58 protein-coding genes and 1 riboswitch (2 of these 59 running past the window's edge) are annotated in these 55,436 nt (G+C 66.5%); of the genes, 36 read left to right on the forward strand and 22 right to left on the reverse strand.

The features are described from left to right. The 4 genes from ACIBCN_RS23845 to ACIBCN_RS23860 form a co-directional block, all read left to right on the forward strand. Positions 1-701, forward strand: partial view of a PfkB family carbohydrate kinase gene (locus tag ACIBCN_RS23845; RefSeq protein WP_396993817.1) — the end only. Its footprint begins 802 nt before the window's first position; the window shows 701 of its 1,503 coding nt (coding positions 803-1,503); the start codon falls outside the window, past its left edge; the stop codon is at positions 699-701. Further along, the gene (locus ACIBCN_RS23850; RefSeq protein ID WP_396993818.1) at positions 698-1,618 is read left to right on the forward strand and encodes a hypothetical protein; all 921 of its coding nucleotides are present in this window, start codon (positions 698-700) and stop codon (positions 1,616-1,618) included. The genes ACIBCN_RS23845 and ACIBCN_RS23850 overlap by 4 nt, the downstream gene beginning before the upstream one ends. Continuing rightward, positions 1,605-2,288, forward strand: coding sequence for a GTP cyclohydrolase II RibA (gene ribA, locus ACIBCN_RS23855; protein WP_396993819.1), 684 nt, complete (start codon positions 1,605-1,607; stop codon positions 2,286-2,288). Before ACIBCN_RS23850 ends, ribA begins: the two co-directional genes overlap by 14 nt. A gap of 150 nt (positions 2,289-2,438) precedes the next feature. Continuing rightward, positions 2,439-4,271, forward strand: coding sequence for an AMP-dependent synthetase/ligase (locus tag ACIBCN_RS23860; RefSeq protein ID WP_396993820.1), 1,833 nt, complete (start codon positions 2,439-2,441; stop codon positions 4,269-4,271). A 51-nt stretch (positions 4,272-4,322) separates the two neighbouring features. On the opposite strand, the gene ACIBCN_RS23865 is transcribed toward ACIBCN_RS23860, so the two are convergent. The 4 genes from ACIBCN_RS23865 to ACIBCN_RS23880 all read right to left on the reverse strand — a co-directional run bounded on the left by ACIBCN_RS23865 (position 4,323) and on the right by ACIBCN_RS23880 (position 8,375). Beyond that, the gene (locus tag ACIBCN_RS23865; RefSeq protein ID WP_396993821.1) at positions 4,323-4,865 is read right to left on the reverse strand and encodes a YbhB/YbcL family Raf kinase inhibitor-like protein; all 543 of its coding nucleotides are present in this window, start codon (positions 4,863-4,865) and stop codon (positions 4,323-4,325) included. Positions 4,866-4,879: 14 nt separating this feature from the next. Further along, positions 4,880-6,241 carry a M20/M25/M40 family metallo-hydrolase gene (locus ACIBCN_RS23870; RefSeq protein ID WP_396993822.1) on the reverse strand — a complete coding sequence of 454 codons (1,362 nt, stop codon included), beginning with the start codon at positions 6,239-6,241 and terminating at the stop codon, positions 4,880-4,882. Positions 6,242-6,443: 202 nt separating this feature from the next. Continuing rightward, entirely contained in the window at positions 6,444-7,085 is a 642-nt protein-coding gene (locus tag ACIBCN_RS23875) for a LysE family translocator (protein WP_396993823.1), read from the reverse strand. A gap of 129 nt (positions 7,086-7,214) precedes the next feature. Beyond that, positions 7,215-8,375 carry a MalY/PatB family protein gene (locus ACIBCN_RS23880; protein ID WP_396993824.1) on the reverse strand — a complete coding sequence of 387 codons (1,161 nt, stop codon included), beginning with the start codon at positions 8,373-8,375 and terminating at the stop codon, positions 7,215-7,217. Between the two features lie 70 nt (positions 8,376-8,445). On the opposite strand from ACIBCN_RS23880, the gene ACIBCN_RS23885 reads away from it, so the two are divergent. From ACIBCN_RS23885 to ACIBCN_RS23900, 4 genes are all read left to right on the forward strand, one after another. Continuing rightward, positions 8,446-8,940 (forward strand): Lrp/AsnC family transcriptional regulator, encoded by a 495-nt coding sequence (locus ACIBCN_RS23885; protein WP_396993825.1) that lies wholly within the window; start codon positions 8,446-8,448, stop codon positions 8,938-8,940. 111 nt (positions 8,941-9,051) lie between these two features. Then, entirely contained in the window at positions 9,052-9,801 is a 750-nt protein-coding gene (locus tag ACIBCN_RS23890; protein WP_396993826.1) for a PP2C family protein-serine/threonine phosphatase, read from the forward strand. A 287-nt stretch (positions 9,802-10,088) separates the two neighbouring features. Continuing rightward, positions 10,089-10,874 carry a hypothetical protein gene (locus tag ACIBCN_RS23895; protein ID WP_396993827.1) on the forward strand — a complete coding sequence of 262 codons (786 nt, stop codon included), beginning with the start codon at positions 10,089-10,091 and terminating at the stop codon, positions 10,872-10,874. Between the two features lie 68 nt (positions 10,875-10,942). Further along, entirely contained in the window at positions 10,943-12,190 is a 1,248-nt protein-coding gene (locus tag ACIBCN_RS23900) for a hypothetical protein (protein WP_396993828.1), read from the forward strand. Here the strand turns inward: ACIBCN_RS23900 and ACIBCN_RS23905 are convergent. The 4 genes from ACIBCN_RS23905 to ACIBCN_RS23920 form a co-directional block, all read right to left on the reverse strand. After that, entirely contained in the window at positions 12,187-13,191 is a 1,005-nt protein-coding gene (locus ACIBCN_RS23905) for an LLM class flavin-dependent oxidoreductase (protein WP_396993829.1), read from the reverse strand. The two genes, ACIBCN_RS23900 and ACIBCN_RS23905, sit on opposite strands and share 4 nt — an antisense overlap. 20 nt (positions 13,192-13,211) lie before the next feature. After that, positions 13,212-13,502 (reverse strand): ArsR/SmtB family transcription factor, encoded by a 291-nt coding sequence (locus tag ACIBCN_RS23910; protein WP_396993830.1) that lies wholly within the window; start codon positions 13,500-13,502, stop codon positions 13,212-13,214. Between the two features lie 120 nt (positions 13,503-13,622). Further along, positions 13,623-14,858 carry a diguanylate cyclase domain-containing protein gene (locus ACIBCN_RS23915; RefSeq protein WP_396993831.1) on the reverse strand — a complete coding sequence of 412 codons (1,236 nt, stop codon included), beginning with the start codon at positions 14,856-14,858 and terminating at the stop codon, positions 13,623-13,625. Between the two features lie 181 nt (positions 14,859-15,039). Further along, the gene (locus tag ACIBCN_RS23920) at positions 15,040-15,570 is read right to left on the reverse strand and encodes a CGNR zinc finger domain-containing protein (RefSeq protein ID WP_396993832.1); all 531 of its coding nucleotides are present in this window, start codon (positions 15,568-15,570) and stop codon (positions 15,040-15,042) included. A 38-nt stretch (positions 15,571-15,608) separates the two neighbouring features. Between ACIBCN_RS23920 and ACIBCN_RS23925 the strand changes: the two genes are divergently transcribed. Beyond that, positions 15,609-16,568, forward strand: a complete 960-nt coding sequence (locus ACIBCN_RS23925; RefSeq protein ID WP_396993833.1) for an EamA family transporter — start codon at positions 15,609-15,611, stop codon at positions 16,566-16,568. Positions 16,569-16,627: 59 nt separating this feature from the next. Here ACIBCN_RS23925 and ACIBCN_RS23930 read toward each other — a convergent pair whose 3' ends face one another. Further along, complete coding sequence (locus tag ACIBCN_RS23930; protein WP_396993834.1) at positions 16,628-17,032, reverse strand: ArsR/SmtB family transcription factor; 405 nt, start codon at positions 17,030-17,032, stop codon at positions 16,628-16,630. After that, positions 17,032-17,688 (reverse strand): SRPBCC family protein, encoded by a 657-nt coding sequence (locus ACIBCN_RS23935; protein WP_396993835.1) that lies wholly within the window; start codon positions 17,686-17,688, stop codon positions 17,032-17,034. Before ACIBCN_RS23935 ends, ACIBCN_RS23930 begins: the two co-directional genes overlap by 1 nt. A gap of 194 nt (positions 17,689-17,882) precedes the next feature. On the opposite strand from ACIBCN_RS23935, the gene ACIBCN_RS23940 reads away from it, so the two are divergent. Continuing rightward, positions 17,883-19,124 carry a PucR family transcriptional regulator gene (locus ACIBCN_RS23940; RefSeq protein ID WP_396993836.1) on the forward strand — a complete coding sequence of 414 codons (1,242 nt, stop codon included), beginning with the start codon at positions 17,883-17,885 and terminating at the stop codon, positions 19,122-19,124. A 95-nt stretch (positions 19,125-19,219) separates the two neighbouring features. Here ACIBCN_RS23940 and ACIBCN_RS23945 read toward each other — a convergent pair whose 3' ends face one another. After that, a complete protein-coding gene (locus tag ACIBCN_RS23945; RefSeq protein ID WP_396993837.1) occupies positions 19,220-20,557 on the reverse strand; it encodes a dicarboxylate/amino acid:cation symporter in 1,338 nt (445 codons plus the stop codon). Positions 20,558-20,949: 392 nt separating this feature from the next. Between ACIBCN_RS23945 and ACIBCN_RS23950 the strand changes: the two genes are divergently transcribed. Both ACIBCN_RS23950 and ACIBCN_RS23955 read left to right on the forward strand, forming a co-directional pair. Beyond that, a complete protein-coding gene (locus ACIBCN_RS23950; protein WP_396993838.1) occupies positions 20,950-21,855 on the forward strand; it encodes a DUF1206 domain-containing protein in 906 nt (301 codons plus the stop codon). 308 nt (positions 21,856-22,163) lie between these two features. Then, a complete protein-coding gene (locus tag ACIBCN_RS23955) occupies positions 22,164-22,673 on the forward strand; it encodes a hypothetical protein (RefSeq protein WP_396993839.1) in 510 nt (169 codons plus the stop codon). A 73-nt stretch (positions 22,674-22,746) separates the two neighbouring features. Here ACIBCN_RS23955 and ACIBCN_RS23960 read toward each other — a convergent pair whose 3' ends face one another. Further along, entirely contained in the window at positions 22,747-23,580 is an 834-nt protein-coding gene (locus ACIBCN_RS23960) for an NAD(P)H-binding protein (protein WP_396993840.1), read from the reverse strand. Positions 23,581-23,904: 324 nt separating this feature from the next. Here ACIBCN_RS23960 and ACIBCN_RS23965 point away from each other — a divergent pair, with 324 nt between their 5' ends. The 9 genes from ACIBCN_RS23965 to ACIBCN_RS24005 all read left to right on the forward strand — a co-directional run bounded on the left by ACIBCN_RS23965 (position 23,905) and on the right by ACIBCN_RS24005 (position 30,368). Next, a complete protein-coding gene (locus ACIBCN_RS23965) occupies positions 23,905-25,446 on the forward strand; it encodes a M1 family metallopeptidase (RefSeq protein WP_396993841.1) in 1,542 nt (513 codons plus the stop codon). A 340-nt stretch (positions 25,447-25,786) separates the two neighbouring features. Next, entirely contained in the window at positions 25,787-26,407 is a 621-nt protein-coding gene (locus ACIBCN_RS23970) for an MspA family porin (protein WP_396993842.1), read from the forward strand. Positions 26,408-26,468: 61 nt separating this feature from the next. Then, on the forward strand, positions 26,469-26,711 hold the full coding sequence (locus ACIBCN_RS23975; RefSeq protein ID WP_396993843.1) for a hypothetical protein: 243 nt from the start codon (positions 26,469-26,471) through the stop codon (positions 26,709-26,711). Then, positions 26,708-28,078 (forward strand): hypothetical protein, encoded by a 1,371-nt coding sequence (locus tag ACIBCN_RS23980; RefSeq protein WP_396993844.1) that lies wholly within the window; start codon positions 26,708-26,710, stop codon positions 28,076-28,078. The genes ACIBCN_RS23975 and ACIBCN_RS23980 overlap by 4 nt, the downstream gene beginning before the upstream one ends. Positions 28,079-28,082: 4 nt before the next feature. Next, positions 28,083-28,241 carry a hypothetical protein gene (locus ACIBCN_RS23985; RefSeq protein WP_396993845.1) on the forward strand — a complete coding sequence of 53 codons (159 nt, stop codon included), beginning with the start codon at positions 28,083-28,085 and terminating at the stop codon, positions 28,239-28,241. Positions 28,242-28,252: 11 nt separating this feature from the next. Beyond that, a complete protein-coding gene (locus tag ACIBCN_RS23990; protein WP_396993846.1) occupies positions 28,253-28,822 on the forward strand; it encodes a hypothetical protein in 570 nt (189 codons plus the stop codon). Further along, complete coding sequence (locus ACIBCN_RS23995) at positions 28,822-28,974, forward strand: hypothetical protein (protein WP_396993847.1); 153 nt, start codon at positions 28,822-28,824, stop codon at positions 28,972-28,974. Before ACIBCN_RS23990 ends, ACIBCN_RS23995 begins: the two co-directional genes overlap by 1 nt. A gap of 93 nt (positions 28,975-29,067) precedes the next feature. Further along, positions 29,068-29,382 (forward strand): hypothetical protein, encoded by a 315-nt coding sequence (locus ACIBCN_RS24000; protein ID WP_396993848.1) that lies wholly within the window; start codon positions 29,068-29,070, stop codon positions 29,380-29,382. Positions 29,383-29,510: 128 nt separating this feature from the next. After that, a complete protein-coding gene (locus ACIBCN_RS24005) occupies positions 29,511-30,368 on the forward strand; it encodes a hypothetical protein (RefSeq protein ID WP_396993849.1) in 858 nt (285 codons plus the stop codon). A 7-nt stretch (positions 30,369-30,375) separates the two neighbouring features. On the opposite strand, the gene ACIBCN_RS24010 is transcribed toward ACIBCN_RS24005, so the two are convergent. Further along, complete coding sequence (locus ACIBCN_RS24010; RefSeq protein WP_396993850.1) at positions 30,376-31,209, reverse strand: S1/P1 nuclease; 834 nt, start codon at positions 31,207-31,209, stop codon at positions 30,376-30,378. Between the two features lie 605 nt (positions 31,210-31,814). Between ACIBCN_RS24010 and ACIBCN_RS24015 the strand changes: the two genes are divergently transcribed. Beyond that, positions 31,815-32,702, forward strand: a complete 888-nt coding sequence (locus ACIBCN_RS24015) for a helix-turn-helix domain-containing protein (protein ID WP_396993851.1) — start codon at positions 31,815-31,817, stop codon at positions 32,700-32,702. Positions 32,703-32,772: 70 nt separating this feature from the next. On the opposite strand, the gene ACIBCN_RS24020 is transcribed toward ACIBCN_RS24015, so the two are convergent. Then, on the reverse strand, positions 32,773-33,384 hold the full coding sequence (locus ACIBCN_RS24020) for a TetR/AcrR family transcriptional regulator (RefSeq protein ID WP_396993852.1): 612 nt from the start codon (positions 33,382-33,384) through the stop codon (positions 32,773-32,775). A gap of 78 nt (positions 33,385-33,462) precedes the next feature. Between ACIBCN_RS24020 and ACIBCN_RS24025 the strand changes: the two genes are divergently transcribed. The 4 genes from ACIBCN_RS24025 to ACIBCN_RS24040 all read left to right on the forward strand — a co-directional run bounded on the left by ACIBCN_RS24025 (position 33,463) and on the right by ACIBCN_RS24040 (position 37,068). Continuing rightward, complete coding sequence (locus tag ACIBCN_RS24025) at positions 33,463-34,473, forward strand: GlxA family transcriptional regulator (RefSeq protein WP_396993853.1); 1,011 nt, start codon at positions 33,463-33,465, stop codon at positions 34,471-34,473. Between the two features lie 104 nt (positions 34,474-34,577). Further along, positions 34,578-35,294 carry an alpha/beta fold hydrolase gene (locus tag ACIBCN_RS24030; RefSeq protein ID WP_396993854.1) on the forward strand — a complete coding sequence of 239 codons (717 nt, stop codon included), beginning with the start codon at positions 34,578-34,580 and terminating at the stop codon, positions 35,292-35,294. 55 nt (positions 35,295-35,349) lie between these two features. Then, positions 35,350-36,315, forward strand: a complete 966-nt coding sequence (locus tag ACIBCN_RS24035; RefSeq protein ID WP_396993855.1) for an alpha/beta hydrolase — start codon at positions 35,350-35,352, stop codon at positions 36,313-36,315. 30 nt (positions 36,316-36,345) lie between these two features. After that, complete coding sequence (locus tag ACIBCN_RS24040) at positions 36,346-37,068, forward strand: alpha/beta hydrolase (protein WP_396993856.1); 723 nt, start codon at positions 36,346-36,348, stop codon at positions 37,066-37,068. A 57-nt stretch (positions 37,069-37,125) separates the two neighbouring features. Here ACIBCN_RS24040 and ACIBCN_RS24045 read toward each other — a convergent pair whose 3' ends face one another. From ACIBCN_RS24045 to ACIBCN_RS24055, 3 genes are all read right to left on the reverse strand, one after another. Beyond that, positions 37,126-39,042, reverse strand: coding sequence for a Xaa-Pro dipeptidyl-peptidase (locus tag ACIBCN_RS24045; RefSeq protein ID WP_396993857.1), 1,917 nt, complete (start codon positions 39,040-39,042; stop codon positions 37,126-37,128). 86 nt (positions 39,043-39,128) lie between these two features. After that, complete coding sequence (locus ACIBCN_RS24050; RefSeq protein ID WP_396993858.1) at positions 39,129-40,088, reverse strand: M64 family metallopeptidase; 960 nt, start codon at positions 40,086-40,088, stop codon at positions 39,129-39,131. Positions 40,089-40,236: 148 nt separating this feature from the next. Continuing rightward, positions 40,237-40,932 carry an SDR family NAD(P)-dependent oxidoreductase gene (locus ACIBCN_RS24055; protein ID WP_396993859.1) on the reverse strand — a complete coding sequence of 232 codons (696 nt, stop codon included), beginning with the start codon at positions 40,930-40,932 and terminating at the stop codon, positions 40,237-40,239. A gap of 90 nt (positions 40,933-41,022) precedes the next feature. Between ACIBCN_RS24055 and ACIBCN_RS24060 the strand changes: the two genes are divergently transcribed. Beyond that, positions 41,023-41,622, forward strand: coding sequence for a TetR/AcrR family transcriptional regulator (locus ACIBCN_RS24060; protein ID WP_396993860.1), 600 nt, complete (start codon positions 41,023-41,025; stop codon positions 41,620-41,622). Between the two features lie 40 nt (positions 41,623-41,662). Next, positions 41,663-42,706: an L-glyceraldehyde 3-phosphate reductase gene (gene mgrA / locus ACIBCN_RS24065; RefSeq protein WP_396993861.1), complete on the forward strand. Its 1,044-nt coding sequence runs from the start codon at positions 41,663-41,665 to the stop codon at positions 42,704-42,706. 4 nt (positions 42,707-42,710) lie between these two features. On the opposite strand, the gene ACIBCN_RS24070 is transcribed toward mgrA, so the two are convergent. Next, complete coding sequence (locus tag ACIBCN_RS24070; protein ID WP_396993862.1) at positions 42,711-43,892, reverse strand: acyl-CoA dehydrogenase family protein; 1,182 nt, start codon at positions 43,890-43,892, stop codon at positions 42,711-42,713. Positions 43,893-44,008: 116 nt separating this feature from the next. Between ACIBCN_RS24070 and ACIBCN_RS24075 the strand changes: the two genes are divergently transcribed. The 6 genes from ACIBCN_RS24075 (at position 44,009) to ACIBCN_RS24100 (ending at position 49,974) form a co-directional block, all read left to right on the forward strand. Continuing rightward, positions 44,009-44,611 (forward strand): hypothetical protein, encoded by a 603-nt coding sequence (locus ACIBCN_RS24075; protein WP_396993863.1) that lies wholly within the window; start codon positions 44,009-44,011, stop codon positions 44,609-44,611. A gap of 90 nt (positions 44,612-44,701) precedes the next feature. Further along, positions 44,702-44,821: riboswitch (SAM riboswitch) on the forward strand. Between the two features lie 92 nt (positions 44,822-44,913). Then, a complete protein-coding gene (locus ACIBCN_RS24080; protein ID WP_396993864.1) occupies positions 44,914-45,720 on the forward strand; it encodes a 2OG-Fe(II) oxygenase in 807 nt (268 codons plus the stop codon). Then, positions 45,720-46,439 carry a tRNA-dependent cyclodipeptide synthase gene (locus ACIBCN_RS24085; protein ID WP_396993865.1) on the forward strand — a complete coding sequence of 240 codons (720 nt, stop codon included), beginning with the start codon at positions 45,720-45,722 and terminating at the stop codon, positions 46,437-46,439. Before ACIBCN_RS24080 ends, ACIBCN_RS24085 begins: the two co-directional genes overlap by 1 nt. After that, positions 46,436-47,872 carry an MFS transporter gene (locus ACIBCN_RS24090; protein ID WP_396993866.1) on the forward strand — a complete coding sequence of 479 codons (1,437 nt, stop codon included), beginning with the start codon at positions 46,436-46,438 and terminating at the stop codon, positions 47,870-47,872. The genes ACIBCN_RS24085 and ACIBCN_RS24090 overlap by 4 nt, the downstream gene beginning before the upstream one ends. 96 nt (positions 47,873-47,968) lie before the next feature. Further along, positions 47,969-49,522 (forward strand): sugar porter family MFS transporter, encoded by a 1,554-nt coding sequence (locus tag ACIBCN_RS24095; protein WP_396993867.1) that lies wholly within the window; start codon positions 47,969-47,971, stop codon positions 49,520-49,522. 23 nt (positions 49,523-49,545) lie between these two features. Further along, on the forward strand, positions 49,546-49,974 hold the full coding sequence (locus ACIBCN_RS24100; protein ID WP_396993868.1) for an ASCH domain-containing protein: 429 nt from the start codon (positions 49,546-49,548) through the stop codon (positions 49,972-49,974). Positions 49,975-49,989: 15 nt separating this feature from the next. Here ACIBCN_RS24100 and ACIBCN_RS24105 read toward each other — a convergent pair whose 3' ends face one another. The 3 genes from ACIBCN_RS24105 to ACIBCN_RS24115 are packed head-to-tail and all read right to left on the reverse strand — an operon-like array spanning position 49,990 to position 53,035. Continuing rightward, positions 49,990-51,405 carry an MFS transporter gene (locus ACIBCN_RS24105; RefSeq protein ID WP_396993869.1) on the reverse strand — a complete coding sequence of 472 codons (1,416 nt, stop codon included), beginning with the start codon at positions 51,403-51,405 and terminating at the stop codon, positions 49,990-49,992. Next, the gene (locus ACIBCN_RS24110) at positions 51,402-51,602 is read right to left on the reverse strand and encodes a hypothetical protein (RefSeq protein ID WP_396993870.1); all 201 of its coding nucleotides are present in this window, start codon (positions 51,600-51,602) and stop codon (positions 51,402-51,404) included. The genes ACIBCN_RS24105 and ACIBCN_RS24110 overlap by 4 nt, the downstream gene beginning before the upstream one ends. Continuing rightward, positions 51,599-53,035, reverse strand: coding sequence for an amidase (locus ACIBCN_RS24115; RefSeq protein ID WP_396993871.1), 1,437 nt, complete (start codon positions 53,033-53,035; stop codon positions 51,599-51,601). The genes ACIBCN_RS24110 and ACIBCN_RS24115 overlap by 4 nt, the downstream gene beginning before the upstream one ends. A gap of 77 nt (positions 53,036-53,112) precedes the next feature. On the opposite strand from ACIBCN_RS24115, the gene ACIBCN_RS24120 reads away from it, so the two are divergent. Beyond that, positions 53,113-53,505 (forward strand): MerR family transcriptional regulator, encoded by a 393-nt coding sequence (locus ACIBCN_RS24120; protein ID WP_396993872.1) that lies wholly within the window; start codon positions 53,113-53,115, stop codon positions 53,503-53,505. A gap of 545 nt (positions 53,506-54,050) precedes the next feature. Further along, positions 54,051-54,362, forward strand: coding sequence for a hypothetical protein (locus ACIBCN_RS24125; RefSeq protein ID WP_396993873.1), 312 nt, complete (start codon positions 54,051-54,053; stop codon positions 54,360-54,362). A gap of 39 nt (positions 54,363-54,401) precedes the next feature. Here ACIBCN_RS24125 and ACIBCN_RS24130 read toward each other — a convergent pair whose 3' ends face one another. After that, positions 54,402-55,436, reverse strand: partial view of a CaiB/BaiF CoA transferase family protein gene (locus tag ACIBCN_RS24130; RefSeq protein ID WP_396993874.1) — the 3' portion only. 123 nt of this gene lie beyond the right edge of the window; 1,035 of the gene's 1,158 nt are visible here — the last part of the coding sequence; its start codon lies beyond the right edge, outside the window; it ends in the stop codon at positions 54,402-54,404.

A 55,436-nucleotide genomic window follows, 5' to 3' on the forward strand; every position in this document is an offset into this window, starting at 1 on the left:
TGGTCAAGGTCGTTCCCGACGCGCCGACCCCGGTGACCGCCGTGATGATCACCAGCACGGGCGCGGCGGGCCTGATCGGCTGCCGCGACGACCGAATCCGATTGAGCGCGCAGGACTTACGTAGCGCCCGGATCCGCGCGGCCATCGCCGCCTCGGATGCCGTGCTGCTGACCTTCGAGCAGCCGATCACCGTCATCGAGCAGGTCATGGCACTGGTCCGGCGGCTCGATTCGCGGCCACTGCTCATGGTCCATCCGTCACCCCCGATCGATCTGCCGCAATACCTGTACCAGTACCTCGGCGTCGTCGACTACCTCGCGGGCACCAGCAAGGATCTCGCCGCCATGGTGCCCGAGGTCGCCGCCGCGTCCACCGGCGACACCGCGCAACGGTTGCGCGCGCTCGGGGTGCGGTCGATCTGCGCGACCGAGGACTTCCGGTGCACGGTCTGGTCGGATCGAGTCAACAGTCAGATCCCGGCCTTTCCCGCCGCGATGGAAGACTCCCCCGGTGCGCAAGCTGCCTTCGCGGCCGCCCTGGTATACCGTCTCGTCTCGACCCGCCGACCGGCCGACGAAGACGATTACATCTGGGCGACCGCGGCGATGGTGGCTACGCAATCGTTCGGGGATGTGCCCGGAGCCATGCCACCGGTCAGTGAGATCGACCGCATCGTCAGACTTACTTCGGAGGAGCATTGACCATATCCCTGGCCCACCTTGCCGACACCGATCACCGGTTCACGCGTAAGGCGAACGATCTGCGGGTCAGGGTGCTCGAGCTCGACGACGCCGGCGAACGAGGCCACCTGTTGGTCTTCGGTGACATCGCCGACGGCTGCCTGGTCCGGATCCATTCGCGGTGTCTCTATGGCGAGGTGCTCGGCTCCGAAGATTGTGATTGCGGACCTGAGCTCGATGTCGCGCTCGATCGCATCCAGGCAGCGCGCTCCGGCATCCTGGTCTATCTCGAGCAGGAGGGCCGCGGCGCGGGGCTCATCGCGAAGGCACGCGGCTATCGGCACAGCGAACTCTGCCGCACCGACAGCTTCACCAGCTACCGGGAATTGGGATATCCCATCGACGCCAGAACCTATACGGTGGCGGCGCGCGGGCTGCTCGGTCTCGGATTGCGTTCGGTCACCCTGCTCACCAACAACCCAGCCAAGGTCGAAGCGCTCGAAGCCGCCAACCTCACAGTCGTTGTCGCGCCGCTGATCACGCCGGTCCGCAGCGAACGGGCCCGCGCCTATTTGGAAGCCAAACGCGTGCACCGCGGACACACCATCCCGAGTACCGAACTGCCCTGGCTCGCGCTGCCGGAAACACCTGCCCTGCCGATATCGCGTTCCGTGCGGCCGCTGCCGAGCCGCGAATTCGTCGCCGTGTCCACGATCGCTATGCTCCTCGTCCTGCTCGCCGTGGTCGGCCAAACCGGGATCGCGGCAGTGGGCGCGATTGTCGCGGTCGCTGTGGCGAGCGGTTGGGCGTTGCGAAAACGCCCGCACGTCACGCGAACCGTAACGGCATTCCCCGCAACGCTTTTCCCGTTACCGCCGCCGCAGCCCCGAAATGACCAAAAAATCCAGGCCCCGGAGGAAGCACTTGACCACTGCTGAATGGGATCTCGCCGAAACCGGGCACCGCTTGCTTCGCAAGGGCCACGATCTCCGAGTCCGGGTCATCGAGTTGCCCGCCGAGCACGACGGCGGGCATGTGCTGATCTTCGGCGAGCCGACCGACGGCTGCCTCGTCCGAATCCATTCCCGCTGCCTGTACGGCGACGCGCTACAGACCGACGACTGCGATTGCGGCCCCGCGCTCGAGAAAGCCATGGACTTCATTCAGGCGGCGGGCAGCGGGATTCTGATCTACCTGGAGCAGGAGGGCCGCGGCGCCGGACTCGTCAACAAGGCGCGCGGCCTGCGAACAAGCCAGGAAGATCAGATGGACACGTTCCGCAGCTATGCCAAGCTCGGCCTGCCCAAGGACGCGCGACGCTATGAGCAGGCGGTCGCGGCTCTCCAGCGGCTCCGACTGACGTCGATCCGGCTCATGACGAACAACCCCGACAAAGTGCAGGCCGTGCAGGCGGCCGGTATCAAGGTAACCGTGCGCTCGCTGCATACCCGGCCACGCAGCACGCGGGCGGGCGCTTACCTCGAGGCCAAGCGACTCGTCGGGCATACGTTGCCCAGAAACGATGGCCACCTGGCTGATCTGGCCGCGATTCGGCTGTCGCTGCGCAGCGGATGGTTCGCCATGCGGTGGTGGTGGCACGGCCGATGAGTTGCGGCTAACGCCGGTCGCCGGCCCGGGCGTCTGGCTACCATTAGTGAGCCGCGCCACTCCTGGCGCGCTTGACCCTTCGGGTCTCGAACCGCCCGCGTGCGGCCGCCGTCAGGCGCGGTTCATTGCATGGATATCAGGAACAGGGATATGACGACGACAGATATCGGCTATTCGCATAAATCGGGCAAAACGGTCTACACGGTGCCGGAGGCGTTCCAGGAAACCTTGACAGTCCGGCCCGAGCAGGTGGCGTTGCGGACGGTCGGCGCGACGCTGCAGATCACCTGGCGGCAGTACGGCGAGCGGGTGCGCGCGATCGCGGCGGGCCTGGCCGAACTCGGCGTCGGGCGCGGCGACACCGTCGGCATCATGCTCACCAACCGGCCCGAGTTCAACCTGGTCGACACCGCCGCGCTACACCTGGGCGCCACCCCGTTCTCGATCTACAACACCAGCTCGTCCGAGCAGATCGCCCACCTGTTCAGCAACGCGGCGAACAAAGTCGTTGTGACAGAACAGGTTTTCCTGGACAAGGTCACCCGCGCCGGTATCGATCTCGCGCACATCGTCCTGGTCGACGGTCCGGCCGCCGGCACCATCACCCTCGACCAGGTCGAGGCGAACCCGGCCGCCGACTTCGATTTCGAGGCGACCTGGCGCGCGGTCCAGCCCGACGACCTGGCCACCCTGATCTACACCTCGGGCACCACGGGCCCGTCCAAGGGCGTCGAGGTGACCCACCGCAACGTGCTCGCCCAGGTGATCGCGCTGGTCAACGGTCCGCTGCCGGTCGGCCTCGACGACAGGGCGGTGTCCTACCTGCCCGCCGCGCACGTCGCCGACCGCATCTCCTGCCATGCGATGAACCTGACCACCGGCGTCCAGGTGACCACCGTGCCGGACCCGCGCGAGGTCGCCGCCGCATTGCCCGACGCCCGCCCGACCACGTTCTTCGGCGTGCCCCGGGTGTGGCAGAAGATCAAGGTGGGCATCGAGGCCAAGCTCGCCGCCGAGCCGAGCGGGGTGAAGAAGGCGCTCGCCTCCTGGGCCATCGAGACCGGAATGGCCGCTGCCCGAGCCGATCTCGCGGGCAAGGGCCGCAGCCCGATCCTCGCCGTGCAACACAAACTGGCCGACGCGCTGGTGCTGTCGAAGCTGCGGCACGCGATGGGCTTGGACGCGTTGTCCGTGCCCGCGTCCGGTGCCGCGCCGATCCCGGCGGAAACCCTCGAATACTTCCTCGGCCTCGGCTTCCCGATGAGCGAGGTGTGGGGCATGTCGGAAACCACCGGCGTCGGCACTTTCACCGAGAAGACCAAGCCGCGCCCGGGCTCGGTCGGCCGCCCTGTGGACGGCATGGAACTGCGCCTGGACGCCGACGGTGAAGTCCTGGTGCGCGGGCCCATCGTGACCCGCGGCTACCGCAACATGCCGGAGCAGACGGCCGAGGCGATCGACGACGACGGCTGGCTGCACACCGGCGACATCGGCACCCTCGACCCCGACGGCTACCTGCGCATCGTCGACCGCAAGAAGGAACTCATCATCAGCGAGGCGGGCAAGAACATCGCGCCGAGCAATGTCGAGAACGCGGTGAAGGCCGTCTCCTCGCTGGTCGGCCAGGTCGTCGCGCTCGGCGACGCCAAGCCCTACATCGCCGCGCTCATCGTGCTCGATCCGGACGTCGCGGCCTTGCGCGCAAAGGAATTCGACGCCACCGACGCCGACGTGGCGACGCTGGCGACCCGCAAGGAGATCGTCGACGAGGTGCTTGCCGCGGTGCAGGCGGGCAACGTCAAACTGTCCCGCGTGGAGCAGATCAAGCGCTTCACCATCGTCGGCGCGGCCTGGGAGCCCGGCGGCGACGAGCTGACGCCGAAGATGTCGCTCAAGCGCCGCCCCATCGCGGCGAAGTACGCCCCCGAAATCGCGGCGCTCTACGCGAAGGAAGCCTCCGACAAGGTCATCAGCGTCAAGTGACAACGACGGTGGCCCTGAGCATTTCGCTCAGGGCCACCGTGCTGTCCGGACCTACTTCTGCTCGTAGGTGCCCACGATGGTCGCGCGCGCGATGGCGTGCGAGAACAGGTTGAAGCCGAGGTAGGCGGGCGTCGCGGTGTCGTCGATGCCGAGGCTCTCCACATCCACCGCGTGCACCACGATGAAGTAGCGGTGATACCCGTGTCCAGGCGGCGGTCCGGCGCCGACGAATCCGGCGAACCCGCCGTCGTTGCGCAGCGAGATCGCCCCGCTCGGCAGCGCGCCGCCCTCCTCGCCGCTGCCCGCGCCGCTGGGCAGCGAGGTCACGCCCAGCGGAATGTCGGCGACCGCCCAGTGCCAGAACCCGGCCGCCGTCGGTGCGTCCGGATCGTACACGGTTACCGCGAAACTCTTTGTCTCCGAGGGGAATCCGGACCAGGACAGCTGCGGCGAGATATCCTTGCCGCCCGCGCCGAAGACGCCGCTGACCTGATCGTTGCCGAGCGGCTGACCGTCGGTGACATCGTCGGAGGTCAGCGTGAACGACGGCAGCTGCGGCAGCGCCTCGTAGGGATTGAAGGAGTAGTCGGGCACAGATTGTCCTTTCGTCAGCTGTTCAGCAGGAAGTGTTCCAGCACCCGGGTGCCGAATTCGAGCGCTTGCACCGGAACTCGTTCGTCGACCCCGTGGAACAGCGCGGTGAAGTCCAGTTCCGGCGGCAGCTGCAGCGGCGCGAAGCCGAAGCAGCGAATGCCCAAGCGGGCGAAGGCCTTCGCGTCGGTGCCGCCGGAGAGCATGTAGGGCACGGTACGGCCCCGCGGATCGTGCGCGAGGATCGCGTCGTTCATCGCGTCGACCAGGTGACCGTCGAATGTCGTTTCGTACGAGTCGAGTTTGGTGATCCACTCGCGCTCGACGTCCGGGCCGATCAGCTCGTCCACCTCGCGCTCGAACGCGGCCTGCCGACCGGGCACCACCCGGCAGTCGATCACCGCCTCCGCGGTCTGCGGAATCACGTTCGCCTTGTACCCGGCCTGCAGCATGGTCGGATTCGCCGTATCACGCAGTGTCGCACCGATAATGCGGGAGATGGTGCCGAGCTTGGCCAGTTGGCCCTCGATGTCGGGGCTGGCCGGATCGAACTCCAGCCCGGTCTCCTCGGAGACAGCGGCCAGGAACTCGGTCACCGAATCCGACATCACCACGGGGAAGGTGTGTTTGCCGAGCCGCGCGACCGCGTCGGCCAGAATGGTGACCGCGTTGTCCTCGTGCAGGAACGAGCCGTGACCCGCACGGGCCTTGGCGCGCAACCGCATCCAGCCGAGCCCCTTCTCGGCCGTCTCCACCAGATACAGCCTGCGCTCGGTGCCGTCCGGCCGGGGCACCGTCAGCGAGAAACCGCCGACCTCGCCGACCGCCTCGGTGATCCCCTCGAACAGGTCGGGCCGGTTGTCCACCAGCCACTGCGAGCCCCACTTGCCGCCGTTCTCCTCGTCGGCCAGGAAGGCGAACACGATATCGCGCGGCGGCACCGTCCCCTCGCGCTTGAACTGGCGGGCGATCGCCAGCATCATGCCGACCATGTCCTTCATGTCGATGGCGCCGCGCCCCCACACGTAACCATCGCGCACCGCGCCCGAGAACGGGTGCACACTCCAGTCCGCCGCCTCGGCGGGCACCACATCGAGGTGCCCGTGCATCATCAGCGCGCCCCGGCTCGAATCGGCGCCCTTCAGCCGCGCGAACACATTCCCGCGCCCCGGCGCGCCCGACTCCACATACTCGGTCGTATATCCGGCCTGGTGCAGTTGCTCGGCCACCCATTCCGCGCACTCGCGCTCCCCTTTGGTGGTGGCCAGCTCGCCGGTGTTGGAGGTATCGAACCGGATCAGCGCGCTGACCAGGTCCACCACCTCGTCGACGGCGCGAGAGCTGCTGTTGGGGACTGATCCTTCGACAGTTGTGGACACGTACCCTTTCCTACCATCTGTGCCGACCGGCGCCGTCCACTCCCTCCCGCCGCGACGCGCAGCGCGACCGGGACGACACAGCGTACGGTGCCGATCGCCGCGTCCGCAGGGGTCAGCATCACGGTGATCGCAACGCCGAGTCGTCATCGCGGACGCTGGCGTCCCACCATCGAAAACTATTCGGCCCCAACGGAGTAACGGTTCAGGACGGGTCGAGAGCGAGCTTGACCCCGAGCGCGAGCAGCACGGACCCCGTGATGCCTTCCATCCATCGTTTGACCGAGCGGCGATCGAGCCACGCCCTGGCAAACCGGACACCGCAGATGAGGACCGTACACCACAGCACCCCCTCGACGAAGTGCACCAGCGTCAGCGCCGCCCCCATCAGCAGGTGCGGGGCCTGCGGCGGGATGAACTGCGGCAGCATCGCGATGTAGAAGACACCGACCTTGGGGTTGAGCAGATTGGACGTCGCACCGCGCGCCCACGCCCGCAGCAAACTCCCGCCCGGAACGCCCTCGTCCGCGACGTCACTCGCCCCGGCGCGACCCGACCGCCACAGCGCGACCAAGCTGGTGACGCCGAGCCAGACCAGATACATCGCGCCCGCGATACGCAGCACCGTATACGCCGCCTGAGAGGTGGTCAGCAACACCGACAGCCCGCCCGTCGCCGCGATACCCCACACCAGCAGCCCGCAGCCCACGCCGAACGCGGTCGCGAACGCGGTGCGGGTGCCACGAACAATCGCCGACCGCAACACCAGCGCCGTATCCAACCCCGGGACAATGGTCAGCAGCCCAGCGACAACGGCGAACGACACCAACGCTGTCCACACACTCATCCGCTCAATCTAACTGCCATGCACCGCCTTCCACCACCCTCGTCCAGTGGCGTCGGCGCCTCCGGCGACGACCCCTCGACGTCCTCGACGGCACCGACGTTGTGGTCATGCCCGAATGACTTGCGCCGGTTAGTGGTTGCGGTGCCGCACCGCGTTGTGCAGCCGCTCGAGCATGTCGTCGAGGATGGGTGGGAAGGTCGCGAAGTTGAGGCGGGTGAATCCGGTACCGCCGGGGCCGAAGTCGGGGCCGGGCAGGAGCCGGACTTTCGCGTGTTCCAGGAAGAACGCCGCGGGATCCTGGTCCAGCTCGAGCGCACGGCAATCGAGCCACGCCAGGTAGCCCGCCTCGGGGCGGTGGAAACGGATGTCGGGCGGCAACGACTTGGCGACGAGGTCGCGATTGCTGGTCAGCGTCCGCCTGGTCTCCGCCAGCCACGCCGCACCTTCCTGCCACGCGGTACAGGTCGCGAGCACACTCAGCGCGCTGACCTGTCCATATATCAGCGGTGGCTGCGCGCCCAATGCCGCACGGACCCTGCGGTCACCGACGTGCGCGACGCAGCATCGCAGGCCCGCCAGATTGAAGGCCTTGCTCGCGGAGTTGAGCGTGACTGTGCGCCCGGCGATTTCCGGGCCGAGCGAAGCGATCGGAATGTGCCGACGCCGTTCGTGCGCGAGCTCGGAATGGATTTCGTCGGAGATCACGAAAAGATCATGCCGACAGGCGATTTCCGCGATGGCCGATAGCTCGTCGCGATCGAACATGTGCCCCGTCGGGTTGTTCGGATTCACCAGAATCAGGGCGCGACAATCGTTCCGGACGATATCCTCGGCCATCCGGTCGACGTCGAAACGCCAACCGTCGCCCCCCGCGATCATCGGGATCGGGACCAGTCGCCGTCCCATCACCTCCAGCGTCCGCAAGAACGGCGGGTAGGCGGGCGTGTGCACGGCGACCGCGTCGCCCGGCCGGGTCATGAGTTGCAGCACGATCTGCAGCACCTGAATGAGCTCGGTGAAGACGTACACGTCGTCCGGGTCGAGCGTGAAGTCGTACCGGTCACGCATCCGATTCGCGAAGGCCTCCTGCAGGGGGTTGCGATCGGGCCGGTCGTCCCACGCCGGGTAGCCGAGGTCGCCGTCGGCGGCCCGCCGCAACACCTCGCGCACCGGGTCCGGCACCGGAAAGTCCATGTCCGCTATCCAGCCGGGCAGCACGTCCGCCCCGGCCCGCGCCCACTTGATGCCAACCCGCTGCCGCAGCACCTCGATATCGACCAGATCGTTCATGAGCTGAACACTAGAAGCAAGACCACCGAATGCGATTGACAGTTTTCCCACTCGCACGCAAGAATCTTGCGTGAGCGTTCTACCGTTAGATGACATCGACCACCGGCTACTCGAGCTCGTACAAGTCGACGCGACCCAACCCCTGCACGAACTCGGCGACCGAGTCGGCCTCTCCCCCAGCGCCGTTCAGCGCAGGCTCACCAGGCTCCGCACCGGCGGAGTGATCACCGCGCAGGTCGCCGTGATCGACCCGCGCGCTGTCGGCATGGGTTTGACCACCGTGGTGCTCGTCGAACTGACCGAGGACGACACCGATCACTATCTCGCCTTCTGCGACCGCATGCTCGCCGAGCCCGCCGTCCAGCAGTGCTATTCCGTTGTGGGCCAGTGGGATTACGTGGTGGTGCTGGTCACCGAAGATCTCGCCGCCTATCGGCACCTCTCGAATGATCTCTTCGTCGGGGACAAGTCCGTGCATCGGTACGAGACGCTGCCGACCTATGAACGGATCAAAGCCCAACTCGCCGTGCCGTTGTCGCCGTCGCGGCAAGAGACCAAACCGTAATGACCTTCACAGGAACTGCACGGCAAACCGTTGCCGACGACACGGCTTCGGGCGGTTTACTGGAATAGTGCCGATCGGCACGCGCGACGGTCCCGACAAGGAGGTCAGGCCATGTGCTCGGCACCCGTCACCGATGGCCCCGATCCCGAAGTAGTGCGCCTCACCGGCACCACCTGGGAGTCGTTGAGCAGGCGTGGTTCTCGCTCGCTCAACGCCGATGCCGCAGCGGCCGTTACCGATCCGGGCACCGGGCGCGCCGCGTTCGTCGTCGCCGACGGCATCGGCGACCACCTGGCCGCCGCCAGGGCGTCGCGCACCGCCGCGGAGGTCGCCGCACGCATCGGCGCTCGCGCCGGCGCGCACGCGGGAATCCTTGCCGCCCAACGGGAACTGCTCCGCCAGTTCCCGCAGGCCGAGGCGGACAGCGTCCTCGTGGTCGCCGTGCTGCCGTCCGCGGGCAAGCCCGACGGGCCATGCGACATCGCCTGGGTCGGCGACTGCCGCGCCTATCGCTGGAACGGGCGCGTCCTGCACCAGATCACCACCGACCACACCGTCGCCGAGTACTGGCGAGCCCGCGGCCTCGGCCCGCCGCCGCGCCTCGACCACATCGTCTTCACCTCGGCCCGTACGGTGCGCCCCGCCGACATCGGCACCGCGGCCACCGGGTCCAGTACCGGCAGGCTGCTGCTGAGCACAGATGGCGTGCACAAGCGCCTCGACATGGCGGCCATCAAAGCGATACTCGCCGACGAGCAGTCGCCGGCGACCGCTGTCGACACCCTGGTGGACAGCGCGTTGCGGGCGGGCGGAACAGACAACACCACCGCCCTGGTCGCCGACTGCCGTCCGCTCACCTGATCGCGTGCCGAACCAGCCCTCGCGCACCGGGCATACCTCGCTCACGACAGCGCCCCCAAAGCCGAAGTTCCTCGAAATAGATCGCCTGAGAACTTCTATTTGCTGCAAATCCTCTTCGAATATCGATAGATGATCACATTTCGGTAACGCCGCCAGCTGCGGACGCGTGACCAGGGCTAATCTTCGTCCGTTGCTGTTTTAATATGCCAATGCCGGGGTTACCTCGGCCGCTCAACCATGCACTCGGAAATCAGTTGTACCGACTTTGCCCGGGAAAGTGGACCGAGATGGCTCAGGAATTGCTCGTCGGGATCTGTGCCGCGCTGATCGCGGTGGGATTTTTGGTTATCGGGGACCGGGTTCGCCCGAAATCGTGGCGGCAGGGCAGTGACGAATCGTCCAGCCACCTCGCGCTCGACCTGGCCAAGACCATCTTCACCGCGGTGCTCGCGTTCGTCTTCGTGGCCTGCTGGAACCAGAACCAGAACGCGTACAACCACACCATCACCGAGTCGAAGGGGCTCGTCGATACCCACTTGGCGATCCACGCGATGCCGGGACCCGACCAGCAACGAATCCACGACAAAATCATCGCCTACACCGACGACGTCCTCACCAAGGAGTGGCCGGTGATGGAGCGCGATAGCCGCCTCGACGAGTCCACCGGGAAGACGCTCGACGCACTGCGCGACGCCGTGATATCGGTGCGGTCGCAGGATCCGGTCGTCATCGAGGCGCGGGCCCGCGCGCTGGCCGGTATCGACCGGGTGACCCAGGCGCGCCACGATCGCGCCATCGACGCCTCCCGCACCATCCCCCAATTCCTTTACATCGCATTGTGTTTCGGTGCGGTTCTGGTGTTGCTGAACCCGGTGCTGACCGGCATGCTGGTCACCCGGCGCAGCCTCGCGATGACCGCATTACTCGGCGTCGTGATCGGCTCGTCACTGCTGGCCATCCATGACCTGGAGCGGCCGTTCTCCGGAGCTCTCGGCATCCCGATAGACGCGTTCACCTATGCCCAGTCGCAGTACGAGCAGAGCACGCCCGGACCGGCGACCCACAACGAATGAAACTTCCGCGGATCAGGTCCGGTGCCGCCGCGCCGCGAATGATCAGGGGCGCAAGAGGATTGGTTGTCGTGAGCGCGTGCGTGCCTGCGGCCGTGTTCTTCGGCGGCCGGTCCGCCGCCAACGAGATGATCCCGGAGCCGCCGCTCGCCGCCGATGTCACGGCCGAAGGTACCGCTCCCTCGGACCTGTCCGACGTCTCGCCCGAAGATTCAGTGTCACAAGATGTTCCGACCGGACCTGCCGCCTCGCTGGGGATTCTTTACGGAAAGGCACCCCAGGCGGACACCCCTGCGGGAAATACACCTCCGGCACAGGCCCCGACTGCCCCGTCAGACGGCTCCGCCGGATACACGCCCCCAACAGACACCCCGGCAGGAAACGCGCCTCCACCAAACGCCTCCGCCGGAAACGAGCCTCCACCAGCTGCCCCGCCCGGAAGCACCCCACCGCAAGGCGCCCCTGCCGAAGACACCGCAACGCCGGACGTCCCCACCGGAAGCGGCGCGCCGCAAGATGTTTCGACCGGCAGCGCAATCACGCCGAACGCCTCGACCGGGAGCACGTTCGTACCGGACGTCTCCTCCGGCAGCGCATCCGACGGCGGGTTGCTCTCGCTGGAACCAGCAAAACCGCCCGCCGCGAACGGAAAGTTCGATATCGGGAGCACCGCGGACAGCGAGACGGGCGAAACTCCAACCTCGGCAACACCAGCCGCCGTCGGACCCGCCGCACTCGGCCTCGACAGCGGCAGCGTCATGACCGCATGCGCGGGCAGCGCCGTCGCGGGTGGCGCGCTGCTGTTCCTCGGATCGGCCGCCGGCTCCGGCCTGATCGGGCCTGGCATGCTCGCCCCACCGTGGTGGGCGGTCGTCGGCTCCGCCGGTTCCGCGGTGATCCCGCCCGGCTTCGGTTCGAGCGGCTCAGCGCTCGGCAGCGCCGCCGTCGGCAGTGCGGTCACCGGCAGCGCCGTGCTGACCTGCCTGCTCGCCCTCTCCACCGTGCCGACCCCGCCCGTGCCCACCTTCCCGCTCTTGATTCCGCCGTCGATACTGACCGCACCACCGTTCCCGTTCCTCCCGGTGGCCGCACCTATCGCCGACGCCGAAGCCGAATCGGCCGCTTTTCCAGGACGATTCGTTGTCGCGGCAACGCCTCCCGCCGCCGCCGACGATGAGTCCGCTTCGGGCACAGAAGCTCTCGCCTTCAATACGCTCGAGATCGTGACCCTGCTGGTCATGCTCATCATCGTCGCCCATCAAGGCACGGCGGAGGCGACCAAGAAACGGCCGCCACGTCCGAATCGACCGGGCGGCTAGCCGACCTGCACGGCGGCCGCCATCGCGGCACCGGTGAGCTCTACCGAGCGCACCCGGTCGTCGATCAGGGTGGCCTGATGGGCGAGGATGAGCTCGTCGGCCTGGAGGTCGGCGGCGAAATCGTCAAGGTAGGCAACGACTTCGGCGGGGGTACCGACCGCGGTGTACTGGGTCATCGACGCGAGCTGACGGCCGTTCGGCGAGGCAAGGAACGCGTCGATCTCCGCATCGCTGTAGTCGACATCGGCGGCACCACGCTTGATGAACATCCGTGCCCGGTTACGCCAGGCAATCGCCTTCTGCGCCAACGCATCCTCGCGGTCATCGGCGGCGAACACATTGAGCGCGGCCATCACGTACGGCTCGGACAACTGCTCGGACGGCTGGAAACCGTCGCGGTAGACGGCGACCGCCTGGTGTAGCGCGTCCGGTGCGAAGTGCGACGCGAAGGCGTACGGCAGCCCGAGCTGTGCGGCGAGCTGAGCACCGAACAGCGAGGAACCCAGGATGTACAGCGGCACAACACCTTCCGCCCGCGGCACGGCCTGCACGCCGGAAATCCGCGACTGCCCGGTCAGATACCCCTGCAACTCCAGCACGTCCTGCGGGAACGAGTCCGCCGAGGACGGGTTACGGCGCAGTGCGAGCATGGTCTTCTGGTCGCTGCCCGGCGCCCGCCCCAGCCCGAGGTCGATACGCCCGGGGAACAGCGTCTCCAGGGTGCCGAACTGTTCCGCGATCACCAGCGGCGAGTGGTTGGGCAGCATGATGCCGCCGGAGCCGAGCCGGATGGTGTCGGTGTGCGCCGCGATATGCCCGATCAGCACGCTCGTGGCACTCGACGCGATCGAGCCCATGTTGTGGTGCTCGGCGTACCAGACGCGCCGGTAGCCGCTGCGTTCGGCGGCTTGCGCCAGGGCGACGCTGTTGTCGAAGCTATCGCGCGCGGACTGACCCGGTGCGATCACCGCCAGGTCGAGGATGGACAGAGCAGTCGACATAGGACGTTGCCTTTCGTAGGTCAGAGAACGCGATGCAGTTGTTCGGTGAAGGCGCGGATGCGGTCGTCGTCGCGGCGGTAGTAGATCCACTGCCCGCGCCGAGTACCGGTGAGGAACCCCGCGCGCTGCAGGATCGCCAGGTGCGCCGAGATGGTCGACGCCGAGGTACCCGCCTTCTGCTGGATAAGTCCGGCGCACACACCGAGCTCAGCCGTCTCCCCGCGCTGCGGGAAGTGCACCTCCGGCTCTTTGAGCCACTCCAGGACGCGCAACCGGGTCTCGTTCGCCAGCGCCTTGCACTCGTCGAGCACACCCACCACCCTTCGGCATTTCGCTAATTAGCGAATTTACGCCGCCCGGGACAACCCGGCACCATGACACTGCTCACTCACTCCCTGCCCGCTGATCGGCGTGGCCGGTGTGTCGGCCGGTTAGCTATGTGGTCCGCGTGAGGCGCTGGGCATACCGATCTCGTCGGTAGTTGCCGCAGGATGGATCTCGGGTACGCCGGAGGGTTTGCGCCGCGGGCGGGCCGGGGGCGGCTCGTCCTTGCCCGCGATCGCGACGGCGTTGCCACCTCGGCGCTTCGCCCGGTACATCGCCGAATCGGAGCGGCGCAGCAGCCGGCGGTAGGCGGCCAGGTCGTAGGGGTTGTCGGAGCGCGTCACCTCGAGCACCGCGATGCCGACGCTGGCGGTGATCGCCACCGGCAGATCGGGCATGGACTCGATCGCACCGCGCAGCCGTTCGCCGACGGCGGCGGCGTCTTCGCGCAGACAGCCGACGATCACGAACTCCTCGCCGCCGGTGCGCGCGATGAGCGCGTCGGATTCCACCGCCTCGCGTAGTCGCTGCGCCGTCCGCGTCAGCACCTCGTCGCCGAACGGATGACCGAACGTGTCGTTGACGGCTTTGAATCGGTCCATGTCCAGCGTCGCCACATAGGCCGACTCGCGACGGCAATGCACGATGTGCGAGGACAGGTAGGTATCGAGGCCGCGCCGGTTCAACAGTCCGGTCAGCGGGTCCGACTGGGCGTCCGCCCGCAGCAGCCAGTGACAGAACTGCACGAACGGCAGCATCACGCCAACTACGACGAGCATGACGAGGACGACCGCGATGCCGAGGGCGAGGTCTTCGCGGCTCCTGTCCACCTGCGGACTGCGCGTGGCATCGGCCAACTCGCCACGAAACATCAGGAACGCCAGCACCACGCTGGTCAGTATGGTCCACCCGACATGCAATGCCAGGACACGCGGGCCGTGGAACACGGTCACGTACGCGCCCATCGCCGTCAGCAGCACAACACCCAGAACTCCGACGACGCGATCGTGCACCAGCAAATCGTTGGCGGTGGTGTCGATATCGAAAAGCACGATCCAGATGAGCGACTCGGTTTCGCGCGGCCACGGTAAAAACCACCAGCGCAACGTCCACAACCCGGCGACGGTCGCCTCGACACCGCCCTGCACGTCGCCGACCCACCCGGCGACATCACCCTGCGCCACCGAGGCGAGCACCGCGATCAGCAGCATCACCAGCCCACCGGCACCCAGCATGAACTTGAATCGACCGAGCGCACCGTGCGATTCGAACGTCTCGACCAGACCGCGGTAATCGACCGGGTCGCGCCACCACGTCCGGAACATCGATCGGTCGCCGGTCAATGAATTACCGCCTTTGGTCGACAACGGACCCGGGCGTTCGCCCGGGATCCCCCCTGGTCATCCAGCTTGGCGTGCAAATTGACAGTAAAACGGGTGTTCCGATCACGCAATGTGAGATCAGCACACTATCTATTTCGGTACGAAACGCCTATTCTACCGTTCCATTCCGCTGCTCGCGCGCTCATTTCTTCCGTGCCCGGTAGGCCGCCACGGCATTGCGATTTCCGCACGCGGTACTGCAATAGCGGCGGGATCGGTTGCGGGACAGGTCGAGCACGATGCCCTCGCACGCACTGTCCGCGCAGATGGACAATCGGTTCAGCTCATCGGTGCGGATCAGGTCGATCAGCGCCATCGCCGTCTCGACCGCGACCCGCACCGGGAACGGCGCCTCAGGCGGCACCGCGTGAATGTGATAGTCGACGTCGCCGTGCCGGACGAGTTGCGGCACCGCGCGATGGCGCGCCAGGGTCTCGTTCACCAGCCGCGTCGTCGTATCGCGATCGCTGGTGAACATTCGGCGTAGCGGCGCACGCAGCGCACGCACCGCGGCGAGCTCGTCGGCGTCCCCGGTGTGCACGCCGGTGTAGCCGTGTTTGCCGAAAAACGCTGCGAGCTGGGCTGTTTCGGTCAGCGTGTCCGGCTCCTCCGCCGAATTGACCAGCTCCACCGCAGCCACCAGCGACTCCTCGGTGTCATGAGCAAAAATCATGTTGACATATTACAACCCTGGCCATAGCGTCATTACCCATGGATACGATGACCCATGACAGCGCCGCTCAGCGACTCCGCTCCGGCCTGATCCTCGCGATGCTGTCCGCGTCATCGTTCGGACTCTCCGGTTCGCTGGCCCGCGGCCTGATGAACGCGGGCTGGAGCGCCGCGTCGGTCGTGGCGGTCCGCGTGCTGGTGGCCGCCGTCGTGGTCATGCCGATGGCGGCGCGGCAGCTGCGCGGCGATTGGCAGCTGTTGCGCCGCAACGCATCCCTGATCACCGCGTATGGACTGGTCGCCGTCGCCGGTACGCAATTGGCGTACTTCAACGCGGTCGCCCACATGGCGGTCGGCGTTGCTTTGCTCATCGAATACACCGCTCCGATAGCCGTGGTCGGCTGGCTGTGGGTGCGGTATCGCGAACGCCCCGGGGCCGCGACGGTCGCCGGGGCCGCACTGGGGATCACCGGTTTGTTCCTGGTCATCGACCTGCGTTCGGGCCTGACCACCAGCTGGGTCGGCATCGCCTGGGCGCTCGCCGCGATGATCGGCGCAGCCGGCTACTTCGTTCTCTCGGCGCACGGTGACGGCTCGCTACCGGGCACCGTCCTGGCCGCGGGCGGACTCCTCATCGGCGGACTCGCCCTGCTCGCCGCGGGCGCGGTCGGCATCGTCCCCCTGCACGCGACGACAAACCCGGTCGTCTTCCAACACTTCACCGTCCCGTGGTGGCCACCGGTCCTGGCGCTCGGCATCGTCACCGCAGCCCTCGCCTACGTCTCCGGCATCGCCGCCACCCGCCTACTCGGCTCCCGCCTCGCCTCCTTCGTCGCCCTCTTCGAAGTGCTAGCCGCACTCCTCTTCGCCTGGGCACTACTCGGCGAAGCCCCGCGCATCATCCAATTACTCGGCGGCACACTAATTCTCGGCGGCGTAATCGTCGTCCGGCGCGGCGAGCTCGATACCACGGCACCTGCGACAACACACTCGGCGTGACCCGAGCCAGCCGACCGAAGGCGCCCCGCTGAAAGCAGAGGCCTTCGGTCGGCGGGGACTCAGGCGGGTCGAACCTCCGCACCACCGGACTCCCCGGCACGGCCCGGCTTCGCCGCCCTGCTAGCCCGTTGACCACGCGCGACCTCGGTCGCCAGGGCATCGAGCGGCTGAGCGAAGGGCGCCAGCGGGTCGACCAGTCCGGCCAGCCAGGCCTGGGCCGCCGCCACCCCTTCGGAGTCGAGGGCGTAGACGCGACGAGTTCCATCGGCACGGACACTCACCAACCCCGCGTCGCGAAGCACCTTCAGATGCTGCGAGACGCCGGGCTGCGAGATCCGCGTAAACCGTTGCACGGCAGCGACAACCGCGCCTGCGGACTGCTCGCCGGTCGCCACCAGTTCGAGGATGTATCGGCGAACCGGATCGCCGAGCGCCTCGAAGATATTTTCGCGAGAAGCTGTCATCAGGACTGCGGGCTGTCCTCGGGCTCGACCGTGTAAAAGGTGATCGTTCGCTGCGCGGCCGCGTGCGCCGCGCCCGGCTCGTCACCGTCGGCGACGGCCGCGTCCGCCCAGCCGCGCGCTGCGGTTTCGACGAATACCAGTCCCTCGGGCGTCGTCGGGAAGGTCATCCCCTCGGTCGAGTCCACCGCGTCACCGGTCGCCAGGTGCAGGCCGAGCGCCATCAGGCCGAGGTCCCAGCCGACACCGACCGCGCCGGGACCGTACTGATCCCAGAATTCGGGCGCGACGGGCGCCTCATGAGCCAATTCCAGTTGTGTGCCTTCATCATTGGCGGTCAGGGTGATCGTCACCCACGACAGCTGCGGGCCCATCTCCCAGGTGATCGCGAACCGCTCCGGCGCGTCGCACTCCTCCACAACTCCACCCGCGTTGCCCTCGGTCTGAAAGCGGCCGCCGACTTTCAGCTCGCCACTCACCGGCAGGAACCATCGCGGTATCCGCTCGGCATTGGTCAGCGCGTCCCACAGGTCGGCCTGATCGGTGCCATAGGTCCGGCGGGCGATGGCGATCCTGGTCGGCGCGCCGTCGCGAGATCCGGTGCGGACTTCGCGAACGACAAGCCCGGCGACAGCGGCAGGGTCGGTGAGCAGGGGCATTACATCCTCCTTATATAAGTTCGCACTTATAGTAGTCGATATCGGCCGCCCCGCACAGACCGCACTGTGATCGATCACAGCTACCCACGGGCCGCACCGTCCTCTTCTCACAAGTTGGCTGGTAAACGCCGCAGACGGCAACTCCACAGTTAGTGTGAGCCTGCTATATAGCTAATGCTGACAAAGGAGTTGTCATGGCTGTCGACAGCCCGATCCGGCCGAACCTGACGATCTCCGGGAAACCGATGTCCACTCCCTTACGCGACGTAAGAGCCCTGTCCCGGCAAATGGTCGGCCACTTCGTCGAGAACGTCGTGCCATGCGGGACGCTGCCCGGCGAGGCGATCTACGGCGACATCACCACCATCACCCGAGTCTGTCTCGAACTCGCCGCCAGCATGCTGGACGGCAAGAACATCCCGGCGAAGGTCGAACAGCTCGAGGAGGCCGCCGCCGGGTGGGCGCGCGAGGGCGTGCCGATCGACGCGATCCACAACGCCATTCACGCCGGCTTCAAGATGGGCATGGACCTCGTCGTCTCGAACCTGACCGTCAAGGACTTCGACAACTTCGTCGACGGCTCCAAGATGAACATCGAGATACTGCACACGCTCACGTCCGCCATCTCCCGTGCCTACTTCCGGGAACTGCGTGCCGCGGTCAGCGAGCACCACACCGCGGTGCACACCCTCACCTCCGCACTGCTCGGCGGGCGGCCGACCTCGACGATGGCGCGCGAATGCGGCATCTCCATCGCCGAGTCCTACGTGGTGCTGGCCGTGTCGATTCCACGCCACCGCGACGAACACAACCCGGCCCTCAACACCCAGGTCGTCGCGCGTCGCAAGCTGCGCCGCACCCAGGCCGAGCTGGCCACCCGCTGCGGCGGCAACGCCCTGTCGCTGCTCAGCATCGATGGCGGAACCATCCTGCTACCCGCCGACCAGCAGCGCGACGACGAACTGGACGCGCTGATCGAGGGACTCTCGCACGCGGCCCAGGTCGGCATCACCGCCACGTTGATGGAGGCCACCCCCGAACAGATCCCCGGTGCCGTCGATCAGGCGCACGAGCTGCTCGACATGGTGCACCGGCTGCACTGCGTCACCGGCCTGTACCGCTTCGACGAACTCGCCCTCGAATACCAGCTCACCCGGCCAGGCCCCGGCCGCGAATACCTCGGCGCCGTGCTCACCCCGCTCGACGAGCACGCCGAACTACTGGAAACCCTCCAGCTGCACATCAGCAACAACCTCAACCGCCAACGCACCGCCCGCGCCCTGCACGTACACACCAACACCGTCGACTATCGGCTCAAGCGCATCGGCCAGCTCACCGGCTTCGACCCCTCCCAACCCTCCGGCCTCTGGTATCTCCGCTCCGCACTGATCGCCCGCTCATATCACCCCACCGACACCGGTCGACGGGTCGGTTGAGCGGCTCCCACAACTACGCCCCTGATCGGCCGACCCAGGACGGCCACTCGTATCGCCGAATAGTGCGGCGCACGATGCGCCGCACAACGGCGTCGTCATGCGGCTGCGGGCACCTCGTGCGGCTCGCGCTCCGGTTCGGGTTCGGCTTCGGTCAAGGGGGCGGAGGGCTGGTCGAAGATCTCCTGATCGAGGATGCCTTCCCGCTTGGCCACCAAGACCGGAACCACCATCTGGCCCGCGACATTCGTCGCGGTGCGGATCATGTCCAGGATCGGGTCGATGGCCAGCAGCAAGCCGGCCCCGGCCAACGGCAGGCCCAGCGTGGACAGGGTCAGGGTGAGCATCACGATCGCACCGGTGAGACCGGCGGTCGCCGCGGAGCCGACCACGGAGACGAAGGCGATCAGCAGGTAGTCGCGAATGTCGAGGTGGGTACCGGTGATCTGGGCAACGAAGATAGCGGCCAGCGCCGGATACACCGCCGCGCAACCATCCATCTTCGTGGTGGCCCCGAACGGAACCGCGAACGACGCGTATTCCCTTGGGACACCGAGCCGTTCGGTGACCATCCGTTGCGTCAGCGGCATCGTGCCGATCGACGACCGGGAGACGAAGGCCAATTCCACTGCGGGCCAAGCCTTCGCGTAGAAGCGGATCGGGTTCACGCCACCGACAACGCGCAGCAGGATCGGGTACACGACGACCATCACGATGAGGCAGCCCACGTAGACCGCGATCGTGAAGGTCGCCAAGGGCCGCAGCAGATTCCAGCCGTAGCTGGCGATCGCCTTGCCGATGAGACCGGCCGTGCCGATCGGCGCAAGCCGGATAACCCACCAGAGCGCTTTCTGCACCAGCTCCAGCACCGACTCCGCCAGTGTCAGAAAGGGTTTGGCCCGATCGCCGAGCTTCAGCGCGGCCACCCCGAGCACCGCGCCGAGGAACACCAGCTGCAGCACATTGCCATTGGTGAAGGCACCGACGACGTTGGTTGGGATGATGCCGGTGAGGAAGTCGGTCCAGCCGCCCTTCGAGTCCGGCGCCTTGGCGCCGACCAGGGTCAGTTCGACACCGCGACCGGGATTGGTGACGAGCCCGAGCACGATGCCGACCGCCACCGCGATCAACGCGGTGCCGAGGAACCACAGCAGCGTGCGCCCGGCCAACCGGGCCGCGTTGGTGACATGCCGCAATCCGGCGACGCTCACCAGCACCGCGGTGAACACCAGCGGCGGCACCGCTAGCTTCAGCAGCTGCACGAATATGCCGCCGACCTGGGTCAATGTGCTGGTGAGCCAGGCAGATCCGGTGGCGCGGGCAAGGAAACCCGCGGCGATACCAACCAGCAAACCGAGCAGGATCTGGACGCCGAACGACCAGCGCGCCGGGTTCAGGACATGGCTGCGCGAACTAGGTGAAGACAAGGTAACCATCCAAGACAATCAGAGGATCCGGTGAGCTGAGCGCGCGTCAGCTACACAGCTGCGCGGCCAACCGGCCGAGATCCACATGCAGCCTGGCGACCAGGTGCGCGACTGTCGCAAAAAGGTTCATAACGCCCTAAACGGTAAGCGATTCGTCCGACCAATTCCTCCTCCAGTCGGCTCATCTCGATATGTCCTGCGTCACAACCCGGTCCGACCAGCGCCGTTCGAGCGGTGACGGCGTTCCCCAGTCGTGCCGCCAGTTGATCCCGCCCGCCGATCCACCTGGTCTGGACGCCTGGCGCCGACTTTGCCCGGCTCGCAGCAGATCTGAGTTCTCGCGCGCCGTGTCAATCGGCGGGAAGTGGGCATTACGGCCGTTGAAGAGATGAGGAACAACCATGAGTATCTTCCGTAACGCGAACAGATATCGACGACACGACCGAGTCGGCACGGCGCGCGGCGGCCGGTCCAGATGGGGCCGACGCGCCAGCAACTATGGCCGGCGCAGGTCAACGACCTCGGGCGGGCTGGAAACGGCCGCGCGATTCGGCTTCATCGCGCGCGGCATCGCCTACCTCACCATCGGCATCATCGGCTTCATGCTGGCGATCGGCACCGCCGAGCATGAACCGGACGGCGGCGGCGCGCTGGCCGCGATCGCGACCAAACCCCTCGGCTACCTGCTGCTATGGATCCTGGTGTTCGGCTTCGCCGCCTTGGTCATCTGGCGCGTCACCCAGATCGCCGGCGCCCGGCGGACGTATTCGGGCGGCCACCGGTTCTATGCCGTGATCTCCGGAATCGTCTATGCCCTCGCCTTTTTGGGCACCTTCCGCTACGTCGTGCACGGCCGGACACCGAAGCCGAGCGACGCGATCGCGCGCGACCTGACCGCCCGCATCCTGAGCTGGGACGGCGGCCAGATCGTCGTGCTGCTGACCGGCCTCGCCATCATCGCCTTCGGCATCTGGCAGACCATGCTCGGCCTCAGCCTGCGGTTCGCCGAGGACCTGCGGATGGGCTGGATGACCCACGGCTCTCGCGAAGCCGTCATCTGGCTCGGCCGCATCGGCTACCTCGCCCGCGGCGCGATCGTCGTCAGCATCGGCCTCGCCGCCGTATTCGCCGGCCTGAACTACGACCCCGCCGAAGCCAAGGGCATCGACGCGGTCCTGCGCGACTTCGTCACCAAGCCCTTCGGCCCCTGGCTACTCATCCTGATCTCCTTGGGCCTCATGGCCTTCGGCGTCCTGTCCTTCCTCGAAGCCAAACACCGCAGAACCTACGGCGGAGTCCCGGTCTAGACCTCGGACCCCGCTGAGCAGCAGGCGACGACCTCGGCCACAGCGCCGGGGTCGTCGTCATGTATCCAATGCCCGGCGCCACCAGCCGGCTACCGGAGGTGGCGAGCTAGTTCCCCAGTTGGGCGTTGACGCACGTCACGCAGTGGGGGGCAAGGGGTTTCGGTGTTGGCGGTGGAGAAATCGTATCGTGGTCTCGCCCTCGGCGCAGAGACATGGTGCCGGGGGCTTGCTCGTCCCCTGAACAGCGTGTGAACAGCACAGTAGTAGGAGGTACGAAGATGGTACGGCGACGCTTTCGAATTCTGACCATGATGACCGCGGCGGCACCGCTCGCTGCGGCCCTTGCTTTCCTTCCGGCGGCTCCGGCCCAGGCCGCCGCGGGGGACCTCAGTTGCTCGGCGACTTTCAAGCTCACCCTCGCTCCCCCGCTGCGCGCTGGTGGCGGCGCGAATGTGTCGATCAGCGGCGATCTCAGCAACTGCGCCTCGCGCAATGGTCAGCACGCTGACCTGCGCTCCGGCAAGTTGACCGGCACCGGCTCGGCGACGGCCACCGCCGGAGGCTTCAATCCGTGCGGCTTGCTTGTCACCGCGAAGGGAAACGGCACGATCGGCTGGGTGTCCGGCGGCGACAGCGCGTTCGGCTGGCGGATCGATCCCGATCCGTTCACCGGGTTGGCGTTCAGCGCCACCGTCACCGGCGGGCAGCTGCAGGGTGACGCGATCACGGTGGCGCCGCGGGATGCGCAACCCAACGCGGGTTGCCGTACCGATGGCCTGTCGACCCTGACCGTCACAGCGCAGGTGACGTTCGCCTGATTCCAAGGCGAAGGCCAGGTCTGAAAAGCCAGACCTGGCCTTCTGTTTCGGAACGTCGGCCAACGCACCCCGGCTATGCCCAAGCGCCTGCCGCGACGGCGTCGTGCACGTAGTCGGTGAAGTCGATCGGGTCCCGGCCGAGCAGGCGGCGAACGGTGTCGGTCACCTCGGCGTTGCGGCCGTCCAGCAGGGTCGCGAAGATGTCGATCATGCCCGCCACCTCCTCGGCAGGCATGCCGAACTCGGCTTCCAGCACCGCGCCGAATTCCGCGCCGGTCACGGGAATGTAGTGGACCTCCCGCCCGGTGGCCTTGGCGATCGCCTCGACCGCGTCGCCGAAGGTCAGCAGCCGAGGGCCGGTCAGTTCGTAGTTCTGGCCCGCGTGCCCGTCCTCGGTGAGCGCCAGCGCCGCGACCTCGGCGAGATCGGTGGAGTCGACGAAAGGCTCCAGCACCTGACCCGCCGGGAAGGCAACCCCACCACCGAGCACCATGTCGGTGAAAACGCCCTCGTCGAAGTTCTGGTTGAACCATGCGGCCTGCAGCACGGTCCATTCGGCGCCACTCTCGCGCACCGCCGCCTCGGCAGCGGCGGCCTGGTCCTCACCGCGAGCGGACAGCAGCACCAGCCGCGCGACGCCGTTCGCCACGGCCAGTTCGCTGAACGCCCGAATCGTCTCTGCCGCACGGGGATCCCCGATATCCGGGGTGTACATCATGAACGCGGCCCGCACGCCGTCGAGGACGGGAGCCCAGGTGCCGCGATCCTCCCAATCGAACGGCAGCTCCGCCGAGCGGGAGCCGATGCGAACGGGAAATCCCTTGGCGGACAGTTGCTCTGCCACTCGGCGGCCCACCTTGCCGGTGCCCGCGGTGACGAGGATGGTCTGGTTCTTCGCTGTTGTCATGCTCCTAGTCAAGCCGCCCGCAGAGCGGCAAACCATCGGCGAAAAGCTCGACTCCATACGCCGGCGTCTCAGGCCCGCACCGTCCCCTGATGACCACCTGAAAGCGCCGCCGCACCATCGCAGCTAGGCATTCTGCACAGAATCTCGAACCTATTCCGGACGCCGGATTCTGCGTGATCGAACTCCCCAGTTGATCTCCAGTGGAGAACGGGTACTCCATTGTGCTTCTCTGAGTATCGAAATGTCCCGGCCGAGGACGCGGACCTACCCCGATACCGGCATTGCTCGAAAACATCCACGTGCCTGACACATTGGAGTTCGTTTATGAAGAATCGCTTTCCCTTGTTGCATACCGCCTCGGTACGAGCAGTCCCACTGCTGGTGGTCGCGGCGTTGGCTGCGAATGCGGGCACGGCCTCCGCGGCATCATTGACCGGAATCGGCGATCCTAATTTCCCGAATATCGGCAGCGCCGCATACGATGTCTCCAATTACAGTATCGATCTGAAGTTCGAGCCGTCCTCGGGCCGGCTGTCCGGCACCACGACGATCACCGCCAAAGCCAAGCAGGATCTCAAGGCGGGCACCGCGATCGGTTTCGACTTCCTCCTGCAGACGCAGTCGGTGCTTATCGAGAACAAGCCCGCCAAATATACGCTCGGCAAGGACAAACTGGCGGTGACCGTGCCGGTGAACCTGCCGACCGGCACCGAGTTCACCACCGTCGTCGCCTACAACGACATCCCGTCCCGGGTGCAGAATGCGGCGGGCGCGCGCAACTGGATCGAAAACGCCGGCGGCGCACTGATTTCCAACGAGCCCTTCTCGGCCGAGTGGTGGTATCCGAGCAACGACCACCCGACCGACAAGGCGACCTACGCGGTGTCGGTGCTGGCACCGGAGGACCGGGACGTGCTGTCCAACGGCGTCGAAACCAGTGTCACCCAGCAGATTCCGGGCTGGAAGCGGCACAACTGGCTCAGCAAGTCGCCGCAGATGACCTACGCCACCTTCCTCGCGATCGGCAAATACGAACGCGGCGGCCAGAACAGCGGCACCCCGGCCAGGCCGAACCTGACCGCCTACGCGACGGATCTGGATCCGGCCGTGCGCGCCAACGCCAAGTCGAGCATCGAGCGGACGCCGGAGATCGTGGACTGGCTGGCCAGCGCGCTCACGCCGTACCCGTACGAGTCCACCGGCGGCATCGTGGACGCGCGGATGGGTGGCTTCGCCTTGGAAACCCAGACCAAGCCCACCTACACCGACGGATTCTTCAAGCGCGGCAAGAACGATTCGGTGGTGGTGCACGAAAACGCGCACCAGTGGTTCGGTGACTCGACCTCCGTCGCCACCTGGAAAGACGGCTGGCTGAACGAAGGCTTCGCCAGCTACATGGAATACCTGTGGTCGGAGAAGAACGGCACCGGCACGGCAGCGGAAATCGCCGACTACGCCTACGCCACCTCGACCAGGATCAACTGGAATGTCGTGCTGACCGATCCGGGGCCCGCCGACGTCCTGCCCGCCGAGTTGTATACCCGAGGCGCATTGGCCATCCAGGCATTGCGCAGCGCGCTCAATGATGACGATGTCTTCTTCCGGTTGATCCGGGAGTGGCTGACCAAGTACCAGTACGGCAATGCCAAGGTCACCGACTTCATCGACATGGCCAACGCGGTATCGGGCCGCAGCACGAACGCGTTGTTCAAGACCTGGCTCACCGATAAGGGCAAGCCCGCCTACAAGCCGACCGACGCGACATTCGACGCGAACGCGAAGCGCGCACCCCGTTCGGTCACCCCACCTCCGGCCAAGCCGAAGGTGTACGACGATCTCTACGCGGTGGTGACCTCGAAGCAGTAACCGTCCGATCGACAAACGGGCCCGTGGACTCCACGGGCCCGTTCTCCTGTCCGCGGCCCGGTCCCACACCTTCAGATAACGGACCCCGCGTGACGCACGCCACGAACCGATCGTTGAATCCTCGATCACCGACCCCTGCCAGCACAAGTCTGGTGTCCAGCGGGTGAACGAGCGATCACGGCGACCGTTGCCGGTTACCTATAGTTTGCCAAGTAATAACTGATGCGTTTTCCTTATCTCATGGGAGAACCCGCACCGGCGGGTTCCGAGCCGAATCTCGACGCGACAAGGATGGATTTCAATGAGCAGGGTTGCGTTTCGGCGAAGCGGTGTAGCTGCGATGCTGTGCACGAGCTCGATTACCGTAGGATTGCTGGCCAATGGCCAGGGCGTCGCGTCAGCCGACGCGGTCGCGGACAAGGCGCGGGTAGTCGCGACCGATGACGGCTGGACACTGACGGTCACCAAGACCGCCGAGACCCTCGATCGCTACCCCAACCTGGCCGCGACGATGTTCACCCGCGAAGGTTTCGTTTCGTTGAAGGCGATCGCCGAGGTCACCGGCAAAGGCACCCAACCGGTCAACGCCGCGGTGGTCAGCTTCGGCTATCAAATCGGTTGCCAGATAGACGTTTCCAACGGTCTGACCACGAGTCTCGGCATGTCGGTCGGCCCCAACGCCTCGCTGAACATCTCCTACCCGCCCAGCGTCAGCCTCGGCGTGAATGCTTCGGTCTCGCCCAATGTTTCGACCACGCTCAAGCCCGGATCCATCGCGACCGTCGAATTCGGCAAGAAGGCTTTGGCTTCTGGACGCGCGTCGATCGCCATGGACCAGGTCGAAGTCAAAGTCGATGCCTGCATGGGCCCGGTCTCGCTGCGTTCCTTCGCCACCGCGACCATGTCCACCCCGACCGCGGACAACACCACCACCGCCTACGGCGACCCGATCTGGCTGTAACCATCACCCGCACACAGCGTTTCATCGCTGATAGCGGTATCCGAGAAGGAGATCGAACGGCATGACCAACACCGCGGCGGAACCAGACAATGCCGCACTGGCACCGGTGGCCCTGTTGGCCGGACTGTTCATGCTGATCGCCGCCTTCGCCCACCTGGACCGGATACCGGGCTGGGCCGACGACTACGGCGCGATCCTGGTCTACCTGGCGTTCTTCCTCTACATGTCCATCGCCGGACGCCTGACCTGGTGGGGCGCCGACATCAGCTATGCACAGGTGAAGGCCCGCCGGAGCCGCCGATGAACCGCCCCGGAACTATCAACCGGCTAACCGGAGCCGCCCTCGCCGCCACCGCGGCTGGCATAAGCATCGGCTTCGCCCCCTTCGCCACACCTACCGCCGCCGCAGTCCCGTGTGCCGAGTGGCAGCAAATGCACCCGGGCTGGCCCTGTATCGATACGCCCTCGCTGCCGCCGACACCACCGCCGGGTCCGCCGACGCCGGCACCGCTGCCCGCACCAGCGATGCCCGGCCAACCCCCGATCGACAGCGGCGGCGGCAGCCGAGCCGGAGCATTGACACCCCCACCACTACCGCCCAGTAGCGGCGCACCCATCGTCGCCGCGCCGGGAACTCCATCGCCGGGCGATCGGCCGACCGCACCCGCGCCGATTCAGGCCGAGCCGCCCGTGCTCGCGCTCCCTTCGTCCCCGCCGCCACCAGCGGAACATCCGGCGACCACGCCGAGCCCAGCAACGATCGTGTCCGACCCGCCTCCAGCCAGTCCAGCACCCGAACAGCCCCCCGCGGCCAACGATGCCGGGCACGGGAGCGACGGTCGAATTCCGTTGTTGCTCTTGGCAGGAGCGGCCGCCTTCGCCGTCGGTGGGGTGCGGCCGCGCGGACTCCGGTCTCCGCGTCTGCTGAACGTCACCCAGGTTCGCGCCGATTCCGAGAGCGGCCCCGGGCTGCTCACCTCCGGTCAGCCTGCCCACACGTACACCGGTGTCGACGGCAACGGCAACCACTCCCAGGTCACCGTCCCCGCCACTCCCGATACGGTGACCACGTTCGCGCCCCAAGAATCCACTCCGACAACCAGTTCCGGCCCCGGACTGCTCACCTCTGGTCAGCCCGAGCACACGTATACCGGTGTCGACGGCGACGGCAACCACTCCCAGGTCACCGTCCCCGCCACCCCCGATACGGTGACCACGTTCCCGCCAGGCACCGAGGACGAGGACCCGTGGGCAGGCAGAGCCGCTACGGGGGCCGCCGCAGGCACCCAGGAATTCGGCGCCCGCATGGTCGAGACCGTAGACCCCTCCGGCAAGCACGCGTGGGTCCCGGCGACAGCCGAAGAGGCCGAGCGCATGGGCACGGTCTTCAAGGGCGTCGGCCGTGCCGGATTCGGCGTCGGACTGGGGCTGAGCATCTACGACGGCGTCAACGGCTACCAGAACGGCACATATGACGCCGGCGAAGCCGGTGCCGTGATCGGCGGTGAGGTAGTCGGCGGCGCGTTGGGTGGTGCGCTGGCCGGGGCAGCCGTAGGGTCGATGGCCGGACCCGTCGGTACCGCGATCGGCGCGGGAATCGGCGCGGCCATCGGTTCCGAAGTCGGGAAGAATGCCGCCCTTGGTGTCAAACATTTCCTATTCGATAGGTGACGCGATGAGCCGACACGGCAAACCATTCAGGTTCCGGAACCTGAAACTCGATACGGACTACCTGAGCTATCGGTTGGACACCGTTGTCTACGGATTGTCCGCCGCCGCCGGATTCCTGATCGTTTTCGCGGTGATCGAACACTTCGCCCCCTGCGTGTTGTGAAAGTGAGGACCATGACCGACACCGCCGAGGCACCACTGCTGACTCGACTCGCCGCGGCCGGTGCGGGGTTCCGGCTCGCACCGCCGCCGGGCCGCCTCGCCGCCCTCGTCGGCCAGGCGGAACCGTTGGCAGGATGGTCGACCGTGAGCGCATATGCCGAGGCCCCCGGCGTGCTCAGCTGCGAGGTGCACCTGCCGTCGCTCGACGATGATTTCGCCGCCAACTCGGTCCAGACCGCATTCGTGTTCGACTACCTCACCGGTACCGAAGAAATCCTGAACACGGCCGCCGACTTGGCGAACTTGGGCAGTATCGACGTCGCGCACGAGCCACTCGCTCCAATATCCGATCAGGTGCGGCGAACGACGTATTTCGGTACCTACCCCCACGAACACCATCAATTGTGCTGCTGGATCGATTATTATCTCATCGACCCGGGCACCGACAGCGGCGGATATCTACTCCAGCACGCGAAGACCGCCACCGAAACCCAATGGCCGACAGTGAAAGCTGATTTCACGCGCAGCACGGCCCGCTTCGAGACATTCATCGACATGGCCGTATCGCAGGATCGGTCCTGATGATCGATCCATTCTCGCAACGACGGCGAAATCAGCGCGACGGACGCTCTCGGCGCCTGCTGCGCATGGCGGCCAGCGGGCTGATCACCGGCGCCGCCGTGGCGGGTTTACTGGAGATCGGCTGCCACCTCTGGCAGCTGATCCAGCGCTGAGCGAATACGCGCATATCGGACCGCACCCTGGATAACGGTACCCGGCTCTGATATGTTGTGCGGCAACGCATTCGACCAACGAGAATGAGCCACATGAGTGAGCAGCTAGCTGTCATGGGCCGTCTATGGCAGGAACACATGCGCACGCCCTTTCCTGCCCGGCTGCACAGTGTGCGGTCGGCGGGTGTCGAGATGGCGCTGCTCGACGCGGCCATCGCAGGCTGTGTATCCGTCTGGCATGACAACGGCGGTTCCCTCGATACCGCACGCATCGGCACGCTGCGTAAGCGTCTCGCGGAACTCGACCAAGTCTTGCCGCTCATCACCGAAGAAGCGGAACTCCGCTACCTCGAGCGGCTGCGCCAATTGGCCGTGCTCGCCTCGGATACCGGCCCGCACCCTGCGTGAATTCGGTTGCGGCTCAGGGAAATGATGGCTCGCTGACGGCGAGGTTATGTAACGGAGCGGCGTTCGGCAGGTGCGCGTGCCAGGCTGGCGAGGTCGGTTTGTCGAGTGGCGAAGGAAGCCGAAGCGTTGTGACCAGATCAAGCGAAGTGCGGCTCGAAGCGAAGGAACAATTCCGGGAGATCATGATTCGGCTGCATGCCACAGCCGACATGTATCTGGCCACCGAGGTCAAACGCGTTGCCGCGGCTGCCGAATTGGCGCGGTTGACCAAGGAGCTCGAGCTAGACCTCGACGAGGCCGACCTGGTCATCGAGGCCGGCCAGGACGTGCTGATGATGGCGGAGCTACAGGCCTTCACCGACGCCTTTCGCGCCGCACGAGATCGGCAGACCACCCACGAGCCGCGCGCGGACTGGACGGCGGAGATCCGCGCCCTCGCCGAGGCATACCAGATGGCTGAGGCGAACGGCCTGCCGGTACAGGCGATTTCGCACGCCGGCTGGCATCCCGGCGCCCGCGTCGGCGCGCACACCGCCGTCGCCAACTCGATCCTGCTGGCCTACCACGACTCCGGCGACGGAGCCGTGCTCATCTTCGAAGAAGGTCACCTCGACTCCTTCGCCGGCGGTGGGCTCGGCGGTGACTTCGCCGACCGCCCCTTCACCGTCAACACGGTGATCGAGTCGGGACTCTGCGGCGTGCTCGCTCCAGAGGCCGAGAGACTAGAAGTGATCAGCGAGAACGGCACGGTCTTCGCGGCCGATGTGGTGGCGCACACCTACGCCGTGACCATCGATCTGCCGAGCGAACGCAGGCTCAGCCAGCTGCGCAGGGCGTACGCGGCGCCCGAGGACGAGGTGCCGTTCGTGTTCGAGAGCGACGAACGCGGCGAGATTTACGAGACATTGGATCGTTTCTCCGCCCGGGTGTACGACCGCGACAACGCGCTGCTGTACACGGGACCCGTTCTCGCTGACCAATTCTGAGCAGCGGTTACCCGGTGGCAGATCCGCTCGGCGTGCCGAGCACCGCGTTGAGCAGCTGACCAAGCAACTCCCCCGCGAGGCGCAGCTGAGTTTCGGCTACCGGCAGGAACTTTCGGGTGTACTCGTCGCCGATGGTGGCCGAGTCCGGGTAGACGCCCGGAGTTTCGACGATCCGGCAGCTGTCCTGCGCCCATCGGATCGGATCGCTATCCGGCTGCGCCGACGGCAGGTTGGGAGCGGGCAACGCGAGTAGTCGCTGCACCTCGTCGGCATCGGTGGCGTGGCGGGTATCGAGCATTCGGCTGTCCCACACCGAGTGCAGGTTGGTGCTGCGGCCCAGGTACTGGACCTTGATCTCGTTGCCGCCTCGGTCGCGCGCGTACCCGGCGTGCATCGGCTGGTTGATGTCGCCGACGAAGTGGACGATGAACTTCAGGGCCTGGCGGCGGTCGGCGTCCGCCCGGGACCGGTCGGCGAGGATCGCCGTCTGCCGCCGCAGCGCCTCGATGACGTTCTGGCCATCGTTGCCGTTCACCGCGGGGTCGTAGACGCAACCGTTCTCGGCGATGTTGACGTAATGCCACGGTGCCGAGATCTTCCCCAGCTCCGGATCGTTGTTGCGCACCTCGTCGGCCCAGTTGGACACACCGGCCAGCGTCGGGTTCGGTTCGCCGGACAGCAGACGAGCCACCTCGCCCCGGGCCGGTGCACTCAGCCGCAGGTCGGCGATGGCACCGGTGGTGTTGTGCCCCTGCGGCCCCCACGCGTTGGCGGTGGGTGGCACCGAAAGCACGATCGCGGCGGCCGCACACAGGCCGACCAATACAGCTTTACCTCGCATCAAGAACAAATCCCTTCCGAATAGCTCCGCGCACCCGCCCTGCTGCGCGCCATGGATCGAGTTATGTATTCCCTCTTGCTGATTCAAGTATCGGCGACAAGTGGCATATGCCGAACAAACACCGGGCTAAATCTTCGTGCGACCCGGGACTGGGTATCCGAGTGGACCGCGCCGGGATCGGATGATGGAGGCGGCGCCGCCGGCAACCATCCGGCGGACCTCGCCGAGCCGCCACGACCCGGTCGCATGGACTTCTCAGCCTGGGAACGGCGACACACGCGCGACACGTCCGACCATCGGTCTACTCGGGTGGAAATAGCGTACGTCCAGTTCGGTTCGACGCAATCGGAAACTTTCCTCCGTTTCGTTGACCGAATTCCGTTCGCGCGCTCCGTGTTTCATCGATGCGGGACAGTCGGGCGCGACCGGCACCGAACCGTCGCCGACCGACACCCCGGCGAAGACGAGAGTTACATCTGCATACTCAGGTGCAAGTTCGGTTGATCTGGGGCCATCGAGCGATACCATCGTGGGAGGCGCGGTGTGGTTCGTCACAGCGACGGGCGCGATACCGCAGGCGGTCTTCGAGAAGCGGAGTAGAGGTCATGGTCACGGAACCGGTCCGGATCAGGGGTATCGACTCGCGGGTCGCGGAGCGCGGCCCGACTGCGTTGCGCATCGCGGTCGGTGGTCAGCTCCGCAAGTTGCGCGAGCTCAAACGCATCACGCCGGTCGAGGCGGGCAACCACATCCGTGGTTCGCACGCCAAGATCAGCAGGCTCGAACTCGGCCGCACCGGTTACAAGGATCGCGACATCCTCGATCTGCTCACCCTCTACGGCGTCACCGAGACCGATCAGCGCGAGATGTTCCTCGACCTGGCCCGCAAGGCCAACCAGCCGGGCTGGTGGCACCGCTACAACGATCTGCTGCCACCCTGGTTCGAGACCTATCTCGGTCTCGAGGGCGCCGCGCAGACGATCAGAACGTTTGAGGGTCAACTGGTTCCAGGCCTGCTGCAGACCGAGGACTACACCCACGCGCTCATCGAGGTCGGCCACCAGAACGCCGAGGCGGCCCGGCGGGTCGAGCTGCGCACCAAGCGTCAGCAGATCCTCGACATCAGCGACGGGCCCAGGTTATGGGCGGTGCTGGACGAGGCGGTGCTGCACCGCCCGATCGGCGGGAAGCAGGTGCTGCGCGAGCAGATCGAGCATCTGGTCGAGATGTCACAGAAGTCCGGCGTGACCATCCAGGTGCTGCCGTACGACGCGGGCGGCCACGCCGCGGCAGGCAGCTCGTTCACCATGCTCCGCTTCGCCGAACGCGAACTGCCCGACATCGTCTACCTCGAACAGCTGACCAGTGCGCTCTACCTCGACCGCAAGGAAGACCTGCAGACCTACCGTGAGGTGATGGACAAGGTCGCCGTGCAGGCCGCAACGCCGGAGCGGTCCCGCATCCTGCTGGCCGAGGCGGCCAAAGAACTGTAAACGGGTCTGTCCCGGCGATCTGGTCACGCCCGACGGCTATGACCGGATCGTCGGCGTGGTTGGGCCGTGCTCAGCTGGCGACTCGATCGGCCCAGGCCGACGGTAGCGCCTGACTCGAGATGTCGGCGATCTCCGCCAAACGGGTCCGCTCAATACCCAAGCGGCTCAATTGGATCAGCCCCTGCGCCACCACCACGATGTTGGCGCTGTGCGCCGACAGTACGCCCTCGTCGACCTTGCCGCCGAGACACGCCGCGGGATACAGCCGTTCGGCCACGCCCTGCTCCATCGCCGCCGTGGTCCTGGAACCGATGCTGACCACTTCGGGCATCCTGGCACCCAGTTGCGCGATGCTGTTGATCATCAGACAGCCGCGCCGATTCGGTTGCGCGGCACAGTCATCGATGATCGCCTGAAAGAGCGCGCGCACGGCAGCACGCGCCGACCCCGGCGCGGAGTCGACGACCTCACGAACGAAACGCGCCCGACGCTCGCAGTAGCGTTCGAATACCGCGAGGAACAGCCCCTGCTTGTTCCCGTAGGCGGCGTAGACGCTGCCATTGCCGACGCCGGTCGCCCGCGAGACGTCCTCGACGGACGTGTCATCGAAACCCTGCGACCAGAACAGTTCGGTAGCGGCGTCGAGCAGCCCCGATTCGTCGAACTGTCGTGGCCGTCCCATCTGCTCACCGTACCAATCGATGTGCGAGATCGCCCACATCACTTGTTATGGAGGCACTCCTCCATAACAATGGTTGACATGGCCCCCAACTCCACAGAGCCGCCCCGCCGACGGGTCGGCATTCTGGTCTTCGACGGCGTCAAGATGCTCGACTTCGTCGGCCCGGCCGAGGTTTTCGTGGAGGCGAACCAGACCGTGCCCGGCTATGAGGTAATGCTGGTCTCGGCCGACGGCCAGGCCGTACAGACCTCGATCGGCGCGCGGATCGAGGTGGCCGCCGCGGCCGCCGACGCGGGCCGCTTCGACACCGTCGTGCTGCCGGGCAGCGAGCTACCGCCCGCGAAGTTCGTCACCCCCGAGCTGATCGCCGCGGCCAGACACCTGTCCTGGAACACCCGCAGGCTGGCCTCGATCTGCAGCGGCGCCTTCGTCCTCGCCGAGCTCGGTCTCTTCGACGGCAGACGCGCGACCACGCACTGGAAGTTCGCCGCCGAACTCGCGCGGCGGTACCCGGCGGTGCTGGTCGACCCGGACGCGATCTTTGTGCGCGACGCGAACCTGTACAGCTCGGCAGGCGTCGCGGCGGGCGTGGATCTCGCGCTGGCACTTGTCGAGGAGGACTACGGCGCCGACGCCGCCCGCCGAGTCGCGCAGTTGCTCGTGGTCTACATGCAGCGCGCGGGCGGGCAATCACAGTTCTCGGCGTCGCTGAGCGGACCGGTTCCCCGCAGCCCGCTGATTCGCAAGGTGGTCGACCTGATCTGCGCGGACCCGGCGTTCCCGCACACCGTCCAGACGTTGGCCGCGCATGCCATGGTCAGCGTCCGGCATCTGACGCGACTCTTCCGCGCCGAGCTCGAACGCTCGCCGGCCGAATACGTCGCCTTCATCCGCTTCGGGGTCGCCAGGGACCTGCTGCACGCGGGGCACAGCGTCACCGAGGCCGCGATGACCGCCGGATACGGCAGCAGCGAGGCGTTACGTCGCGCGTTCGTGGCCAGGCTCGGCATCTCACCGCGCAAGTACCAGCAGCGTTTTCGCTCCACCGGGACGGTCGCCGCGCTCGAACCGATCGCCGCCGTGTCCTGATCGGGGGCTTTCGCGGCCCGTACGGAGGGGCGCGAAAGGGGCTGCGCACCGGAAACTGAGTGTGGCACAACGCCATCGATCCGGTGGATCGAGAAAGGAACTCCATGTCTTCCGCGACAACCATTGTTCTTGTGCACGGCGCGTTCGCCGACGCCGCCAGTTGGGGCCCGGTCACCGAGCGGCTACTCGCGAAGGGGCACCGGGTCTTGGCACCGCCGGTCGCCAACCGCAGCCTGGCCGCGGACGCCGCGTACATCAGGTCTTTCGTCGAGCAGATCGACGGGCCAGTCCTGCTGGCGGGCCACTCCTATGGCGGCGCGGTCATCACGGTCGCCGGGGTAGCCGACAATGTCGTCGGGCTGGTCTTCGTCTCGGGCTATGTGCTGGCGGTCGGCGAGAGTCTTGGTCAACTGCAGGGTGGTTTCCCGGACTCCGCGCTGGCCGCCAACCTCGTCTACACGCCGTACCCGATCGCGGGCGGCGAGCCGGGGACCGACGTCTCGGTCGACGTCGCCGCCTTTCCCGAGGTGTTCGCCGCGGGTCTCGACTTGACGCGGGCACAGGTGCTCGCGGTCTCCCAGCGACCGCTGTCGGCCATCGCGTTCGGCGAGCCCGCCACGGCCGCGGCCTGGCAGACCAAGCCGGGCTGGGGAATCGTGTCCAGTGCGGATCGCACCATCAACCCCGACGTCGAACGGTTCGGCTACCAGCGCGCGAAGCTGCGGTCGGTCGTCGAGATCGACGCTCCGCACCTGGTGATGCAGACCCACCCCGACGAGGTCGCCGCGGTGATCACCGACGCACTCGCCGAGCTGGCCTGAGCTCGCGAAAAGAGCTGTACCACTTCCTCTCTACCCCCTACCGAAAGGAACGCCGATGACCGGAAACCCGCACGGAATCGCACTGGAGCCGGCGGCGCAAGAGTTCGTCGACGCGACCTCCGAGCCACCGTTCCTCTACCAGCTGACGCCGGAAGAGGGCCGCAAAGCGGTGGATTCGGTGCAGGACTCGCCGATCTTCAAGCCCGAGATCGACGAAGAGTGGATCACCATCGACGGCGGGCCGACCGGCTCGGTGCGGGCCAGGATCGTCAAGCCGCAGGGGGTCACCGAGACGCTGCCCGTCATCGTCTACACCCACGGTGCCGGTTGGGTTTTCGGCGACGCGCACACCCATGACCGCCTGGTGCGCGACCTCGCCGTCGGTGCGCACGCGGCCGTCGTGTTCCCCGAGTACGACCGCTCGCCGGACGTGCGTTTCCCGGTGGCCAACGAGCAGTCCTACCGCGTCGCTCAGTGGGTGCGCACCGATGGTGCCGCGAAGGCACTCGACCCGGCACGCATTGCGGTGGCGGGCGATTCGGTCGGCGGCAATATGGCCATCGCACTCACGCTGATGGCCAAGGAGCGCGGCGACGTCTCGTTCGCGCAGCAGGTGCTGTTCTACCCCGTGACCGACGCCAACTTCGACACCGGCTCGTACGAGCGGTTCGCCGAAGGATACTTCCTGACTCGCGAAGGGATGCGGTGGTTCTGGGATCAGTACACCACCAGCGCGGAGGATCGCGCGCAGATCACCGCGTCGCCGCTGCGCGCCACCACCGAGCAGCTGTCGGGACTGCCGCCCGCGCTGGTCATCACGGCCGAGAACGACGTACTGCGGGACGAGGGTGAGGCATTCGCCGCCAAGCTGCGCACCGCGGGCGTTCCCGTGATCCAGGCGCGCTACGGGGGCATCATCCACGACTTCGTCATGGTCAATTCGATACACGACACCCAGCCCGCCAAAGCCGCTGTCGCGCAAGCCGTTGCGGTGCTGCGGTCCGCCTTGCACCCCGCGTGACCCGAACCCCCCGACCCTAAGGAACAATTCGTGAGTACCGAACACACCTCCGCGCCGACCATCGTGCTGGTCCATGGCGCGTTCGCCGACTCCTCCAGCTGGAACGGCGTCATCGAATTGCTACGCGCACAAGGATATTCCGTCGTCGCCGCGGCAAACCCGCTGCGCGGCCTGGCCAGCGATGCCGCGTACATCGGCTCGGTCCTCGATGACATCGACGGTCCGTGCGTCCTGGTCGGCCATTCCTACGGCGGTAGCGTCATCACCGTCGCCGCCGCGGCAAAGGCGAAGGTGCAGGCGCTGGTCTACATCGCCGCCTTCATCCCCGCCGAGGGCGAAAGCGCGCTGGAACTGACCGACAAGTTCCCCGGTTCCACGCTCGGGCCGACCACCCGTCCGGCGAACTATCCGCTCCCGGACGGCAATCCGGGTACGGAACTCTATATCCGGCAAGGTGAATTCCCCGCCCAGTTCGCCGCCGATGTCCCGGTCGCCACCGCCGAGCTGATGGCCGCCACCCAGCGGCCCGTCGCACTCGCCGCGCTTCAGGAACCGGCAACGGCGGCGGCGTGGCGAACGATCCCCGCCTTCGCGCTGCTCACCACCGAGGACAAGAACATTCCGATCGCGGCGCAACAGTTCATGGCCGAGCGCGCGTCCGCGCACACCGTCGAGGTCCCCGCCTCGCACGCGGTCAGCGTCGCGATGCCCGGCGTGGTCAGCGATCTGATCGTGTTGGCGGCCAAGCAGTAGACGTCGCGGATCCGGTCACGCCCAACGGTTTTCGGGCGTGACCGGATCTCGGGTCGGTCAGCCGATCGCGGCGTTCAGTGCGGCTTGGCCGCCGACCACCGGGAACGAGACCTTGGTTTCGGCGAGGTTCACGCCGAAGCCTGGCCCCGGCTTGGGCCGGAGGGTGTACTCGTTGTCGCTGGAGAGCACCACCACGCCCAGTTTGTGTCCGCGGACCAGCACGTAGTCGTGCGGCATCATGGACAGGTTGATCGCGTACTCCTTGCCCGGGATGATCGGGCTGGTCTTGCTGAGCGAGTCGCGGTTCTGCGGGTCCACCCAGCCCCTGGTGACGATCCGGGAACTGCCGTCAGGAGACCGATCCACCAGCAGCGCGGTCACATTCGCCGCCGGACGCTGGAAGGTGGCCTTCAGCGCGACGTCGACCGCGCCACTGATCCGCATGGCGGTCGTGGTGGGCTTGGAGAAGTACGCCAGCCGGTTCGGCGAGCTCGGCGCGGCGACGAGATCGGTGGCCAGTTTGGTCGCGTCGTCGTCGAGGGATTCGGTGACCCGGCCCGCTCCGCTGGTGGCAAGCCCACCGATATTCCGGCCGCCGGGCTGGAAGACCGCGGTCGCTGCCGCGGTGGCCGGGGCAGGCCAGTCCGCCTCGTTCACCCAGGACTTGTCCTCGCGCTGGATGGTGGCCTTGGGCTCCTTGTCGATACCGTTGTTCTGGCCGAGCAGATACTTGCTGAACCACCGGTTCACCGTGCGCAGCCACTCGTCCTTGCGCAAGCTGATCGGATCGGCGTGGCCCGACTGGTGCAGCCAGATCTTGTGCGGCACACCGGCTTTCTTCAGCGCCTCGTACCACTGGGCGACGTTCTTGGTCTTGACGTTGAAGTCGTTGAGACCGTGCACGGCCAGCACGGCCGCATGCACCTTGCTCACGTCGTTGACGTAGTTTCGCTCGTTCCAGAAAGCAGTGTAATTACCGTCCACTCGGTCCTGGTCCTGCTCCACCTTGTCGATGACCGGCGTGCAGATGTTCCGATCGGCCCTGGTGTAGACGTACTTGGCCAGCACGTCGGTGTCCTCGCCCTGATAGGTGCCCGGCGCGACCACCGCGCCGCCCGCCCGGTAGTAGTCGTACCAGTTGCTGATCGCGGCGATGGGCACGATGGCTTCCAGTCCGGGCACACCGGTGGAGGCGACGGCATTGGGCAGGGTTCCGTTGTAGGACACGCCCATCATGCCGACCTTGCCGCTGGCCCAGCTGGCCACGACGTTCTTGCCTTGCGCGTCACGGGCTTTCGCCCGGCCGTTGAGCCAGTCGATCGGGGCCCGCGCGCCGATGGTCTCGTTGCGACCGCCCGAGGTCGGGCAGCCGGTCGAGGTGCCGGTGCCGAGCGACTCGCCGTACATCACGGCGAAACCGCGGGCCAGAAAGTAATCCTCGTACTGCCAGGTGATTTGGCCCTTGTCGAGGGTGATGCCCGCGACCCGCAGGTCCTCGGCTACCCGCGCGCGCAGTTCACCGGGCGCCGGGGCCAGCCGCGCGTCCGCGCCGTCCGGCACGTAGAGCTCAACGTCCACACCATGATTGGTGACGTCGTTGCCGCCGGAGAAGTACGGGCTCGCCTGGTACACCACCGGCAGCTTGCCGGTGGCACCGGCCGGGCGGACCACCTGGACGTGCACCTCGTCGTCTTTGCCGTCGGCGTCGCTGTCCACCGGTGCGCGCACCCAAAGGTCTTGGCGGACAGGCGCGGCCGGGTTGAACGTCGGCTGCGCCTCGCCGCCGGAGAAGCTGGGTCCGGGCTGCGGTTCGGCCATCGCGGGCGCGCCGGAGAGCAGTAGCGCCGCGGCGACCGCCACCAGGGCTAGCCGCGGTAGCCGCCGCAGGGTCGACACCGTCCAGCCGACGGCCCGGACCACGCGGGTGCGCGGCCCGCGCCGATCGCGTCTGTGTTGATGCTGTCTGGATGCCATTGCCTTCTCCTTGTCACCGCTCAGCACGAGGCACTCCCGTGTGAGACTCGAAATAACTGCTGCTCAGGGGAATTGCCGGTGCGGGATCAGGGTCGGCTCGGCGGGCTCTTCCGCTCGATGGCGGTCTTCATCGCGTCCAACCCGATCAGGTTGAACTCACGGCCGAGTGAACGCATCAGCGAGTTCTCGGTGGGCCGGTACACGCCGCGCTTGTAGTAGACCGCGCCTTCATAGGTGCCGACGACACCGCCGTCCGGGGACTGTTTGCCCAGGTACTGGTACCATTTGGTGTGGTTCTGCCGCATCTGCGCGCTGGTGTAGACCGAGGCGTTCGCCTCGCGCGGCTCACGCCCGGTGTAGCGATCGTTGGGGTAGTCGTACTCGTCGGCCAGGCCACCCACCGAGTGCCCGAGCTCGTGCAGCACGATCTGCCCCGCCTGGGCGTTCCCGCCGGACGACGTCGCGACCCCGCCGCCCGCGCCGCCGTACTTCGTGGTGTTGGCCAGCGCGATCACCTGGTCGGCCTCGGGCGCCAACCGGGCGTACTGCAATGCCTTGGTCTCGTTGACGCACAGCAGACGTTCGGTGCCGCCGCACCAGAACGTCATGTCCAGCGCGGTGTTTCGCATAGTGCCGCGCGGATCGTTGTCGACGCCGGATTCCTGGGACACCACGTTGACCGCCCAGACGTTGAACGAGTTCTTGTACGTCTTGAACGGCTCGACCTGGGTGATCTCGTTCCACCGGTTGATCGCGTGCTGCTTGTAGGTGCCCAGCTGACTCGACGTGTACCCGTCGCCGACGAACACCAGATCAAAGCGCTGGCTGGACGGCCCGGTCTGCTGGATCGCGATCACGTCCGCCTGCACCGCGGACCGCGGTGCGGGCGACGCGTCGGGGACGGGCGTGACAACCCGGCTGATCGTGCCGTCCGGCGAGAACACTTCCCGTTCCTCGGTCGGCGCGGCCGAGCCGACACCGACCGACATCGCGGCAATAATGAACGCGCCGAGCATGATTGCGAACATGCGTCGTAACAAGGGCATGACGGAGCTCCTCGAGTGGTTCGCGAATTCGATCCGGACGGCGCGTGCCGATCTTCGGTCTCTCGAATTCCTAACCAAGGAACCACATTTGAGCAGCCATCTCGACTGAGGAATAACTGGGGAATGAACCCTCAGCTGAGCGCGGGCATTACCAGGGGACGATCTCGCCGTGGCGATTCAGGAATTGCAGGCCGGGTGCGCCCGCCTGAGCTTCCAGTACATCGACGACGAGCGGAATGCTCTCCTTGGGACTGAGCGGCGCGTCGGGTCCGCCGAGCTGGGTTTGGTTGTGGCCGGGATCGATGAGCAGCTTGGTCTGCCCGTCGTCGGCGTTGCGGGTGGCGTAACTGCGCATCAGCTGGTTGAGCGCGGCCTTGCTCGCCTTGTAGAGCTCATATCCTTCCTCGGTGTTCTGCGAAATGCTGCCCTGCTCAGAGGACATGACCGCGACGGTGCCGCCGGGCGCGACGAGATCACGCAGGGCCTCGACGGTGCGCAGCGGACTCAGCGCGTTGGTGATCATCACCTCGGTGAACATGTCGGTCGGCACCGCGCCGATCGGCAGATCGCCGCGATCGATGGCGGCGTTGACGAAGAGCAGATCGAGTCGAGTGCCCGCCAGACGCTCGCGCAGCGCGGCCACCTCTTCGACGCTGGTCATCTCCAGCGACTCGACCCGAAGCCGCCCGTTCGAGGCGTCAGCATCGGCGTGCAGCTCGCCGCCGCCCTGGCGTGCCGTAGCGACGACATGCCAACCGCGTCCGGCTAGTTCGTTGGCGAGGACGAGCCCCAGCCCACGGGACGCTCCGATGACGAGGGCGCGGCGGTACGACGTGTTTGACACAAAAACTCCTTCTAAGTGCGGAAACATTTCTAGACTAGACGTCGCGTCTAGACTATCGCACAACCACAACCGATGGGTATTGTGTTTCGCATGCCAGCAACGAGCACTCCGTCGCAACGGCCGCGCTCCGGTCCCCGGCGCGACGAGGCCGCCCGTCTGGCGGTGCTGCACGCCGCGGACGATCTGCTCGTCGAACACGGCTTCGCCGCGCTCACCGTCGAAGCCATCGCGCGGCGGGCCGGCGTCGCCAAGCAGACGATCTACCGCTGGTGGCCCTCGAAGGTCGAGATCCTGCTCGACACGCTCATCGAGGACACCGGCAAACGCCTGGCCGTCCCGACGGAAACGCCGACAGCGGAAAGCATCCGGGACTATCTCCGCGCCTTCGCGCGATTCGTCAGCCGCGACCCCGCGGGCAAGGTCATGCTCGCGCTCATCGCCCAGGCGCAGCATGATCCCGGCACCGCCAAGAGTTTTCACGAGCGATACCTCGGTCCACGCCGCGTGCTGGAACGCGATCTGCTCGTGCGCGCCATCGACGCCGGTGCGATCTCGCCGAGACTGAGCCCCGACGCCACCATCGACGCGCTCGTCGGCCCGATCGTCTATCGCGCACTGACGGGTTCACCCATCCCCCGCGGACTGGTGGACACTCTCGTCGCGGATCTGCTCGCGCCCCGCTCGAATTAACTATCCGTACAACCGATTTCGCGAGGACGAGGAGGTCCGCATGACATACGTTCCGGAACCGACCAGGTACGAGGGCACGATGAGCTACCGCCGCTCGGGCCGATCCGGCCTCGACCTGCCGCTGCTCTCACTCGGCTTCTGGCACAACTTCGGCGACGATCGCCCTTACCTCATCCAGCGCGAAATCGCCTTGCGCGCCTTCGATCTGGGCATCACGCATTTCGACCTGGCGAACAACTACGGCCCGCCGTACGGGTCGGCGGAGATCAATGCCGGGCGCATCCTGCGCGAGGATCTCGCGGCGTACCGCGACGAGCTCGTCATCTCCACCAAGGCCGGCTGGGACATGTGGCCCGGGCCGTACGGACAGGGCGGCGGCTCGCGCAAGTACGTGCTCGCCTCCCTGGACCAGTCGCTGACCCGGCTCGGACTCGACTACGTCGACATCTTCTACTCGCACCGGTTCGATCCGGCGACACCGCTGGAGGAAACCGCGGCGGCGCTGAATACCGCTGTCCGCCAAGGCAAAGCGCTGTACGCGGGGATTTCCTCGTACACCGCACCGGACGCGCTGACGATGGCGAAACTATTGCGCGACCTCGGCACCCCGCTGCTCATCCACCAGCCGTCCTACTCGATGCTCAACCGCTGGATCGAGACCGAGGGCCTGCTCGACGCCGCCGCCGAGGCAGGTTTCGGCGTCATCGGGTTCACCGCGCTCGCGCAAGGCATGCTCACCTCGAAGTACCTCGACGGCATTCCGCCGGAATCACGTGCCGCGCAAGATAAGTCGTTCCAGAACGAGCTGCTCACCCCCGAGATGATCGAGCGCCTGCGCAAGCTGAACGCCATCGCCGACAAGCGCGGGCAGACGCTGGCCCAGCTGGCGCTGGCCTGGGCGCTGCGCGACGAGCGGGTGACCTCGCTGGTGATCGGCGCGTCCACCACCGAGCAGCTCGAGCAGAACGTCGCGGCGCTGGGCACCCTCGAGTTCAGCACCGACGAACTCGCCGACATCGACCGTCTCCTCGACGACGACGGTGAAGTCGATCTGTGGCGATCAGCGCGCCAAGGCACGCTCTGACACCTCAGATCGTCGGGCTCACCACCTCGATACCGAGGGCGATCTTGCCCGCGTGCTCGTGCTGGACGTCGCGCAGATACAGGTGCTGGTTGAGCACGGTGATATCGCGCCAGATCCGCTGGATCGGGCTCGATTCGTAGATCGCGCTCGCACCGGCGATTCGGAAGAGTTCGTCGACGGTGTCGCGGCAGGTGTCGGCGGCCCACACGGCTTGCTGGTGCAGTTCGCACCGCTCGGCCACGGGTAACCGGCTCAGGTCCTCGCCGCGCAGCCGCCGGTCGACGTAGGTGTCGAACACGGCCCGCGTCGACTCGCGCGCGGCGCGGATCGCGGCCTGTGCGCGTCCGACCGTTCGCTGGATGACCGGGTCTTCGGACGCGGGCTGGAACGTGGGCGGTCCGACGCGAGTCGGCAGCACGGCAAGGACCTCGTCGAGGGCGTGCTCGGCCGCGCCGACCGCGACAGCGGCGAACCCGGGCGCGAGCAGACTGAACAACGGGAGCCGATACTTCGGCTCCACGAGATGACTCGGCGCGAAGAACGGAAAGGTACGGCGCGCGGGCACATAGACGTCGTCGAGCGCGAAACTCATTGAGCCCGTGCCGCGTAGGCCCGCCACATGCCAGTCGTCGATGATGCTCACCTGCTCGGCGGGCACCACGACCGAGACGAGTTCGGGCGGCCCACCGGGGCCCGGTTTCGGCGCGCCGTCTTCGTCGAGCAGCACCGTGTTCGCCATAACCCAACCGGCGTAACCGATTCCGCTGGCGAAGGCCCACCGTCCGGTCACCCGCACCCCGCCCTCGGCGGGACTGCTGCGACCGTTCGGGCCGAAAACGAGCGACATCGGACCGATCCCGTCGGCCAGCACCTCGGCAATGCCGTCCGCGGGCAACTTCGATGCCAGGATGGCCGGTGTCGTCGCGCAGATGAACAGGCTCCACGCCGTGCTGGTGTCCGCGTACGCGACCGCTCGGATGATCTCGAACGCCTCGTCGACCCCGATCAGACCGCTGCCGCCGACGCCGGTCGGGGTGAACACGCCCCACAGGCCCGCGGCCGTGATGGCGTCGACCACCTCGGCCGGAAGATCGCGGGCGTCCTCGGCTTTCTGGCTGTACTGCCGCGCAATGGGCGCGAGTTCGGTGACCGCACCGAGCGCGTCGTCCAGCGACCGAATGGTCATCAGCGAACTCCTCGTCGTCTGACGCACAGCGCCTGGCAGATTTCGATACAGCCTCGCCCGCCCCGGCCCAACTCGAAAGCCCTGTTTTCACTCAACGGACCGAGGATTCTGAATCCGTGAAGATTTACGCCGATCGGGCTCCCGTCGCCGCCCGGCAAGTGGTCACGGATCTGCTGGTGGCGGCATGGGTTTACGGCTCGATCACGGCCGCGCTCTGGTTACACGACCTCGTGCAGAAACTCGCCGTTCCCGGCCAGAAGCTGGAGGGAGCTGGTAGCGGTATGGCCGACAGCCTCGGCGATGTCGGCCGCAAGGTCGGCCGGGTCCCGATGGTCGGCGACGATCTGGCCTCCCCGTTCGAGCGCGCCGCCGGAGCGGCCCGATCGATGGCCGAGGCCGGACACGATCAGCAGGCCCTCACCAACGAGCTGGCGACGGCCCTGGCCATCGGGATGCTGATCGTCCCGCTGGGACTGGTGCTGTTCGTCTGGTTGCCGCTGCGGGTGCGGTGGATGCGCCGAGCCGCCGCCGCGGTGCGTTTGCGTGCCGCCTCGGGCGGCCGGGAACTGCTCGCTCTGCGCGCGCTCGCCAACCAACCGCTGCGCAGATTGGACCGAATAGGCGGCGACGTGGTCGACGCCTGGCGGCGCGGTGACGCCGAAACGGTGCGCGCGTTGGCCGCTCTGGAATTGCGTGGTCTCGGCCTGCGCGGAAGCTGAAACCAGGGCGCCCTGGCGCTGATCCGGTTTCATAACTCAATGCGATTCTAAAGCGTGACAACGCATCTGACGTGCGCGACTCTTATCTCAGGTCAAGAGTGCCAGCGTCAAGTCCCCGGCTAGCTGGCCGGCAACCCTCCAACCGCGGCGGGGTGCCCCGGGTCAAGACCAGGCCGAGCCGCGTCATCGCGGCCCGGGCAAGCGCGGGCTCCATCGACATTCCGGAGCCCTCTCGAGAGACGGGGGTCTCTCGTGCCTGGGCCTGTGCCCGGTCCATCGAGCGACAACCAGAGGGGAACGACATGACCACGGCCACGCCAGCTCTCGGAGACCGCGTGTTGGACACCACCAGGCAGGGATTCGATCATGAGGCGTTGACCGCGTTGCTGAACGGCGACGTGCACGCGGTTCGACTGGCCGGATTCGTCCGGCCCGACGCGCTCGACCATTTACGCAAGGCGTTCGTCGGCAGGCAGGACCATGGCCCGTTGGCCACCGACCCGCAGTTCCGGCGCATCGGTCACGCGTTCTCGGAGACCAGCACCGAGGACGGGCGCGGACAGTACTTCGACGAGGCGCGGCGCAATATCGACCGGCTACGCGCCATCGCCTCGCCGTATTCCTATCCCGCGGATGACATTCGGCTGCTGCTCGACGAGATCTGGCCGTCCGGCGCGAGTTTGCTCCGGCGCGACGGGCAGGCCTTCTTCGCCGGGGTGGCGCGCTACCAGCTGGCGGGGGTGGATCTCGAGCCGCACACCGACAACGTGGGCCGAAATCTGCCGGAGGACTTTGCGATTCGGATTGTTCGCCAACTGTCGGTCAACGTTTATCTCGACGTGCCGGACGAAGGCGGCCAATTGGAGATCTGGGACGACTATCCCGAGGAAAGCGAGTATCGGGACAGGTCAGGAGACCGGGTGTACGGCATCGACCGGGCGGCCGTCGGCGATCCAGCGCTGGTCATCACGCCGCAGGTGGGCGACGCGATCTTCATCGATCCACGCCGGGTGCACGCGGTCGCCCCGTCCAAGGACCGCCCCCGCATCACCATTGGGCTGTTCATCGGGATCAGCGATCCGGCCGAGTCGTTGAAGGTGTGGAGCTGATGACGACGACCACGCTGCTCTCCGCCTCGCACAAGGCCGCCTACGACCTACGCTCGGACGGCATCACGACCGACGGGCGCTCCACCGTTCTCCTGGTCAGTGTCGGCGCGGACTATCACGAAGGCGAGAAGCTCGCGGCGACCATCGATCTGATCAATCGGTCGAATTTCGGTCGGTGCGCGATCGCCGTCGCGGACACCTTGCAACGCCACAACCTCAGTGGCGGAACGGATGTCGATCGGCATGCGCGTGCGCGCATCGCCGGCGACCAGTGGATCGCCCGCAATATCGGCTACCTGGACCAGATCGACTGCCCGACAAACATATTGCGGTGGGACTTCGCCCTGTCTCACCCGCGCTACGGTGACCTGTACGACGCCATCGAGCACGCCTACGACACCGACGAGCCGTATCGGCACGCGATCGACAGCACCATCGACCGATTCATCGAGCGACGACTCACCCGGGAACCGGACGTCGATCAGGAGTCGGTCCGGACGTCTTGCCGGGCATATCTTTTGGAAGAATGCCCGATCATCATGCCGCTGTGGGCGCACGAGGGTTTCGACTACGTGATCTACCCGCAGCGGATCTCCGCCGCGATGGGACGCACCAGGGAACTCTTCGTCGAGCCGGAGCATCCGGACCGAGTCGCGTGGCTGCCCTTGCGATTCAAGAAGCGCAAGTCGGCACTGAACACACCGGGAGGCGATCAGTGACCGTCCAGATCCCCGCGCGGCGACGCGTCATCGGGTTCACCGGGCTTGCGGTGGCGTCGTTCCTCGGCTGCATCGACTTGACGATCGTCACCACCGCGTTGCCAGCCATCGGCGCGGATCTGCGGGCCGGTCCGTCGAACGCGGAGCTGACGCTGGGCGTGTTCCTGATGGCGCTGTCGATGCTCATGGTCACGGCGGGACGCGTCGCCGATCGCCTCGGTCGGCGAAAGGTGTTGCTGTTCGGGCTCGCGCTGTTCGTGATCGCCTCCGCGGGTGCCGCCCTGTCGGAGTCGATCGGCGTGCTGCTCGTCGCCCGCTTCGTGCAGGGCGCGGCCTGCGCCGTGCTGTACACGAGCACGTCGACCCTGGTGGAATCTCTTTTCCCGCAGGGTGATCGAGGAAAGGCGATCGGCTGGCTGTACTCCGTGAACGGACTCGGGCTTGCCATCGGTCCGGTGCTCGGTGGCCTGCTCGTTCCCGCCCTTGGCTGGCAGTCGATCTTCTGGATCAACATTCCGCTCGGCCTCGCGGCCTTGATCGCGATCGCCGTCGCGGTCCCCCAGGTGCCGCCGGAGACCGGCGGCGGGACCGATTGGGCCGGACAGGTCGTTGTCGCGTTCGCCGTGGTTTCGGCCGTTGGCATCTTTGTTCTGGGTGACCTGCGCGGATGGCTGTCGCCGTCGGTTCTCGTCGCGGCGGTCGTGCTCGTCGCCGCCGTCGCGGCCGGGATCGTCGCGGAACGTCGCGCGGCGAACCCGTTGATCGACCCGGCCCTGTTCGGCAATCGCAGATTCGTCGCCGCGATCGTCTCGGACTTCTCGCTCGGGTTGTTCTATGCCGCTGCGCTGCTGGTGATTCCGACGTACCTCACGCAGGGGCGCGACTTCGACGTGCGGCAGGCGGGATTCGTGTTGCTGCTCGTCAGCGGCACGCTCGCGCTCTCGTCGCCGATCGCGGGCCGGTTCGTCGATCGGCTCGGGGCACACTCGTTGCTGCCGTGGGGTTTCGGGTTGCTGACCCTCGCGGGGGCGGGCATCGCGTGGTCCGCGTTCGGTGATCAGGTGGCGGTCCTGCTGGTCGCGCTTGTCCTGTTCGGTGGCGGCTGGGCCCTGGTGCTCGGACCAGCGACCGTGCTGGCGATTTCGACCGTGCCGCCGACCCGGTCCGGATTCGCGGTCGGTGCCTCGTGGACGTTCCACAACCTGGGCGGCGCCATCGGCGCGGCGGTGGCCACCGTCGTCTTCGGACATATCGACCTCGATCTCGCCGCCGAGGTCGGCGACGCTGCCGGGCGGGTGGCCTCGATCATCGCGATCACCAGCTTGGTTGCCGCGATCATCGTGGTGGCGTTGACGGCCGGACGGGCAAAAACGGTGCCGGATGCCCGGTCAGCGGCCGTTCTACCAATTCCCGTCGAGGCGGGGACAACGTAGCCGACACGCGGTGCAGCACTTTCTCGGAACGTAATTCTGTTCACAAATAAGACCGCTTAGTTTGCGCGGTCTCTTCCAGCACTATCAACTGGAACGATGCCCACCGAGAATACGACGATAACCAGACGCCGGAGTTTCATTCCGCGGCTGCGCCGTCGCAACCTCGATGGCTACGAGATGGTCGTCTCGGCACCAGAGAAACCGACGGCCGACGAAAATCAGAGCGCCGACCGCAATGTCGTCATCGTGGCATTGTTCGCCGCGCTGGGCGGCATGCTCTACGGCTACGACACCGGGATCATCTCCGGCGCGCTACCCAAGATGTCGGCGCAGTGGGGCATCGACCACTCCCGGCAGGAGATCCTCACCGCCGCGATCCTGCTCGGTGCGGTGGTCGGCGCGCTGGTCGGTGGTTCGCTGTCGAAGGCGCTGGGCCGCCGCAAGACCATCTTCATCATCGCCTGCGTGTTCGCGGTGGGCGTCATCGCCTGCGCGCTCGCGGTGGACGCGTGGATGATGACGGCCTGCCGGCTGTTCCTCGGCCTCGCGGTCGGCGCCTGCTCACAGATCGTGCCCACCTACATCGCCGAACTCGCGCCACCACACCGCCGGGGCGCGATGGTGACCTTCTTCAACATCGCGATCGGCGTCGGCATCTTCCTCGCCAACCTGGTGAGCGTGGTCGCCACCTCGGAGAACACGTTCGAGGCGAGCGACAATTGGCGCTGGATGATCGGCATCGCGGTGATCCCGGCACTCGTGCTGGCCGTGGCCATGCTGCAACTGCCGGAGACACCACGGTGGCTCATCGAGAACGGCACGGTCGGCAAGGCCAGGGTGGTGCTGCGCTGGATGCGCCCGAACCGCTCGGCCGCCGTCGACGAGACACTGCAGATCTGGGCCATCTCCCAGCAGGAACAGCGGGAGTCGCGCGGCGGCTGGGCGAATCTGACCCAGCGCTGGGCCCGCCCGGCCCTGGTCGCCGGCCTCGGCATCGCCGCCTTCACCCAGCTGTCCGGGCTGGAGATGATGATCTACTACTCGCACACCATCCTCGGCAGCGCAGCGGGTTTCAGCACCGGACTGGTCGTCTGGTCCGGCCTCGGCATCGCCGCCGTCTACCTGATCTTCACCGGGGTAGGCGAACGCCTCGTCGACAAGGTGGGCCGCCGCCGCTTGATGCTGATGCTCATTCCCGGCGCAACCCTGTTCCTCTTCGGCTTCGGCCTGCTCTTCATCCTCACCGCGCACCCGAACCGCTTCCTCACCCTGGCCTTGATGCTCGCGTACATGGCGTGCAACGCCGCCGGACTACAGGCGGTCGGCTGGCTACTCGGTTCCGAGCTCTACCCCCTGAGCATCCGCGACCGCGCGACCAGCCTGCACGCCGTCGCCCTCTGGGGTTCCAACCTCATCCTCACCCTCACCGCACTGACCACCATCGACACTCTCGGCCTTGGCCCCGCCTTCGTCATGTACGCCGCCTTCAACCTACTGTCGCTGATCTTCGTCTACTTCTTCGTCCCCGAAACAAAGGGCCATTCTCTCGAAGACATCGAACAATCCCTCCGCGACGGAACTTTCATGCCATTGCGCGGCAATATCAGCAGCCGAATCGACGTCTCCTCCGCTGAAAACGCGACCCACTAGCGACTCCCCCATAGAGTTCCCGCATGCCACCCGACCCCCGCGCACTCCCAAAAGCCGAGTTCGCATTCCCCGGCCCCCTACGCGACCAGCTGGTAGCCGCGATCCTCGACGGATCCAAAACCTCCACCACCGGCATACTCGCCGACTACGAGCACTGCGGCGACCCCCTCCCGCAAGTCGGTTCTCTTGCGGCAGTAGTCGATTCAAACGACCACCGGATCGCGATCATCGAAGTCACCCACGTCCGCCTAGCCCGACTCGCAGACGTCGACCTCGCCCACGCCATCGACGAGGGCGAAGGTTTCACCACCCTCGCCGACTGGCGAGCGGCCCACGAAAACTACTGGCACAGCCCAGAAATGCGAAACGCACTGAACGACAACACCTTCACCGTCACCGACGAAACCACCGTAGTCCTCCAACGCTTCCGCCTCATCACCGACTTACGCTGACAGATCGCCGCACACCTATCGAGCGGCATTTGGTGCTGGGCGGGGGTGGCGGGGCATGGTGATTGTTGCGGCGAGGGTTGCGGCGGCTAGGCAGAGGGCGCTGGTGGCGAAACTTGCTGCGTAGCCTGCGGATAGGGCTATCGTACTCAGTGCTGCTAGGCCGACTGCGCCGCTGGTTTGACGGACGGTGTTGAGGACTCCGGCGGCCAGGCCGCTGCGGCCGGGGGGTACTCCGTCGGTGGCGGCGACGGTGAGGGGGGTGAAGGCGGCGGCGGTGCCGTAGCCGAGGATTGCGCCCGAGAAGAGGACGGTCCATAGGTATGACGCGTCGAGGGCGATGCAGGCGGCCGTGCAGAGCAGGCCCACGGCGCCGATGACACAACTCGACATTGTCGCAGTGCGTGCGCCCAGTCGGACTGTCAACCAACCCGCCGATCGCGAACCAGCGATCATCGCCGCGCCTACCGGCAGGTAGCCGACGCCTGCCAGTAGGGGCGAATAGCCTTGCACGTCTTGCAAATACAGTGACAGCAGTACCGGGCTGGCGAGGAAGCCGGTTCCGAATAGGAACATCACCGCGTTCGCGCTACTGACCGAGCGAATTCGGAAGATGCCGAATGGCAGGATCGGGTCTGCGGCCCAGCGCGTTTGGTGGATCGCGAAAATGCCGATCAACGCGAAACCTCCCAGTAGAGAGCCGAGCACGGTGCGGTCGGTCCAGCCGACGGCCGCCGAGCGCATGATCGCCAGTACCACACCCGTGATGCCCGCGGTGGCCAGCAGCGCGCCGACTATGTCCAGTCGCGAACGCGTGGACCCCGAAACATGCTGGGGCAGCGTGAGAAACGCGCCGATGATGCCGACGACGCCTAGTGGCGCGAGCACGAAGAACACCCAGCGCCAGCCGGCCAGCTGGGTGAGTAAGCCACCGATCACCGGACCACTCGCGGCACCGGCGGCACCCACCGCGCTCCACATGGCCAACGCGCGGGCGCGTGCCGACCGCTCCACGAAAGTCGTTGTCAGCATGGACAATGTGACCGGCATCAGCAGCGCACCGCCGACGCCCTGCGCAGCTCGCGCGGCTAGCAAGAACGCGGGTGCGTCGGCGAGCCCGACGGCTACTCGGGCGACGGTGAATATCCCCATCCCGACGAGCATGATCCGGCGCCGGCCGAAGACGTCCGCGCAGCGGCCGCCGAAAAGCAGGCAACCTGCGAAGGCGAGGGTGTAGGCGTTCACCGCCCATGGCAGCGCGGCTGGCGAGAAGCCGAGATCGGCGCGCAGATCAGGCAGGGTGACCGAAACGATGGTGGCGTCCAGCACGACAGAGAACGATCCGATGCAGGCCAGGATCAGCACCAGCCGCTGCGGTTCCCACCGTTCGATGCGGCCGCGCGCCCGATCCGCCGCTGTTGCGTGCGCGCTCATCGGCCCCACTCCGCGAGTCGCGCCGCCGCGTGGAACCGCGTCGCAGGGTCGACGTATCGTGTGGCGGGCACCGCATAGAGGGCGTCGATCTCGGCCCGATATGCGAGATACGTTGTTGCGAGACCGGCTATTTCGGCCCCACTTGCCGGTAGCCCGGCGGCGTCGAGCAGCGTACGGATGATCTCCGGCTCGTTCATACCGCTACCGCCGTCCGGTAGCGGGGCGGCAATTGTCGGTGCCATTCGGTGTGCTGCTGGAAGGCGTCGCCGATCCGCAGGATCATCGCCTCGCCGAACGCGGGCCCAGCGATCTGCAGCGACAACGGCAGTCCGGTCGCGCCGAAACCCATCGGCAGCGCCAGCACCGGGTTGCCGAGTCCATTCCAGTAGGGGGTATACAACTTCCCGAACAAGCCGGCGTCATCCTGGAGCCCTGTCGCATCGACCAGTTCGTCGAATCGCGGCGCACCGACGGACGCCGTCGGGCAGACCACCGCGTCGAACCGGTCGAACAGCTCGCCGATCGCGTCCTGCGCGACCCGCCGGACCCGTTGGGCCTGAACATAATCGGCGCCTGACACCAGCGCGCCCTTGGCGAGCAATCCGCGCGATGCCACGAAATAGTCGTCCCATCTGTCAGCCAGCACGGCGCGATGGTAGGCGAGCCCTTCACACGTAACGGTCACGAACGTCGCCATGATGGTTTCCGCCAGGTACGGCAGGACGACCTCTTCGACGTCGGCACCAAGGTCCACGAGAACGCCTATCGCACAATCGAATACATCGGCCAGGCCAGGATCGGAGTCAGCGGGGAAATGCCCTCGGCGCACCACCCCGATGTGTACTCCGGACAGATCCGGCTCGGCCTGGAACTCATTGATCGATCGGTTGTCGGCGGGCGCGACCATGCTGTCGGGATCGCTCGGATGCGGACCAGCGATGACCGCGAGCAGCGCCGCGCAGTCCGCAACGGTACGAGCCAGTGGTCCGACGCGGTCCACGCTGTAACCCAGTGGCACACAACCAGATTTCGGTACGCGGCCGAAGGTCGGCAGCAGGCCCGTGACACCGCAGAACGCAGCGGGCATCCGAATGCTGCCCGCCGTATCCGAGCCGAGTCCCGCGGGAAACAGTCCTGCGGCGATTCCGCCGGCCGTGCCGGAACTAGAGCCACCTGCCCACCGGCTCGGATCCCACGGATTCCGCGGCAACGGGAACGGCTCGGTCGAATCCGGTACGCCACAGGCGAACTCCATCGTCGTGGTCTTGCCGGTGATGATCGCGCCCGCCTCGCGCAACCTCGTGACCACCGGCGCGTCCCGGCCCGCGCCCCACGCACGGTCGTGCACCACACTCTGCGCGGTGGTATCGCCGTCGGCCACCGCGATGGTGTCTTTCACCGCGACAGGAACGCCGTGCAGCACGCCGCGATCAAGACCACGGGCTCGCTCCGCATCGGCCCGCCGCGCCTGCCGCCGGGCCGACCGGTCGAACCGGGCGAGATAGACGCCCAGTTCGCTGTCGTGCCGGTCGGCCTGCGCTATCGCCGATTCGACGAGCGCGACGCTCGACGTCTCACCCGCACGTAAAGCGCGGGCCGCCGCAGTGATGGAATATGGCTCTAGTGGCACGTCTCGTCCTCCAGGATTGATCAACAAAGCCAAGGCTTACCTTGCCTGTTCAACCCGGGTTGAGGTCAACTAGAGAAATGCCGCAGCTGACACCCATCGCCACCGTCGTGGACCACTTCGATATCCCCCTGTCCACGCTGCACTACTGGGAGCGCCGGGGATTGCTCACCACTCATCGCCGCGGTGGCCGTCGCTGCTACGACCAGGACCAGCTCTATCGCATCGCCCTGATCAAGCAATGGCAAACCACCGGCCTGATGAGCCTGGACGAGATCGCCACCTTGCTCACCGCCCGATCCAGCACCGCCGACTGGCGCGCCACGGTCACCACCCACGTCACGGCCATCGATAACCATATGCGAGAACTCGAGATCGCCCGCCACTACCTGCACTGGCTCCTCACCTGTTCCCGCGATGGCGATCTCGAACACTGCCCCGGTTACCGATCGTCTGTCACCCTCCCCGAATGAAAAGCCGTTAGAGACGGAAATTTCTAACTCTGTTGCGATTTATCTCAGTGGCCGGAATGCTCAGTGCGGGCGGTAAATTCGTATTCAGAAACGCGCCGGACACATTAATCCGACAGACCCGGCCACTTGACGGCTACTACCCCAAGTCGGCTGCGGTTCGCCGCCAAGACGGACAACACCACCCGCGCGTCCATCGGTCAGCAAGGCTCGTTGATGAGCAGCGACGATGCCACGGCACCCGCCGCAACCGCTCAAAATGCCGACGTCACACGCATCATCCCTGGTCGACCATGATCCGCACGTGATCGTGTCGTGATCGTTTGTGATATGCCAGTTAACGCTATCTGAACTCGATTTTAGAATGCGGCACAGGGGTCGTGGATCGCGTCGGCAAGTTCTACCTTGGATCTGGGATCGACAACCTGTTGAGACCGACGAGATAGACCGAATAAGGCTGCTCGCCTCGAGCTTCCCGTCTATCGAAAGCGCACGCGAAAGCTGAACCAGCGCTGCGAATTCGACGATGCCGCCTAGAGGAGTTTGTCATGGCGCTCTACTTCACCGAGTGGTCGATCACCAGTGATGCCAGTCCGGAACGTGCCTCCCGCGTAACCGACCGAGGACGGACGGCGTGGCGGTTGAGCTGGCTGCCCGATCGGGCACTGACCCTCGAACAAGCCAGAGCCGGAATGGAACTCGACGAGTTACTCAGCGATCCGGATAACGTACACGACTACGCGGCCATGGCTCGGGCGGATACCTGCGCGGGCACGATCGGAATGCTGCGTGCCCACGTGGTGATCCTGTTGGCAAAGCGGATGGCGGCTCGTCTTCCGGTCGCCGTCAGCGCGCACTGATTCTCAGCCGCAGAACACCCACGAGCGCTTGATGTTCCATCATCCCGCGGATGTCTCGTCCAGCCAGGCACGAATCCGATCGGTTCCCGAGCCCAGCTCGGGTGGCGCACTGACATAGCGAACCGGGTTGCGTGACAACGTGATCGGGTTCGCCACCAGCGGCGGCAGGCCGGTCTCCGAGGGGATGCGCGGCCGCAACCCTAAACTGTCGGCCAGCGCGAACGCTCCGGCCATATCGTTGACGGGGCCGCACGGGACGCCGAGCGGAGTGAGTAACGCCGCCCAGTCGGCCGCGGACCTGGTGGTCAAGATGCCACCGAGTTCCGCTGCCAGCGCCTCGACATGCGCGACCCGCGTGGTGTTGTCGGTGAATCGCGGATCGTCGGCCAGGTGCTCGGCTCCGATGGCGCGGCACAGCGTGACGAACTGACCATCGCTACCCACCGCGACGGCCAACGGCCGGTCCGCGGTAGCGAAGACCTCGTACGGCGCGATGGACGGATGCCGGTTCCCGAGAGCGCTCGGCACGATATCGGCCAGCGCGTAGGCCGTGCTTTGATTCACCATGCCCGCCAGCAGACTCGACAGCAGATTCACCTCGACCAGCTGTCCCTCGCCGGTCGACTCCCGATGCCGAAGCGCCGCAAGAACTCCCACCGCCGCATGCAGCCCGGCGAGCACGTCGACCACCGCCACCCCGGTCTTCGTCGGCTCCCCATCCCCCGTAATGCTCATCAACCCACCCGCGGCCTGAATCAGCAGATCGTAACCCGGCAATTCGGCACCCGCGCCTCCGCCGAACGCGGACAACGAGCAATAGATCAGCCCCGGATTGATCCCGCGCATCTCCTCATACGACAGCCCGAACTTCGCCATCGTCCCCGGACGAAAGTTCTCCACCACGATGTCGGACCGCCGCACCAACTCCCGCGCGTACCGCTGGCCCTCCTCGCTCCGCAAATCCAGGGCGACCGAGGTCTTGTTCCGATTCACCGACTGAAAATAGGTAGCCTGCCCACCCGCGAACGGCGGTCCCCACCCCCGGGTATCGTCCCCCGCGCCGGGCCGCTCCAC

This window comes from Nocardia sp. NPDC051052, assembly GCF_044456045.1.
In the GTDB taxonomy this organism is placed as follows: Bacteria; Actinomycetota; Actinomycetes; order Mycobacteriales; family Mycobacteriaceae; genus Nocardia.

Bases quoted from the DNA above. Each gene is read 5' to 3' on its own strand.
- ACIBCN_RS23860 (WP_396993820.1), top strand. From the start codon at position 2,439: ATGACGACGACAGATATCGGCTATTCGCATAAATCGGGCAAAACGGTC.
- ACIBCN_RS23875 (WP_396993823.1), bottom strand. From the start codon at position 7,085: ATGAGTGTGTGGACAGCGTTGGTGTCGTTCGCCGTTGTCGCTGGGCTG.
- ACIBCN_RS23880 (WP_396993824.1), bottom strand. From the start codon at position 8,375: ATGAACGATCTGGTCGATATCGAGGTGCTGCGGCAGCGGGTTGGCATC.
- ACIBCN_RS23890 (WP_396993826.1), top strand. From the start codon at position 9,052: ATGTGCTCGGCACCCGTCACCGATGGCCCCGATCCCGAAGTAGTGCGC.
- ACIBCN_RS23895 (WP_396993827.1), top strand. From the start codon at position 10,089: ATGGCTCAGGAATTGCTCGTCGGGATCTGTGCCGCGCTGATCGCGGTG.
- ACIBCN_RS23905 (WP_396993829.1), bottom strand. From the start codon at position 13,191: ATGTCGACTGCTCTGTCCATCCTCGACCTGGCGGTGATCGCACCGGGT.
- ACIBCN_RS23920 (WP_396993832.1), bottom strand. From the start codon at position 15,570: ATGATTTTTGCTCATGACACCGAGGAGTCGCTGGTGGCTGCGGTGGAG.
- ACIBCN_RS23925 (WP_396993833.1), top strand. From the start codon at position 15,609: ATGGATACGATGACCCATGACAGCGCCGCTCAGCGACTCCGCTCCGGC.
- ACIBCN_RS23930 (WP_396993834.1), bottom strand. From the start codon at position 17,032: ATGACAGCTTCTCGCGAAAATATCTTCGAGGCGCTCGGCGATCCGGTT.
- ACIBCN_RS23935 (WP_396993835.1), bottom strand. From the start codon at position 17,688: ATGCCCCTGCTCACCGACCCTGCCGCTGTCGCCGGGCTTGTCGTTCGC.
- ACIBCN_RS23940 (WP_396993836.1), top strand. From the start codon at position 17,883: ATGGCTGTCGACAGCCCGATCCGGCCGAACCTGACGATCTCCGGGAAA.
- ACIBCN_RS23945 (WP_396993837.1), bottom strand. From the start codon at position 20,557: ATGGTTACCTTGTCTTCACCTAGTTCGCGCAGCCATGTCCTGAACCCG.
- ACIBCN_RS23950 (WP_396993838.1), top strand. From the start codon at position 20,950: ATGAGTATCTTCCGTAACGCGAACAGATATCGACGACACGACCGAGTC.
- ACIBCN_RS23955 (WP_396993839.1), top strand. From the start codon at position 22,164: ATGATGACCGCGGCGGCACCGCTCGCTGCGGCCCTTGCTTTCCTTCCG.
- ACIBCN_RS23960 (WP_396993840.1), bottom strand. From the start codon at position 23,580: ATGACAACAGCGAAGAACCAGACCATCCTCGTCACCGCGGGCACCGGC.
- ACIBCN_RS23965 (WP_396993841.1), top strand. From the start codon at position 23,905: ATGAAGAATCGCTTTCCCTTGTTGCATACCGCCTCGGTACGAGCAGTC.
- ACIBCN_RS23970 (WP_396993842.1), top strand. From the start codon at position 25,787: ATGCTGTGCACGAGCTCGATTACCGTAGGATTGCTGGCCAATGGCCAG.
- ACIBCN_RS23975 (WP_396993843.1), top strand. From the start codon at position 26,469: ATGACCAACACCGCGGCGGAACCAGACAATGCCGCACTGGCACCGGTG.
- ACIBCN_RS23980 (WP_396993844.1), top strand. From the start codon at position 26,708: ATGAACCGCCCCGGAACTATCAACCGGCTAACCGGAGCCGCCCTCGCC.
- ACIBCN_RS23985 (WP_396993845.1), top strand. From the start codon at position 28,083: ATGAGCCGACACGGCAAACCATTCAGGTTCCGGAACCTGAAACTCGAT.
- ACIBCN_RS23990 (WP_396993846.1), top strand. From the start codon at position 28,253: ATGACCGACACCGCCGAGGCACCACTGCTGACTCGACTCGCCGCGGCC.
- ACIBCN_RS23995 (WP_396993847.1), top strand. From the start codon at position 28,822: ATGATCGATCCATTCTCGCAACGACGGCGAAATCAGCGCGACGGACGC.
- ACIBCN_RS24000 (WP_396993848.1), top strand. From the start codon at position 29,068: ATGAGTGAGCAGCTAGCTGTCATGGGCCGTCTATGGCAGGAACACATG.
- ACIBCN_RS24010 (WP_396993850.1), bottom strand. From the start codon at position 31,209: ATGCGAGGTAAAGCTGTATTGGTCGGCCTGTGTGCGGCCGCCGCGATC.
- ACIBCN_RS24015 (WP_396993851.1), top strand. From the start codon at position 31,815: ATGGTCACGGAACCGGTCCGGATCAGGGGTATCGACTCGCGGGTCGCG.
- ACIBCN_RS24020 (WP_396993852.1), bottom strand. From the start codon at position 33,384: ATGGGACGGCCACGACAGTTCGACGAATCGGGGCTGCTCGACGCCGCT.
- ACIBCN_RS24025 (WP_396993853.1), top strand. From the start codon at position 33,463: ATGGCCCCCAACTCCACAGAGCCGCCCCGCCGACGGGTCGGCATTCTG.
- ACIBCN_RS24030 (WP_396993854.1), top strand. From the start codon at position 34,578: ATGTCTTCCGCGACAACCATTGTTCTTGTGCACGGCGCGTTCGCCGAC.
- ACIBCN_RS24035 (WP_396993855.1), top strand. From the start codon at position 35,350: ATGACCGGAAACCCGCACGGAATCGCACTGGAGCCGGCGGCGCAAGAG.
- ACIBCN_RS24045 (WP_396993857.1), bottom strand. From the start codon at position 39,042: ATGGCATCCAGACAGCATCAACACAGACGCGATCGGCGCGGGCCGCGC.
- ACIBCN_RS24050 (WP_396993858.1), bottom strand. From the start codon at position 40,088: ATGCCCTTGTTACGACGCATGTTCGCAATCATGCTCGGCGCGTTCATT.
- ACIBCN_RS24060 (WP_396993860.1), top strand. From the start codon at position 41,023: ATGCCAGCAACGAGCACTCCGTCGCAACGGCCGCGCTCCGGTCCCCGG.
- mgrA (WP_396993861.1), top strand. From the start codon at position 41,663: ATGACATACGTTCCGGAACCGACCAGGTACGAGGGCACGATGAGCTAC.
- ACIBCN_RS24070 (WP_396993862.1), bottom strand. From the start codon at position 43,892: ATGACCATTCGGTCGCTGGACGACGCGCTCGGTGCGGTCACCGAACTC.
- ACIBCN_RS24080 (WP_396993864.1), top strand. From the start codon at position 44,914: ATGACCACGGCCACGCCAGCTCTCGGAGACCGCGTGTTGGACACCACC.
- ACIBCN_RS24085 (WP_396993865.1), top strand. From the start codon at position 45,720: ATGACGACGACCACGCTGCTCTCCGCCTCGCACAAGGCCGCCTACGAC.
- ACIBCN_RS24095 (WP_396993867.1), top strand. From the start codon at position 47,969: ATGCCCACCGAGAATACGACGATAACCAGACGCCGGAGTTTCATTCCG.
- ACIBCN_RS24100 (WP_396993868.1), top strand. From the start codon at position 49,546: ATGCCACCCGACCCCCGCGCACTCCCAAAAGCCGAGTTCGCATTCCCC.
- ACIBCN_RS24105 (WP_396993869.1), bottom strand. From the start codon at position 51,405: ATGAGCGCGCACGCAACAGCGGCGGATCGGGCGCGCGGCCGCATCGAA.
- ACIBCN_RS24110 (WP_396993870.1), bottom strand. From the start codon at position 51,602: ATGAACGAGCCGGAGATCATCCGTACGCTGCTCGACGCCGCCGGGCTA.
- ACIBCN_RS24120 (WP_396993872.1), top strand. From the start codon at position 53,113: ATGCCGCAGCTGACACCCATCGCCACCGTCGTGGACCACTTCGATATC.
- ACIBCN_RS24125 (WP_396993873.1), top strand. From the start codon at position 54,051: ATGGCGCTCTACTTCACCGAGTGGTCGATCACCAGTGATGCCAGTCCG.